This window comes from Paraburkholderia sp. CNPSo 3272, assembly GCF_024206495.1.
Lineage (GTDB): Bacteria > Pseudomonadota > Gammaproteobacteria > Burkholderiales > Burkholderiaceae > Paraburkholderia.
In genome coordinates this window covers 1-54375 of the sequence record NZ_JAMBPQ010000047.1, presented here as the reverse complement: position 1 = coordinate 54375, position 54375 = coordinate 1, and the positions used below count along the sequence as shown (strand labels likewise).

Sequence of the window (54375 nt, the reverse complement as noted above, 5' to 3'; positions counted from 1 at the left end):
GACGAGGGCGGCAGGGGCGGGACGGGAAAGGTGGCTCCGCCGGGAGATGGGTGGAACGTGGCGGAGTCGGTGCCTCGTCCGGTGGTCTGCCGGAACAGGGTGGTCGCTGACGTCTTTTGGGCCATGGCGCGCGCGGCAGGTTGTAATACGCGCATTGCGCCATGCCGCCGTGACGGCAACATGACAGTCACGAGAAGGTCTCGTTACGCAGTCCCAGGGGTCCCGTGCAGCCGCTTTTCCGGCCCGACGGGGATGTCGTGCGCGTGCTACGGCTTCGCGCCTTGTGGCGCGATTGCGACAATGCGCGTGCCCGCAAGGCGGTCGTGAAGGAACTGGCGGTCGTGGGAGAGGCGCGCGCTCGCGGCCCAGATCACGAACCAGCAGGCAACGAGCGCAAGCGTGTGCGGAATCGACAAATCGAGCAGCGGATGCAGCACGAGAGGCGGCAGGAACCAGAGCCAGGCGGCGAGGTATCGCAGCGTCGCGCGCGCGAGCGTGGGCGGCTTGCCGTCCGGGCCGACCACACGGAGGCGCCAGGTCTTCATCGGCAGCGTCTGCCCGCCCTTGTGCCAGAGGCAGACGAAATATGCGCCAGCCACGAAGATGATCCAGACCGCCATCGCGTTGTGATGCGTGTAGCCATTGCGCTGCTGGAGGGCGAGGCTGAACGCGAGGCCGGCGGCGAAGACGACGCCGAATAGCAGCACGCTTTCGTAGACGAACGCGGCGAGGCGGCGGCGAATCGAAACGGGCGCAGGTTCAACCGGGAAGACGGCGGCGGACGGCAGGGCGGCGGCTTGGGCGCTTTCGGACACGATGGCGTCAGTTCGGGGACGGGACGTCCCAAGCATAACCTCGAACACGCGCGCGGCGAAACGACTGCAACGCGGCGGCGGGGTTAACGAGGGCGCAGACTGTACATGCGAGGGTGCCGCGAGCGCCCGGTGGTGGCTTCAGGAACCCTTGAACGCTGCGGGTGCTTCGGCGGGCGAGACAGGAATGGGCGTGGCGGGCACGAAGCTGTCGGCGGCGGGAATGCCCGCCGCAAACGACGAAGCCACTGCCGGCTCGCTCGGCGCGCCAGGCGCTGTAGGCGCGAGACCCGAACCCGTGCTGCTCGCGCCAGCCGCGCCCGATGCCCCGGTGACGCCTGCGGGCGCGTGCGGCAGGCCGCGGTGATCGCGCTCGTTGACGAGGCGCTGGATATCGCGAATCTCGCTCTTGTTGCCGCTGGGCGGGGCGCTCACGACGGTGGGCCGGCGCTTGTGCTCGCTCGCCGCAAGGCGCTCTTTCTGCTCTTCGGGGAGTTGCAGGTAGGCCTTCCAGGCGCGCTGGCGCGCCTGCGGCGGCAATTCCTTGGAAACCTGGTAGTTTTCGCGGGCGACACGCCGCTGCTCCGGCGTCATGCTGACCCATTCCGCCATCCGCTCATGCAGACGCTTCTGGGCGTCAGGGGACATTTTCGGGTAACGGGCGGCGATCTTCAGCCATTTGCGCTTGCGTTCGTCGCTGAAACGGTCCCATTCGACGGCGAACGGCGCGAGCGCGGCGTGCTGCGCGTCGCTCAGACGCGCCCACGCGAGCGGATTGGACTGGCCCGGCAACGGCGCGAACGTGGTCGTGACCGAATTATCGACCGCGGGCGCTTTCACCTGCGCGGGCGCGCCAGCGGTGTTTTCACCAGTGGGCTCGGGATGAAAGCGCGGGTAGGTCGCCACATACGACACGACTGCCGCGACCACACATCCAATGACAACGGCCAGGCCGCGCTTGTAACTCACCCCGTTAGTCTCCTGCTCAGATTTCCCTAGTGCGCGCGCGTCAGATACGCGTTGAACCCGTGATCCAGGTAGGCCGTGAGCGGCAGGTCGTCGCTCAGCATGGCCGCGTCGATATCGGCGAGTTCAGCGGTGCGTTGCTGATCTTCGAAGTACGCGATGGCAAAGAGGCCCGCCACGAGTGCCGCGAGCGGCCAGGCGAGCGCGAAGCGCGCGAGCGCCGAACGGCGCCGCGCGGGCTGGTGCGCGGGCGCGCCGGACAGACTGCCGACGCCGGCCGCGGCGAGCGCCGGGGCGCGCACGAGCACGACTTCGGCCTTTTTCTGGGCGAGTGCGGTCTTGCGTGCGGCGGCGAGTCGGGCGGTGGTAGCGGCGGGCAGGTTGGCGGCGCTCTCGTCGAGCGCACGACGCATTTCCCGCACGAACGCCAGTTCTTTATTTTCGAAGGCGGAGCTCATAGGGTAATTCCTTTGGCCTTGAGCGCCTGAGCCAGCGTGTGGGTGGCCCGCGAGCAGTGCGTTTTCACGCTGCCTTCGGAGCAGCCCATTGCGGCGGCAGTCTCGGCGACATCCATATCCTCCCAGTAACGCATCAGAAACGCCTCCCGTTGACGTGCCGGTAATTTCTGGATCTCGTCGTCGATCATCTGGAGCACTTGCGCGCGCTCGATCTGCTGCTCGCTGCTTTCGGCGCCAGCCGTGCCCTGCTCGGCCTCGAAGGTCTCCAGGGGGTCGAAATCCTCGTCGTCTGCGTTGCCGAGCGACGAAAACAGACTCACCCACGTATTGCGTACTTTCTGCCGACGAAAATAGTCGTGCATCGTATTTTGCAAAATACGCTGAAAGAGCAGGGGGAGTTCTGCGGCCGGGCGGTCTCCGTATTTTTCCGCGAGCTTGATCATCGCGTCCTGCACGATGTCGAGCGAGGCGTCGTCGTCCCTTACGGCGTAGACCGTCTGCTTGAACGCGCGTCTTTCGACGCCAGCCAGAAAGTCGGCGAGTTCCTTGTCTGATGCCATCCGTTGCAGGGCGCCGCCGCCAGCGTACGCGTTATCGTTCGAAAAATGTCGTAAAACTCGCGGATCCTAGCAAATTTTCGCGCCAACAGGGTAGTGGAAAGGCCTGAGAATGCTTCGCATCATGGATGCGCCGGCCCTGATGGCTGTCTTCCCGGCCCGTGGCGGGCGCCGCGAGGCGTGCGCGCTGTCGCAACGCGCGTGCCCGCTTTCTCAATAATTGCTTGACCGATAAGCATCGAGCCGCTATCTTCGACGGTTCGCAACATAAGTGACTTGTCTCAATTCGGATGTGGCCCAAGAAGCTCATCTGTCAACTGGACGCGCCGCTTGAACCCGAGCCACAAGCCCGGCAGAGAGCACCCGATCAATTTTTTGCCGAAAATTCGAAAGGTCAATGATGAACATGCCCAGCGCGGAATTCTCCACGTCGGTCCCCCCTTCGCAAGAATCTGACCCTCAAGCCAATACCTCCATCGGCGGAACCGTGCTGATGAAGGCGCTCGCAGACGAGCAGGTCGAATTCATCTGGGGCTATCCCGGCGGCTCGGTGCTTTACATTTACGACGAGCTGTACAAGCAGGACAAGATTCAGCACGTTCTCGTACGCCACGAACAGGCAGCCGTGCACGCGGCCGACGCGTATGCGCGCTCGACCGGCAACGTCGGGGTGTGTCTCGTGACCTCGGGGCCTGGCGTCACCAATGCGGTGACGGGCATCGCGACGGCCTATATGGACTCGATCCCGATGGTGATCATCAGCGGCCAGGTGCCTACCGCCGCGATTGGTCAAGACGCCTTCCAGGAGTGCGACACGGTCGGCATCACGCGTCCCTGCGTGAAGCACAACTTCCTCGTGAAGGACGTGCGCGACCTCGCCGCCACCGTCAAAAAAGCTTTCTACATTGCGCGCACCGGCCGTCCCGGCCCCGTGCTGATCGACATTCCGAAGGACGTGTCGAAGACGCCGTGCACGTATGAACCGATCAAAAACGTTACGCTGCGTTCGTACAACCCGGTCACCAAGGGCCACTCGGGGCAGATCCGCAAGGCGGTGTCGCTGCTCCTCTCGGCAAAGCGTCCGTACATCTACACCGGCGGCGGCATCATCCTCGCGGATGCGTCGCGCGAACTGAACCAGTTCGCGGACCTGCTCGGCTACCCGGTCACGAACACGCTGATGGGTCTGGGCGGCTACCGCGCGAGCGACCGCAAGTTCCTCGGCATGCTCGGCATGCACGGCACCTACGAAGCCAACATGGCGATGCAGCACTGCGACGTGCTGATCGCGATCGGTGCGCGCTTCGATGACCGTGTGATCGGCGACCCGGCGCACTTCGCCTCGCGTCCGCGCAAGATCATCCACATCGACATCGATCCGTCGTCCATTTCGAAGCGCGTGAAGGTCGATATCCCCATCGTCGGCGACGTGAAGGAAGTGCTCAAGGAGCTCATCGAGCAGCTTCAGCACGCCGAACACGGCCCGGATACGGCCGCACTCGCCGACTGGTGGAAGGACATCGAAGGCTGGCGCGAGAAGAACTGCCTTAAGTTCGACCGTTCGAGCGAGATCATCAAGCCGCAGTACGTGGTGGAGAAGGCGTGGGAGCTCACGGGCGGCAACGCGTTCGTGTGCTCGGACGTGGGCCAGCACCAGATGTGGGCCGCGCAGTTCTACCGCTTCAACCAGCCGCGCCGCTGGATCAACTCGGGCGGCCTCGGCACGATGGGCTTCGGCCTGCCGGCTGCAATGGGCGTGAAGATGGCGCATCCGGACGACGACGTGCTTTGCATCACGGGCGAAGGCTCGATCCAGATGTGCATCCAGGAGCTGTCGACCTGCAAGCAGTACGACACGCCCGTGAAGATCATTTCGCTGAACAACCGCTACCTCGGCATGGTCCGCCAGTGGCAGCAGATCGAATACAGCAAGCGCTATTCGCATTCCTATATGGATGCGCTGCCTGACTTCGTGAAGCTCGCCGAAGCGTACGGCCACGTCGGCATGCGGATCGAAAAGACGGCGGACGTCGAGCCGGCGCTCAAGGAAGCGCTGCGTTTGAAGGACCGCACGGTGTTCCTCGATTTCCAGACCGACCCTTCCGAAAACGTCTGGCCGATGGTACAGGCCGGCAAGGGCATCACCGAGATGCTGCTTGGTTCGGAAGACCTGTAACGGTATTTGCACGGCGCCGTTCCGACCTCGCGCGGCGCGCGTCCACACAACGGGCGCGCGGGTTCGCGGGGAAGGGCGGCAACCACGCTAACTGGATAAATCGCGGATCACATCATGAGACACATTATTTCCGTTCTGCTGGAAAACGAGCCGGGCGCGCTCTCGCGCGTGGTCGGCCTCTTCTCGGCACGCGGCTACAACATTGAAACCTTGACGGTGGCGCCGACCGAAGACCGTTCGCTGTCGCGCATGACCATCGTTTCCATTGGCTCGGACGACGTGATCGAACAGATCACGAAGCATCTGAACCGCCTGATCGAGGTGGTGAAAGTGGTCGACCTTACCGAGGGCGCCCACATCGAGCGCGAGCTGATGCTGATCAAGGTAAGGGCGGTCGGCAAGGAACGTGAGGAGATGAAGCGGATGGCGGATATCTTCCGCGGCCGCATCATCGACGTCACCGAAAAGACCTACACGATCGAACTGACGGGCGCGAGCGACAAGCTCGACGCGTTCATCGAAGCGATCGATGCGACCGCGATTCTCGAAACCGTCCGTACTGGCGGCTCGGGCATTGGGCGCGGAGAGCGCATTCTGAAGGTGTGACCCGACCACAGTCGATCTTGCACCGGAACCTGACCGGATGCGTCCTTAACCGCATCCGGTGCAGCAAAAGCTAATAGCAGTACCGATATTCACCAGACTCTCGCCAAGGAACCAACATGAAAGTTTTCTACGACAAGGACGCCGATCTCTCCCTCATCAAGGGCAAGCAGGTCACGATCATCGGTTACGGCTCGCAAGGCCACGCACACGCGCTGAACCTGAAGGACAGCGGCGTGAACGTCACGGTCGGTCTGCGCAAGAACGGCGCATCGTGGAGCAAGGCTGAGAACGCCGGCCTGCAGGTCAAGGAAGTGGCCGAAGCGGTGAAGAACGCCGACGTCGTCATGATGCTCCTGCCCGACGAGCAGATCGCCGATGTCTACGCGAAGGAAGTCCACGCGAACATCAAGAACGGCGCAGCGCTCGCGTTCGCCCACGGCTTCAACGTGCACTACGGCCAGGTGATTCCGCGCGCGGATCTGGACGTCATCATGATCGCCCCGAAGGCGCCGGGCCACACGGTTCGCGGCACGTACTCGCAAGGCGGCGGCGTTCCCCACCTGATCGCTGTCCACCAGGACAAGTCGGGCGCGGCACGTGACATCGCCCTGTCGTACGCAGCAGCGAACGGCGGCGGCCGTGCCGGCATCATCGAAACGAACTTCCGCGAAGAAACCGAAACCGACCTGTTCGGCGAACAAGCCGTGCTGTGCGGCGGTACGGTCGACCTGATCAAGGCTGGCTTCGAAACGCTGGTCGAAGCGGGCTACGCGCCCGAAATGGCCTACTTCGAGTGCCTGCATGAACTGAAGCTGATCGTCGACCTGATCTATGAAGGCGGCATCGCCAACATGAACTACTCGATCTCGAACAACGCCGAGTACGGCGAGTACGTGACGGGCCCGCGCGTCATCACGGCCGAGACGAAGAAGGTCATGAAGGAAGTCCTGAAGGACATCCAGACCGGCGAATACGCCAAGAGCTTCATCCTGGAAAACAAGGCCGGCGCACCGACGCTGCAATCGCGCCGCCGTCTCGGCGCCGAGCACCAGATCGAAGTGGTCGGTGCGAAGCTGCGCGCGATGATGCCGTGGATCGCCGCGAACAAGCTCGTCGACCAGTCGAAGAACTAACCTGACGGACGGTATCAATCTGATTGCGTGAACGGTTTTTTGCCGTCACTCATCAGTTTGACCTGAGTCGGACCCGAAAAAGCCGCCCGGGTGGGATGAACCCTGGGCGGCTTTTGCTATCCTACGGTTTTCAAAATAACAGCGAAGCCACCATGAATTACCCTCATCCGATCATCGCGCGCGAAGGCTGGCCGTTCATCGCCATTGCGGCCGTCGTGGCGCTCTTGATCCATGCGGTCGCAGGCTTCGGACTCGCATGGCCCTTCTGGCTGATCCTGATCTTCGTCGTTCAGTTTTTCCGCGATCCGCCGCGCCCGATCCCGAGCCAGGCCAACGCCGTGCTGTGCCCGGCGGACGGCCGCATCGTCGCCGTGGAAACCGCGCACGACCCGTATGCAAACCGTGAAGCGCTCAAGATCAGCGTGTTCATGAACGTTTTCAACGTGCACTCGCAGCGTTCGCCCGTGGACGGCGCCGTCGCCAAGGTCGAGTACTTCCCGGGCGCGTACCTGAACGCCGCCATCGACAAGGCTTCGACCGAGAACGAGCGCAATGCGGTGGTTCTGACGATGGCCGACGGCACGACCGTCACCTCGGTGCAGATCGCGGGCCTCATCGCGCGCCGCATTCTCTGCTACGTGCGTGCCGGCGAGCCGCTGTCGCGTGGCCAGCGCTACGGCTTTATCCGTTTCGGCTCGCGCGTCGACGTGTACCTGCCGGTGGGCAGCCGCCCGCGTGTGTCGATTGGCGAGAAGGTCTCCGCCTCGTCGACGATCCTCGCCGAACTGCCGACCCAATCGGCATAAAGGAGGGCTGCGATGGCCGGATTCAAACAGCGTCGACCCCGTAACCCTGGCGGCGCTCCGCTGCCGCGGCCGTTCCGGCGCAACAAGGCCGTGCAGGAGCCCATGGGCGTCGCCGCGAACCGGCGCGCGGCGCGCCAGGAGTTCCTGAAGAAGCGCGGCATCTACCTGCTGCCCAACGCGTTCACCACGGCGGCGCTCTTCTGCGGCTTCTTCGCGGTCGTGCAGGCCATGAACGTGCGTTTCGAGGTGGCGGCCATCGCCATTTTCGTGGCGATGGTGCTCGACGGCATGGACGGGCGCGTGGCGCGCATGACGCACTCGCAAAGCGCGTTCGGCGAGCAGTTCGACAGCCTTTCGGACATGGTGTCGTTCGGCGTGGCGCCCGCGCTCGTGATGTACGAGTGGGTGCTCAAGGATCTCGGGCGCTGGGGCTGGCTCGCGGCATTCGTCTACTGTTCGGGCGCGGCGCTGCGTCTTGCGCGCTTCAACACGAACATCGGCGTGGTGGACAAGCGCTTCTTCCAGGGCCTGCCGAGCCCGGCTGCGGCAGCGCTCATTGCCGGCTTCGTCTGGCTCGCCACCGACAACCGCGTGCCCCTGAAGCTCTCGTGGCTGCCGTGGGTGGCCTTCGTGCTGACGATCTACGCGGGCGTGACGATGGTGTCCAACGCGCCGTTCTACAGCGGCAAGGCGCTCGACGTGCGCCATCGCGTGCCGTTCGCGGCCACGCTGCTCGTGGTGGTGGCGTTCGTGCTGGTTTCGTCCGATCCGCCGCTGATGCTGTTCGGCCTGTTCGTGCTCTACGGCCTCTCGGGCTACGTGTTCTGGGCCTACCAGGCCGTGCGCGGACGCTCGAACCCGGCGCGTTCGTCGCCGCGCGAGCGGTAGGGCGCGGGTACGGGAGTGCTGCAAAGGGGGCTGCGCGCGAGCGCGGCCCTTTTTCTCTTGGTGCGCGCCCACGCTGGTTGCCCGGGCTGGTCTCTTCCAATTGCGCTATCGGCGGATTCCGGCTATAGTCGGCGGCATGGACACCATCCAGTTCCCCCTCTTCTCCCTTCAAGCCGGCGCGCGACTAAGCACGCTAGCGCTAGCGCGCCTGCCGCGCTGATCTCGCTCGCCCTCCGTAAGCCTCGTTCATTGTCAGCGTCGCCATCGGTGGCGCGAACACCCAAAATCCGTTTTAGACACTGAACAAGTCCCCCTGGAGACCCGAAATGGCAGCAGACAAGCTCATCATCTTCGATACGACGTTGCGTGACGGCGAGCAGTCGCCCGGCGCGTCGATGACGAAGGAAGAGAAAATCCGCATCGCGAAGCAGCTCGAGCGCATGAAGGTCGACATCATCGAAGCCGGCTTCGCGGCCAGCTCCAACGGCGACTTCGACGCGATCCACACGATCGCCGGCATGGTGAAGGACAGCACGATCTGCTCGCTCGCCCGCGCGAACGACAAGGACATCCAGCGCGCCGCCGACGCGCTCAAGCCCGCCGACCACTTCCGCATCCATACGTTCATCGCAACCTCGGCGCTGCACATGGAGAAGAAGCTGCGCATGTCGCCGGAGCAGGTGCTCGAGCAGGCAAAGCTCGCGGTGCGCTTTGCGCGCAAGTTCACGAACGACGTGGAGTTCTCGCCCGAAGACGGCAGCCGCTCGGACATGGACTTCCTGTGCCGCGTGCTCGAAGCCGTCATCAACGAAGGCGCGACCACGATCAATATCGCCGATACGGTCGGCTACGGCGTTCCCGAGCTGTACGGCAACCTCGTGAAGACGCTGCGCGAGCGCATTCCGAACTCGGACAAGGCTGTGTTCTCGGTGCACTGTCACAACGACCTCGGCATGGCCGTGGCGAATTCGCTGGCCGGCGTGCAGATCGGCGGCGCGCGCCAGGTCGAGTGCACGATCAACGGTCTGGGCGAGCGCGCGGGCAACACCTCGCTCGAAGAAATCGTGATGGCCGTGAAGACCCGCAAGGACTACTTCGGTCTGGATCTCGGCATCGACACCACGCAGATCGTGCCGGCTTCGAAGCTCGTTTCACAGATCACCGGTTTCGTGGTGCAGCCGAACAAGGCCGTGGTCGGCGCCAACGCCTTCGCGCACGCTTCGGGCATCCACCAGGACGGCGTGCTCAAGGCGCGCGACACCTACGAGATCATGCGCGCGGAAGACGTGGGCTGGAGCGCGAACAAGATCGTGCTCGGCAAGCTCTCGGGCCGCAACGCGTTCAAGCAGCGTCTGCAGGAACTGGGCATCCAGCTCGACAGCGAAGGCGAACTGAACAATGCGTTCGCGCGCTTCAAGGAACTGGCCGACCGCAAGTCCGAAATCTTCGACGAAGACATCATCGCGATCGTCACGGAAGAGTCGGCGCAGGCTCAGGATCAGGAGCACTTCAAGTTCATCTCGCTCGCGCAGCATTCGGAGACGGGTGAGCGTCCGCACGCACGCGTCGTGTTCTCGGCCGACGGCAAGGAAGTGACCGGCGAAGCCGCGGGCAACGGCCCGGTGGACGCCACGCTCAACGCGATCGAAACCGAAGTGGGCAGCGGCTCGGAGCTTTTGCTGTACTCGGTGAACGCGATCACGACGGGCACCCAGGCGCAGGGCGAAGTGACGGTGCGTCTCTCGAAGGCCGGCCGCATCGTCAATGGCGTGGGCACCGATCCTGATATCGTCGCCGCTTCGGCGAAGGCGTATATCTCGGCGCTCAACAAGCTCTACTCGGGCGATAAGGTCAATCCGCAGCGCTCCGAAGCGGTGTGAGTGGTGGCGAGGCATCTTGCCTCGCATCGCACAGCCAATGAAAAACCCCCGGCTCGCAAGAGCGCGGGGGTTTTGTTTTTTGCGGCGCCGGGGCCTCTGCGGCCAAATCAATCAGAACAGGCTGCGGCGATCCGGATCGTGCAGCGGATCGGGTGTCTTCTGCGTGAGCCGCAGAATGCCCTGGTCGTCGAAGTAGAAGCTGTAGAGCATGTACCAGACGTTGTCTTCGAGGTAGCGGTAGGTCCACGCTTCCTTCTTCATCAGCGGGAAGTAGGAGGTTTCGACCGGGCGGCCGAAGTTCACGAGCACGTCGCTGCGCGTCCATTTGCCGATTTCCGCGCGATAGAACTCGTTGGGCTGCAGCACCTGGCGCAGGTTCACGACCTTGCCGCTCGCGTCGATGTCGGCGGCGGTGGTGGTTTCGCCCATCGGTTGGGTCGGCCACATCAGGCGCTTGCCGCCGTCGGGCAGGTCGTAGGTTTCGGCCGGCGGGCCGAAGCGCGCGATCACGGACTGCGCGTCGTCGCCAGCATGGAATTGCTGCCACGGCTGGGCGCAGCCGGCGAGCGCGAGTGCGCCCACGCTCGCGAGCAGCCCGAGCAGCCCGAGACGCAAGCGGCGCGAAGCGAGGCGCAAAGGCGTGGCGAGCGAAGTGGATAGGCGCGTGAACATGATGTCCCCCGATGGCAAGGTTTCAGTGACCGCCGTGAATCTGGAACCCTTATTTTGACACGGCGGGCGGCGCTCGCGGGGCGGGCCTGTGCGCGCACGCGGAGAATCGGCCTTGCCGTGGCCCCGCCTCGCAGCCTATGATCCGCGCTTCGAATGACAATCGGGCTGGCATCAAACAATGAGAGTAAAGCGCATGACGGCACGCATGACGCGTGCGGCGGCGATCATGGTCGCCATGACGGCGCTGGCGGCAGGCCTTAGGGCCGCAACCGGCGCACAGGCGGATGAGGCGCCGACCGGTAAGCCGATCCAGCTCGCGCTCATCGAAGGCATGTCCGGCCCCTTCGCCGACGCGGGCGCGGCCGTCGAGCGCAATTTGCGCTTGGGCGTGGAGCGCGTCAATGCGCGCGGCGGCGTCGTGCTGCGTGACGGGGCGCATCCGCTCGAACTGGTGACGCTCGACAGCAAGGGCAGCCCCGAGGCGGCGCTCGTGCAGCTGCGCATGGCGCAGGACCGCCACATCGGCTATGTCATGCAGGGCAACAGCTCGGCAGTGGCGGCGGCGCTCGAGTCGGCGGTCGATCGCCAGGCCACGCGCGATCCGCAGAACCGCGAGCTCTTCCTCAACTATTCCGCCGATGACCCCGCGCTCACAAACGCGAATTGCAGCTTCTGGCATTTCCGCTTCGACGCGCACGCGGGCATGCGCATGGACGCGCTCGCGGACGTGATCGCGGCGGACAAGTCGGTGAAGAAGGTCTATCTGCTCAACCAGGACTACAGCTTCGGTCACGACGTCAGCACGCTCGCGCGCGCGGCGCTGGCGAAGGATCGTCCGGACGTCGCCATCGTTGGCGACGAATTTCACCCCATTGGCCGCGTGAAAGACTTCGCGCCGTATATCGCCAAGATTCGCGCCGCGGGCGCCGACGCCGTCATTACGGGAAACTGGGGCAACGACCTCACGCTGCTGGTAAAGGCCGCGCGCGAGCAGGGCCTCGACGCGAAGTTCTACACCTTCTACGGCAACAGCCTCGGCGCGCCGGCGGCGCTGGGCGACGCGGGCGTGAAGCGCGTGATCGCGGTAGCCGAGTGGCATCCGAACGTGGGCGGCGCGGCCTCGGACGCGTGGTACAAGGCGTTCCGCGCGCGCTATCCGGCGGCGAAGGACGACTACCCGGTGCTGCGCATGTCGATGATGGTGGAGATGCTCGCCCAGGCCATGACGAAGGCGGGCACGGCCGACCCCGCGGCGGTCGCCAGGGCGCTGGAGGGCTTGCGCTTCGACAATGGCTTCCACCCCATGTGGATGCGCGCCGACGACCATCAGGTAATCCAGCCCCTTTACGTCATGGAGATGGACAAGCAGGCCACGCCCGGCGTGCGCAACGACAACGAGGGTTCCGGCTATGGCTTTCGCACGGTGCTGGCGCTGCCCGCGGAGAAGACCGTGCCCGCCACTGTCTGCCAGCTGAAACGGCCTTGACGGCCTACCTTACAAGCGGTGTCGCGGCAAATCGGGGCTGTGCTACAATACGCCCCTTGTCGCGAACCTGCGGCAAGACAATCACGCAGTCAGAACCAAGCCACGGCACGGCCTTTCTTCCGTGACCGCTCGTTTGTTTTAAAGGAAAAGCAAAATGTCCGTAGCAGATATCAAGAAGTCCGACGTCGTCGCGCAATTCGCGCGCGGCACCAATGACACGGGTTCGCCCGAAGTTCAGGTTGCGCTCCTGACGTCGCGTATCAACGAACTGACCTCGCACTTCAAGTCGCACGCGAAGGATCACCACAGCCGCCGCGGTCTGCTGCGCATGGTGAGCCGCCGCCGCAAGCTGCTCGACTACCTGAAGGGCAAGGACGCTGACCGTTACCGCGCGCTGATCGAGAAGCTGGGTCTGCGTAAGTAATCGGAAGGTCTTCCGCAAAGATGCCTGTGTCAGTTCCACTGATGCAGGCATTTTGTTTTTGAACGGTGCGCTTCATGCGGCTTTTCAAGCCGCTCTGATGCGATAAACACCGGTCGGTAACACAAGGCAGCACCACGTAGCACCAGCAGTACAAGCAGCAGGGCCGGGCCTCGGGGCAGAGCTTTGTGTCATTCCAGCAGATCGTACGCGGCGGTGCGTCACAGCCGCACTGCAACCGTTTTGCAACTTCGCGATCCGCTGGAATGGCATAACACTCCTCTTCCTGCGCGGTGTCGGAGCCTGTCTTGCCGCATCGTCCGCGTGTGCGGGCGGCGCATAACAAATGAGTAAGGAGTGAGTGACCATGACCATGTTCAATAAAGTCGTGAAGGAATTCAAATGGGGCCAGCACAACGTGCGCCTCGAAACGGGTGAGATCGCCCGTCAGGCCAGCGGCGCCGTCATCGTCGACGTCGAAGACACCGTCGTGCTCGCGACCGTCGTCGGCGCGAAGACCGCCAAGCCGGGTCAGGACTTCTTCCCGCTCACCGTCGACTACATCGAAAAGACCTATTCGGCCGGCAAGATTCCGGGCGGCTTCTTCCGTCGCGAAGGCCGTCCGTCGGAAGGCGAGACGCTCGTCTCGCGCCTGATCGACCGTCCGCTGCGCCCGCTTTTCCCGGAAGGCTATTACAACGAAGTCCAGGTCGTGATCCACGTCCTGTCGATCAACCCGGAAGTTCCGGCTGACATCCCGGCGCTGATCGGCGCGTCGGCTGCGCTGGCGATCTCGGGTCTGCCGTTCAACGGCCCGGTGGGCGCCGCACGCGTGGCCTACATCAACAACGAGTACGTGCTCAACCCGACGCGCGCACAGATCAAGGAATCGCGCCTCGACCTCGTCGTGGCCGGTACCGAGCGCGCCGTGCTGATGGTGGAATCGGAAGCCGACCAGCTGCCGGAAGACGTGATGCTCGGCGCGGTCGTGTTCGGCCACGAGCAGATGCAAACGGCCATCGACGCGATCCACGAACTGGTGCGTGACGGCGGCAAGCCCGAATGGGACTGGACGCCGGCGCCGAAGGACGAAGCGCTCATCGCACGCGTCACGGCCATTGCCAACGACAACCTGCTCGCCGCGTACCAACTGCGCGACAAGCAGCAGCGTTCGGCCAAGCTGAAGGAAGTCTACGCAGCGACGTCGGCCAAGCTCGAAGAAGAAGCGGCTGCGGCCGGCACGACGGCGGCCGACAAGGCCACGGTCGGCAACATCGTGTTCGACCTCGAAGCGAAGATCGTCCGTTCGCAGATCCTGAACGGCGAGCCGCGTATCGACGGCCGCGACACGCGCACGGTGCGCCCGATCGAGATCCGCACGGGCGTGCTGCCGCGCACCCACGGTTCGGCGCTCTTCACGCGCGGCGAAACGCAGGCGCTGGTCGTCGCGACGCTCGGCACCAAGGGCGACGAACAGATCATCGACGCGCTCGAAGGCGAGTACCGTGACCGCTTCATGCTCCACTACAACATGCCCCCGTTCGCGACCGGCGAAACGGGCCGTGTTGGCTCGCCCAAGCGCCGTGAAATCGGCCACGGCCGTCTCGCCAAGCGCGCGCTCGTCGCGTGCCTGCCGAGCGCCGAAGAGTTCGGCTACTCCATCCGCGTGGTCTCGGAAATCACCGAGTCGAACGGTTCGTCGTCGATGGCATCGGTGTGCGGCGGCTGCCTCGCGCTGATGGACGCCGGCGTGCCGATGAAGGCGCACGTCGCCGGCATCGCGATGGGCCTGATCCTCGAAGGCAACAAGTTCGCTGTGCTGACCGACATCCTCGGCGACGAAGATCACCTCGGCGACATGGACTTCAAGGTGGCGGGTACGGAAGCTGGCGTGACCGCGCTACAGATGGACATCAAGATCCAGGGTATCACCAAGGAAATCATGCAGGTCGCCCTCGCGCAAGCGAAGGAAGGCCGTATGCACATCCTCGGCAAGATGACCTCGGCCGTGTCGGGTGTGAACACCGAACTGTCGGCGTACGCTCCGCGCATGATCACCATCAAGATCAACCCGGAAAAGATCCGCGACGTGATCGGCAAGGGCGGTTCGGTGATCCGCGCGCTGACGGAAGAAACGGGCACGACGATCGACATCTCCGACGACGGCGTCGTGACCATCGCCTCGACGTCGAGCGAAGGCATGGCCGAAGCGAAGAAGCGCATCGAGAACATCACGGCCGAAATAGAAGTGGGCCAGGTGTACGAAGGCGCGGTCCTCAAGCTGCTGGACTTCGGCGCGATCGTGAACCTGCTGCCGGGCAAGGATGGTCTGCTGCACATCTCCGAGATCGCTAACGAGCGCATCAAGGACATCAACGACTATCTGAAGGAAGGCCAGGTCGTGAAGGTCAAGGTCATCCAGACGGACGAGAAGGGCCGCGTGCGCCTGTCCGCCAAGGCGCTGCTCAACGAGCAAGCCAATGGCGGCGCACCGCAAGGCGAGCCGCAGCAGTAAAGCGGTAAGCTCAAACGGCCGGCAGCGTGCAAAACGCGCCGGCCGTTTTTCATGACAATGAGGGTGAATGGCAGTGCGCATGCGTCAATCCTGTCGCGTGCGCAGCGCCATCCAGTTGGGGCGCGAAGCGCTGAGGAGAGGCGAGATGAAGGCAGTCGAGATTACGGAATTCGGTGCGCCGGACGTGCTCAAGCTGGCCGAACGGCCAACTCCCGAGCCGAAGGCCGGTGAAGTGCTGATCAAGGTGAGCGCCTCGGGTGTGAACCGTCCCGACGTGTTCCAGCGCAAGGGCTCGTATGCGCCGCCGCCGGGCATTTCCGATCTGCCGGGGCTCGAGGTGGCGGGCGAGATCGTCGGCGGCTCGATCGACGAGAAGAGCAATCCGTTCGGGCTGAAAATCGGCGATCGCGTGTGCGCGCTGATCGCGGGCGGCGGTTACGCCGAATACGCGGTCGCGCCGCTCGCGCAATGCCTGCCGGTGCCGCTGGGGCTCACGGATGTCGAGGCGGCCTCGCTGCCCGAAACGTTCTTCACGGTCTGGAGCAACGTCTTCCAGCGCGCCTACCTGGGCCAGGGCGAGGGCGGCGAGAACGAGACGCTGCTCGTGCAGGGCGGCTCGAGCGGCATCGGCGTGACGGCGATTCAGATCGCACACGCCCTCGGCTTTCGCGTGTTCGCCACCGCGGGCTCGGACGACAAGTGCCGCGCCTGCGAAGCGCTCGGAGCCGACCGCGCCATCAACTACCGCAGCAGCGATTTCGTGGAGGTCGTGAAGGCGCTCACGAACGACCGCGGCGTGGACGTGATCCTTGACATGGTGGCCGGCGGCTATGTGGCGCGCGAGCTTTCCGCGCTGGCAACCGGGGGCCGCATCGTGCTCATCGCGACGCTCGGCGGCTCCAAGGCCGAACTCAACATGGGCGAGATCCTGCGGCGCCGGCTCACCGTGACCGGTTCGACGCTGCGCGCGCGTTCAGTGGAGTTCAAGGCCCAGATCGCTCAGGAACTCAAGGCGAAGGTCTGGCCCCTCATCGAAGACGGTCGCATCAAGCCCGTCGTGTTCCGCGTATTTCCCGCCGCGCAGGCCGCCGAAGCCCATGCGCTGATGGAAAGCAGCGAGCATATCGGCAAGATCATGCTCGACTGGAGCGGCGCGGCCTGACGGCGCATCGGCATGAGCGATCCGCTCGTGCTTGATTTTCCGGGATTTTTTTCACGTGTTTTTTGTGCATCCCGGGCGGGGCGGTTTGACCCGTCTGGTTTTCACGCAGTAAAATTATGTGTTTTGCGTCCGCTTTTAACAGCAACCGGAACAATGACGAAACAACGATCGAAGCTCGTAGTCGGTAACTGGAAGATGCATGGCCGCCTTGCGGTCAATGCGGCACTGCTGGAAGGCGTTGCGCGCGGCGCGCAGGCGCTGCCCGCGGATGTGCACGTCGGTGTGTGCGTGCCGTTCCCGTATCTCGCGCAGGCGCAGGCGCTGCTCGGCGGCGGCCGTGTTCAGTGGGGCGCGCAGGACATTTCTGCGCACGAGCAGGGCGCCTATACGGGCGAAGTCGCGGCAGGCATGGTTGCCGACTTCGAAGCCACGTTCGCGATCGTTGGTCACTCGGAACGCCGCGCCTACCACGGCGAAAGTTCCGAATGCGTCGCTGTGAAGGCGCAGCGCGCGCTTGCCGCGGGCCTCACGCCTATCGTCTGCGTGGGCGAGACGCTCGAAGAGCGCGAGTCGGGCGCGACCGAGCGCGTGGTCGGCGCACAGATCGACGCCGTGCTGGCCGCGCTGACGGCCGAAGAGGCGGCGCGTATCGTCGTCGCCTACGAGCCAGTCTGGGCGATCGGCACGGGCAAGAGCGCGAGCTCGGCGCAGGCCCAGCAGGTGCACGCGTTCCTGCGTGCGCGCCTCGCGGCCAAGGGCGCGCAGGTGGCGGACGTGCCGCTGCTCTACGGCGGCAGCGTGAAGCCGGAAAATGCGGCGGAGCTCTTCCGTCAGGCCGACATCGACGGCGGCCTGATCGGCGGTGCGTCGCTGAAAGAGGGTGATTTCCTCGCGATCTGCGTGGCCGCTGCGGCGGGCGCCAGCGTCGCGAGCTAAAGGCTTGCGCACGAAGCATTCGAACTAAAACGCGTCGTGCGGGCTGCTTATGCGTCTGCTCCGGGAGGGGCGGGCGTTCAACCAGGACTCAGGTGAGTGTGATGCTGTATTTGAAAACGTTGATTATCGTCGTCCAGCTTCTGTCGGCACTCGGGGTGATCGGCCTCGTCTTGCTGCAGCACGGCAAAGGCGCGGACATGGGCGCCGCATTCGGCAGCGGTGCGTCGGGCAGCCTGTTCGGCGCGAGCGGTTCCGCGAACTTCCTTTCGCGTACTACCGCAGTTCTCGCAACGGTGTTTTTCTGCTCCACCCTTGCGTTAACCTACCTGGGGTCGTATCATGCGAAGCCTTCGGCGGGCGTGCTTGGCGCTTCGGTTCCAGCCCCGGTCGTAGCCTCGGCGCCGGCTGCTTCGGCGCCGGTTGCACCTGCTCCTGGCGCATCCGCTCCGGCGGCGGCTTCGCCGGCTGCAGCAGCCTCGCAACCTGGCAACGACGTTCCGAAATAAGTTTGAAAAACCTGTTTTGTGCGTTGAACAACGAACGGAAACAAGTTAGAATCTAAGTCTTGAAGCGATTCGCGGGTTGCAAGATTTTGTTGTCCCGGATTGCATGTAGTGCCGACGTGGTGAAATTGGTAGACACGCTATCTTGAGGGGGTAGTGGCGAAAGCTGTGCGAGTTCGAGTCTCGCCGTCGGCACCAATGTTATCTAAAAAATGCCAGCCGCTTGCTTCAGCTTCGGCTGGCATTTTTGCTTCTTACGTCGTGTTCGTCTTCTGTTCGCAGCGCGAAGTACGTGAAGTGATTCCCGCGGAGCGGTGCAAGTTCCAGCGGAACCTCAGAACCAACCGATATAGAGGATAGCCTTGAACCTCGCTGCCTATTTCCCCGTCCTTCTGTTCCTCCTCGTGGGTGTTGGTCTGGGCATAGCGCTAGTGACAATCGGCAAGGTCCTCGGTCCCAACCGGCCAGACAGCGAAAAAAATTCGCCGTACGAGTGCGGCTTCGAAGCCTTCGAAGACGCCCGCATGAAGTTCGACGTACGCTACTACCTGGTCGCCATCCTCTTCATCATCTTCGACCTCGAAACGGCGTTCCTGTTTCCGTGGGGCGTGGCCCTGCGCGACATCGGGTGGCCGGGCTTCCTGTCGATGATGCTGTTTCTGCTCGAATTCCTGCTGGGCTTTGCCTACATCTGGAAGAAGGGTGGTCTCGACTGGGAATAATGGGTTAATCGCCGGATTGCATGGGCGGCACTGCGGTGAAACTGTGGGCTGTCCGTCTGGAGTGGAAAGCACATGAGTATCGAAGGGGTCTTGAAGGAAGGGTTTGTCACCACCACGGCTGACAAGCTGATCAACTGGACGCGCACTGGCTCGCTGTGGCCGATGACGTTCGGTCTGGCGTGTTGCGCGGTCGAGATGATGCACGCGGGCGCGGCCCGTTATGACCTTGACCGTTTCGGCGTGGTGTTCCGTCCGAGCCCGCGTCAGTCGGACGTCATGATCGTCGCCGGCACGCTCTGCAACAAGATGGCGCCGGCGCTGCGCAAGGTCTACGACCAGATGGCCGAGCCGCGCTGGGTCATTTCGATGGGGTCGTGCGCCAACGGCGGCGGCTACTACCACTATTCGTATTCGGTCGTGCGCGGTTGTGATCGCATCGTGCCGGTCGACGTCTATGTGCCGGGATGCCCGCCGACAGCGGAAGCCCTGGTCTACGGGGTGATCCAGTTGCAGGCGAAGATTCGCCGCACCAGCACCATCGCCCGTCAATAAAGGCCGCGAGCCTCCCCACAATATGGCAAGCAAACTCGAGACCCTGAAAGCGAACCTCGAAGCGGCCCTCGGCGCGCGCATCGTCAGCCTCACCGAGGCGCTCGGCGAGCTGACGCTGGTCGTCAAGGCGGGCGAGTCCCTCGCGGTGGCCAAGGAGCTGCGCGACAATCCCTCGCTGCGCTTCGAGCAACTGGTCGACCTGTGCGGCGTCGACTACCAGACCTTCGGCGACGGCGCCTGGGAAGGCCCGCGCTTCGCCGCGGTGTCGCATCTGCTGTCGCTCGCGAACAACTGGCGCGTGCGTCTGCGCGTGTTCGCGCCGGACGACGAAGTGCCTATCGTGCCCTCGCTCGTCGAGATCTGGAATTCGGCCAACTGGTACGAGCGCGAGGCGTTCGACCTGTTCGGCATCGTCTTCGAAGGCCACCCCGACCTGCGCCGCATCCTGACCGACTACGGTTTCATCGGCCATCCGTTCCGCAAGGACTTCCCGGTTTCGGGCTATGTCGAAATGCGTTACGACCCGGAGCAGAAGCGCGTGGTCTACCAGCCCGTCACGATCGAGCCGCGCGAGATCACGCCGCGTGTGATCCGCGAAGATCGCTACGGCGGTCTGAAGAAACACTAAGAGGGTCGCATGTCAGAGATCAAGAACTACACGCTCAACTTCGGCCCGCAGCACCCGGCAGCGCACGGTGTGCTGCGCCTCGTGCTCGAGCTCGACGGCGAAGTGATCCAGCGCGCCGATCCGCACATCGGCCTGCTGCATCGCGCGACCGAAAAGCTCGCGGAGAGCAAGACGTTCATTCAGTCGGTGCCGTACATGGACCGTCTCGACTACGTGTCGATGATGGTCAACGAGCACGGCTATGTGCTCGCCATCGAAAAGCTGCTCGGCATTGAAGTGCCGATCCGCGCGAAGTACATCCGCGTGCTGTTCGACGAAGTCACGCGCGTGCTGAACCACCTCATGTGGATCGGCTCGCACGCACTCGACGTCGGCGCGATGGCGGTGTTCCTCTATGCGTTCCGCGAGCGCGAAGACCTGATGGACGTCTACGAGGCGGTCTCGGGTGCACGCATGCACGCGGCTTATTACCGTCCGGGCGGCGTGTATCGCGATCTGCCTGACGCAATGCCGCAATACAAGGCGTCGAAGATTCACAACGAGAAGGCGCTCGCCCGCATGAACGAGGCGCGCCAGGGCTCGGTGCTGGACTTCATCGACGACTTCTTCACGCGCTTCCCGGGTTGCGTCGACGAGTACGAAACGCTCCTCACCGACAACCGTATCTGGAAGCAACGTCTGGTCGGCATCGGTGTGGTGAGCCCCGAGCGTGCCATGCAGCTTGGCCTCACGGGCGCGATGCTGCGCGGTTCGGGCATCGAGTGGGACCTGCGCAAGAAGCAGCCGTACGAAGTCTACGACCAGATGGATTTCGACATTCCGGTGGGCGTGAACGGCGACTGCTACGACCGCTATCTCGTGCGCGTCGAAGAAATGCGCCAGTCCACCCGCATCGCGAAACAGTGCATTGAGTGGCTGCGCAAGAATCCCGGCCCCGTGATGGTCGACAATCACAAGGTTGCGCCGCCCTCGCGCGTGAACATGAAGTCGAACATGGAAGAGCTGATTCACCACTTCAAGCTCTTCACAGAAGGCTTCCACGTGCCCGAAGGCGAGGCTTACGCTGCCGTCGAACATCCGAAGGGTGAATTCGGCATCTACCTGGTGTCAGATGGCGCGAACAAGCCGTATCGTCTGAAGATCCGTGCGCCAGGTTATGCCCACCTGGCCGCGCTCGATGAAATGGCGCGCGGGCACATGATTGCCGACGCGGTCACGATCATCGGCACGCAGGACATCGTGTTCGGTGAAATCGACCGCTAAGGCGGCGTGCAGTAAGGTGCGCCCGGTCCCGGGCGCACGCAGCATGGAACGCCACGTCTGTCGCAGCGAATGTATGAGAACGCGCGGCAGGTTTTCGTTCGGTAGGAATTGAAAGAGTCGTGTCTGAAAATGATCTCAGCTGAAGGCCTGAAAGAAATCGATCGCGCGTTGACGAAGTACCCCGCCGATCAGCGACAGTCCGCCGTGATGGCGGCTTTGGCCGTTGCTCAGGAAGAGCATGGCTGGCTGTCTCCCGAAATCATGCAGTACGTGGCCGATTACATCGGCATGCCGCCTGTCGCGGTGCAGGAAGTCGCCACGTTCTACACGATGTTCGAGACGAGGCCGGTCGGCAAGCACAAGATCACGCTCTGCACGAATCTGCCGTGCCAGCTCGGCCCGGAAGGCGGCTCGGAGAGCGCAGCCGAATACCTGAAGCAGAAGCTCGGAATCGACTTCGGCGAAACCACGCCCGACGGCAAGTTCACCCTGAAAGAAGGTGAGTGCATGGGGGCGTGCGGCGATGCACCGGTGATGCTCGTGAACAATCACCGCATGTGCAGCTTCATGAGCCGCGAGAAGATCGACCAGCTGCTCGAGGAGCTTTCGAAATGACTTCGTTGCACGACCGTCACATCAAACCGCTGATTCTCGCGGGCCTCAATGGCGAGAACTGGCATCTCGAAGACTACGTTGCGCGCGGCGGCTACAAGCAGCTGCGCCGTATTCTCGAAGAAAAAATTCCGCCCGAGCAGGTGATCGCCGACGTGAAGGCGAGCGGTCTGCGCGGCCGCGGCGGCGCGGGCTTCCCGACCGGCCTGAAGTGGAGCTTCATGCCGCGTCAGTTCCCGGGGCAGAAGTATCTCGTCTGCAACTCGGACGAGGGCGAGCCTGGCACGTTCAAGGACCGCGACATCCTGCGCTGGAATCCGCATAGCGTGATCGAAGGCATGGCCATCGGCGCGTACGCGATGGGCATCACCGTGGGCTACAACTACATCCACGGCGAGATTTTTGAGGTGTATCGCCGCTTCGAGGCTGCGCTGGAAGAAGCGCGCCAGGCGGGCTATCTCGGCGACAACATTCTCGGCACGGACTTCTCGTTCCAGCTGCACGCGCACCATGGCTATGGCGCGTACATCTGCGGCGAGGAAACCGCGCTGCTCGAGTCGCTCGAAGGCAAGAAGGGCCAGCCGCGCTTCAAGCCGCCTTTCCCGGCGAGCTTCGGCGTGTACGGCAAGCCCACCACGATCAACAACACCGAGACCTTCGCAGCCGTCCCGTTCCTGCTGAGCGTGGGTCCGCAGACGTACATGGAACTCGGCAAGCCGAACAACGGCGGCACGAAGATCTTCTCGATCTCGGGCGACGTGGAGCGTCCGGGCAACTACGAGATCCCGCTCGGCACCCCGTTCGCGACGCTCATGGAGCTGGCCGGCGGCATGCGCGGCGGCAAGAAACTCAAGGCCGTGATTCCGGGCGGCTCGTCGGCGCCGGTCATTCCGGGCGACCTGATGATGCAGACGGACATGGACTATGACTCCATCGCCAAGCAGGGCTCGATGCTCGGCTCGGGCGCCGTCATCGTCATGGACGAAACGCGCTGCATGGTGCGCTCGCTGCTGCGCCTCTCGTACTTCTATTACGAAGAGTCGTGCGGCCAGTGCACGCCGTGCCGCGAAGGCACGGGCTGGCTGTATCGCGTGGTGAACCGCATCGAGCACGGCGAAGGCCGCCAGGAAGACCTGGACCTGCTGAACTCGGTGGCGGGCAACATCATGGGCCGCACGATCTGCGCGCTCGGCGACGCGGCGGCCATGCCTGTGCGCGGCATGCTCAAGCATTATTGGGACGAATTCGAATATCACGTGCACAACAAGCGTTGTCTCGTCGGCGGTCATGCCGGCTCGCACGCGGCCTCGGAAACGGTGGCCGCCTGACAGGCGAAGAGACAGCATGTTGTGCGCGAACCGCGTAGCACGACGCAACGGCGCAGTGACGGGGAATGCCGCTGTGAAATTGAGCGGTAACAGGTTAGGGACGATTAACCATCATGGTTGAACTTGAAATAGACGGCAAGAAGGTGCAGGTGCCCGAGGGCAGCATGGTGATCCAGGCTGCTCAGCGCGTGGACACGTACATCCCGCACTTCTGCTATCACAAGAAGCTCTCCATCGCGGCCAACTGCCGGATGTGTCTCGTCGATGTCGAGAAGATGCCGAAGGCCGTGCCCGCGTGCGCGACGCCGGTGTCGCAAGGCATGGTCGTGCGCACCATGTCGGACAAGGCCGTGCAGGGTCAGCAAGCCGTGATGGAATTCCTGCTGATCAACCACCCGCTCGACTGCCCGATCTGCGATCAGGGCGGCGAATGCCAGCTTCAGGACCTGGCCGTCGGTTACGGCAAGTCCGCCTCGCGCTACAGCGAAGAAAAGCGCGTGGTGTTCCACAAGAACGTCGGTCCGCTCATCTCGATGGAAGAGATGTCGCGCTGCATCCACTGCACGCGCTGCGTGCGCTTCGGCGACGAAATCGCCGGCGTGATGGAGCTCGGCATGCTCGGCCGCGGCGAGCACTCGGAAATCACCTCGTTCGTCGGCAAGACGGTCGACTCGGAACTCTCGGGCAACATGATCGACCTGTGCCCGGTCGGCGCGCTCACGAGCAAGCCGTTCCGCTTCTCGGCGCGGACGTGGGAACTGTCGCGCCGCAAGTCGGTGAGCCCGCACGACGCAACGGGTGCGAACCTCGTCGTGCAGGTGAAGAACAACCGCGTGATGCGCGTGCTGCCGTTCGAGAACGAATCCATCAACGAATGCTGGATCTCGGACAAGGACCGCTTCTCGTACGAAGGCCTGAACAGCGAAGACCGTCTCACGCGCCCGATGATCAAGCAGGGCGGCGAGTGGGTCGAGACCGACTGGCAGACCGCGCTCGAATACGTCGTGAAGGGCATCAAGGGCATTTGCGACGAGCACGGCGAAAACCAGCTCGCGCTGCTCGCGAGCCCGCACAGCACCCTCGAAGAACTCTATCTCGCCAAGCAGTTCGCAGACGCGATCGGCACGCCGAACGTCGACTTCCGTCTGCGCCAGAGCGACTTCTCGGCGCCGCTCGAAGGCGCGCCGTGGCTCGGCACGACGATAGCCGAACTCTCGTATGCCGATTCGGCATTCGTGATCGGCTCGTTCCTGCGCCGCGACCACGCGCTGTTCGCCGCGCGTCTGCGCCAGGCTGCGAAGGGAGGGGCGCAGGTCAGCTTCCTGCAGGCCACCGCTGACGGCTCGCTGATCCCCAACGCGCAGCGCATCGTCGCCGCGCCCTCGGCATGGCTCGACGAACTCGCTTCGATCGCAGCGGCTGTCGCCGAAGCGAAGGGCGTCGCGGTGCCGGAAGGTTTCGCGGGCGCACAGGCCACGCAAGCCGCGAAGCAGGTTGCCGCGTCGCTTGCGAACGGCGAGCGCCGCTACGTGCTGCTCGGCAACGCCGCGGTCCAGCACCCGGAATTCTCGCGCCTGCACGCCGCCGCGCAGTTCATCGCCGAAACGACGGGCGCGACGCTTGGCTTTCTCACGGAAGCGGCCAACACGGTCGGCGCGCATATCGCCGGCGCACTGCCGGGCCGCGACGGCCTGAACGCACGCGAAGCGTTCGAGCAGCCGCGCAAGGGCTATCTGTTCCTGAACGTCGAGCCGGAATTCGATACGGCCAACCCAGCCGCCGCGCGCGCCGCGCTCGCGCAGGCCGAAATGGTCGCCGTGTTCTCGCCGTACAAGACGGGCCTCGACTACGCAGACGTGCTGCTGCCCATCGCGCCGTACACGGAAACGTCCGGCACCTTCATCAACGCCGAAGGTACGGCTCAGACCTTCAACGGCGTCGTGCGCCCGCTCGGCGACACGCGTCCGGCATGGAAGGTCCTGCGCGTGCTGGGCACGCTGCTGGGCGCCAAGGGTTTCGAATACGACACCGCCGAAGAAGTGCGCCGCAAGGCGATGGGCGACGGCAGCTTCGAAGGCCGTCTGTCGAACAAGGCCGGCGCCACGGTTGCGCGCGGCAGCCTCGAGAAAGCCGCGGAAGGCCGCTTCGAGCGCATCGCCGACGTGCCGATCTACCACGCCGATCACATCGTGCGCCGCGGCGAAGCGCTGCAGCTCACCACGGCTGCCCGCGTGGCGAACGCGATCGGCCTGCCGGCTGCATACTTCGACCAGCTCGGCCTGAAGGAAGGCGACGCCGTGCGCGTGCGCCAGGGCGATCTGTCGGTGACGGCGCCTGCAACGCGCGATGCGAATCTTGCGCCGACGGTGGTGCGCGTGTCGGCGGCGACGCCGGCCGGTGCGCAACTCGGCAGCCTGTTCGGTGAACTGCTGGTGGAGAAGGCGTAAATGAGCTTGTTCGATACGATCAATGCAGGCGGCAGCCAGCTGCTCGGCGTGGCATGGCCCACCGTCTGGGCGCTGGTGCGCATTCTCGTCGTCGCGGTGGTGATCCTGCTGTGCGTGGCGTACCTGATCCTCTGGGAGCGCAAGCTGATCGGCTGGATGCACGTGCGTCTCGGCCCGAACCGCGTGGGCCCGGCAGGTCTCTTGCAGCCGATCGCCGACGTGTTGAAGCTGCTGCTCAAGGAAGTGATTCAGCCTGCGCAGGCAAGCCGCTGGATCTACATGGTCGCGCCGATCATGGTGGTGGTGCCGGCCTTCGCGGTCTGGGCGGTGATTCCGTTCCAGGCGGGCGCGGTGCTCGGCGACATCAACGCGGGCCTGCTGTACGCGATGGCGATCTCGTCGATCGGCGTCTACGGCGTGATCCTGGCGGGCTGGGCGTCGAACTCGAAGTACGCATTTCTCGGCGCCATGCGCGCCGCGGCGCAGATGGTTTCGTACGAAATCTCGATGGGCTTCGCGCTCGTCGTCGTGCTGATGGTGTCGGGCAGCCTGAATCTTTCGGTGATCGTCGAAGGCCAGATGCGCGGCATGTTCGCGAACTGGGGCATCACGTTCCTCTCGTGGAACTGGCTGCCGCTCTTGCCGATGTTCGTCGTCTACTTCATCTCGGGCATTGCCGAAACGAACCGTCACCCGTTCGACGTGGTGGAAGGGGAGTCGGAAATCGTCGCGGGTCACATGATCGATTACTCGGGTATGGCGTTCGCGCTGTTCTTCCTCGCCGAGTACATCAACATGATCGTGATCTCGGCGCTCGCCTCGGTGCTGTTCCTTGGCGGCTGGAGCGCGCCGTTCGCGTTCCTCGACTTCATCCCGGGCGTGTTCTGGCTGGTGCTGAAGGTCTTCTGCCTGCTGTCGGTCTTCATCTGGGCCCGCGCGACGTTCCCGCGCTATCGCTATGACCAGATCATGCGTCTCGGCTGGAAGGTGTTCATTCCGGTGTGCATCGTCTGGCTGATCGTGGTCGGCTTCTGGTACATGTCGCCGTTGAGCATCTGGAAATAAGGGGCGAACACAACCATGAACGCTATCCAAAACTTCTTTAAGACGTTTTTCCTGACCGAGTTGCTCAAGGGGCTCGCGCTGACGGGTCGTTACGCCTTCAAGCGCAAGTTCACCGTGCAGTTCCCGGAAGAAAAGACGCCTATCTCGCCGCGTTTTCGGGGTTTGCACGCGCTGCGCCGCTATGAAAATGGCGAAGAGCGCTGCATCGCGTGCAAGCTGTGCGAGGCCGTGTGCCCCGCGCTCGCGATCACGATCGAATCGGAAGTGCGCGAGGACAACACGCGCCGCACGACGCGTTACGACATCGATCTGACCAAGTGCATTTTCTGCGGTTTCTGCGAAGAAAGCTGCCCGGTCGACTCGATCGTCGAAACGCACATTCTCGAGTATCACGGCGAGAAGCGCGGCGATCTGTATTTCACGAAGGATATGCTGCTGGCCGTCGGCGATCGATATGAAGCGCAGATCGCGGCGAACAAGGCAGCGGATGCACCGTACCGTTGATCTTTCAGTTTGACGCTGCATCGGCCCGCGGTTCGGGCCGGCTGTGGGGAACGCGTGTGCCGAACGCCCACGCGATACCGCAGCCTGACCGCCGCGGCGCGACGCTCCCTGGTCTGGCCGCCAGTCTGCGCCGCGCAATCCGCTTCACGAAGGCCTCAACGATGAACCAGTAATCATGGAATTCACGACCGTCCTGTTTTATATCTTCGCGCTGCTGCTCACGCTGTCAGGGCTGAAGGTGATCACTTCGCGCAATCCTGTCGCGTCTGCGCTCTTCCTCGTGCTCGCGTTCTTCAACGCGGCCGCGATCTGGATGCTGCTCGAGGCCGAATTCCTCGCGATCCTGCTGGTGCTCGTCTATGTGGGCGCGGTGATGGTGCTGTTCCTGTTCGTGGTGATGATGCTGGACATCAACATCGACGTGCTGAGCCGCGACTTCAAGCGCTTCATCCCGGTGGCGACCATCGTGGGCGCGATCATCGTGGTCGAAACCGCGCTGATCCTGTGGCACGGCTTCGGCGCGACGAGCACACCGGTGCCCGACACCACGCCGGCCGCTGCCGCCGCGATCTCGAACGCACACCTGATCGGCAAGATCATCTACACCGACTACATCTTCGCCTTCGAAGTCGCCGGCCTCGTGCTGCTGGTCGCGATCGTCGCGGCCATCGCGCTCACGGTGCGCGAGCCGAAGGACTCGAAGCGCCAGGACGTGTCGAAGCAGGTCAACGTGCGTCGTCAGGACCGCGTGCGCCTCGTGAAGATGCAAGCCGTCGTGGAAGTGCCGGAGCCGGCGGAACCGGCGCAAGCCGAAGCCGTGGCTGCGCCCGCGGCGGGTGCCGCGCCGGCCGCACCGGCAACGAAGAGCTAAGCGCGAAGGAGCGAACCATGCTGACACTGGCCCATTACCTCGTCCTCGGCGCGATCCTTTTTGCGATCTCGATCGTCGGAATCTTTTTGAATCGGCGCAACGTCATCATCATCCTGATGGCGATTGAGCTGATGCTGTTAGCGGTGAACACGAACTTTGTCGCGTTCTCGCATTACCTCGGTGACGTTCACGGACAGATTTTCGTGTTCTTCGTGCTTACAGTTGCGGCGGCGGAAGCTGCAATTGGTCTGGCTATTCTTGTGACCCTGTTCCGCAGCCTCGACACGATCAATGTCGAGGATCTCGATCAGCTCAAAGGCTAAGGCAGGCTGACTTTATGGCAACGACTCTCAACGAAACTCTTCTGCTGGCGATCCCGCTGGCTCCTCTCGCCGGTTCTCTGATTGCCGGTCTCTTTTGCAAAACGATCGGGCGCGCGGGCGCGCATACGGTCACCATTCTCGGCGTCGCGATTGCGTTCGTGCTTTCGCTCATCACGTTCTTCGACGTGATGGGCGGCGCGAGCTTCAACGCGACGGTCTACGAATGGATGTCGGTTGGCAGCCTGAAGTTCGAAGTCGGCTTCCTTATCGACTCGCTGACTGCGCTCATGATGGTCGTCGTGACCTTCGTGTCCCTGATGGTGCACATCTACACGATCGGCTACATGGCGGAAGAAGAGGGCTACGAGCGCTTCTTCTCGTACATCGCGCTCTTTACGTTCTCGATGCTGATGCTCGTCATGAGCAACAACTTCCTGCAGCTGTTCTTCGGCTGGGAAGCAGTGGGTCTCGTCTCGTACCTGCTGATCGGCTTCTACTTCAAGCGTGAAAGCGCGATCTACGCGAACATGAAGGCGTTCCTCGTGAACCGCGTGGGCGACTTCGGCTTCCTGCTCGGTATTGGCCTGTTGCTCGCGTTCGGCGGCTCGCTGAACTACAACGACATCTTCGCGAAGGGTCATGAAATCGCCGCGCTGACGTTCCCGGGCACCTCGTGGAACCTGCTCACCGTTGCGTGTATCTGCCTGTTCATCGGCGCGATGGGCAAGTCGGCGCAGTTCCCGCTGCACGTCTGGCTCCCGGACTCGATGGAAGGCCCGACGCCGATCTCCGCGCTGATTCACGCGGCAACCATGGTGACGGCCGGTATCTTCATGGTCGCGCGCATGTCGCCGCTGTTCGAACTTTCGGAAGCCGCGCTGTCGTTCATCGTCGTGATCGGCGCGATTACCGCGCTCTTCATGGGCTTCCTCGGGGTGGTCCAGAACGACATCAAGCGTGTGGTGGCTTACTCAACGCTCTCGCAGCTCGGCTACATGACCGTGGCGCTCGGCGTCTCGGCTTACCCGGTCGCGATCTTCCACCTGATGACGCACGCGTTCTTCAAGGCGCTGCTGTTCCTCGGCGCGGGCTCGGTCATCATCGGCATGCACCACGATCAGGACATGCGCAACATGGGCGGCCTGCGCAAGTACATGCCCATCACGTGGATCACCTCGCTCATCGGTTCGCTCGCGCTGATCGGCACGCCGTTCTTCTCGGGCTTCTACTCGAAGGATTCGATCATCGACGCCGTGAAGCTCTCGCACCTGCCGGGTTCGGGCTTCGCGTACTTCGCGGTGGTCGCGAGCGTGTTCGTCACGGCGCTGTACTCGTTCCGTATGTACTTCCTCGTGTTCCACGGTGAAGAGCGCTTCCGCGGTCCGAAGCACCCCGAGTCGCCGATGGCGATCGAAGCCGCGAATGCCGCCCACAGCGGTCACGGCGATCATGGCCACGGTCACGACGAACACCACGTGCACGTGCCGCACGAGTCGCCGTGGGTCATCTGGGTGCCGCTCGTTCTGCTCGCGATTCCCTCGGTGATCGCCGGTGCGTTCGCGATCCAGCCGCTGCTCTTCGGTGACTTCTTCTCGCATGGCGTGGCGTTCCAGAACGTCATCTTCGTTGGCGAGAACCACGAAGCGCTCGCGGAGATGGGCAAGGAATTCCAGGGCTGGGCCGCGATGGGCGCACATGCGTTCTCGGGTCTGCCGGTTTGGCTCGCACTCGCGGGTGTGGTGGTGGCGTGGTTCTTCTACATGAAGCGCCCGGAACTGCCGGCCGTCGTGTCGCGCACTTTCTCGCCGGTCTACAAGCTGCTGGCAAACGCGTATTACCTCGACAAGATCAACGAAATCGTCTTCGCTCGCGGAGCAGTCGCGATCGGTCGCGGTCTGTGGAAGGAGGGCGATGTCGTCGTGATCGACGGCGTCGTAAACGGGAGCGCCAAGTTTATCGGCTGGTTTGCAACTGTCATTCGTTTCCTGCAATCCGGCTATATCTACCACTACGCATTTGCCATGATCATTGGCATGCTTGGCCTCCTTACCCTGTTTGTAACGCTCGGCGGCAAATAAGGCAAAATAAGGCGAGGAAACGCATGCACGCAACTCCGATTCTCAGTATTGCGATATGGATGCCGATCGTATTCGGCGTCATCGTTCTTGTAGTGGGTTCCCGTCGGAACCCGAGTGCGGACCGCTGGCTCGCACTCATCGGTTCGGTGCTTAGTTTCCTCGTCACCCTTCCGCTCGTTGCGGGCTTCGATACGAGCACGGCTTCCCTGCAGTTCGAGGAGAAGGCGGTCTGGATCGAGCGGTTCAATATTGCGTATCACCTGGGCGTCGACGGCATCGCGATGTGGTTCGTCGTGCTGACGGCGCTCATCACCGTGATCGTCGTGATCGCGGGCTGGCAGGTCATCACGAAGAACGTCGCGCAGTATTACGCGTCGTTTCTCATCCTGTCGGGCATCATGATCGGCGTTTTCTGCGCCGCCGACGGTCTGCTGTTCTACGTGTTCTTCGAAGCCACACTCATTCCGATGTACATCATCATCGGTGTGTGGGGCGGGCCGAACCGCGTGTACGCGGCGTTCAAGTTCTTTCTCTACACGCTGGCCGGCTCGCTGCTCATGCTGGTCGCGTTGCTGTACCTGTACCGCATAACCGGGACCTTCGATCTGGCCTCCTGGCAGGCTGCGAAGATCGCCATGACGCCGCAGATCCTGCTGTTCATCGCGTTCTTCTTCGCGTTCGCGGTCAAGGTGCCGATGTGGCCGGTCCACACGTGGTTGCCGGACGCGCACGTCGAAGCACCCACGGGCGGCTCGGTCGTGCTGGCCGCGATCATGCTCAAGCTCGGCGCGTACGGTTTCCTGCGTTTCTCGTTGCCGGTCACGCCGGACGCGAGTCACTACCTGGCGCCGGTCATCATCACGTTGTCCCTGATCGCCGTGATCTACATCGGCCTCGTGGCGATGGTGCAGGCGGACATGAAGAAGCTGGTCGCGTACTCGTCGATTGCCCACATGGGCTTCGTCACGCTCGGCTTCTTTATGTTCGGCGAATCGAGCCAGCTCGCGATGGAAGGCGGGATCATCCAGATGATCTCGCACGGTTTCGTCTCGGGCGCCATGTTCCTGTGCATCGGCGTGCTGTATGACCGCATGCACACACGCGATATCGCGGATTACGGCGGTGTGGTCAACACCATGCCGAAGTTCGCGGCGCTGGTCATGCTGTTCGCGATGGCCAACTGCGGTCTGCCGGGCACCTCCGGATTCGTCGGCGAATTCATGGTGATTCTGGCGGCCGTGAAGTACAACTTCTGGATCGCATTCGGGGCGGCGTTCACGCTGATCCTGGGCGCGGCCTATACGTTGTGGATGTACAAGCGGGTGTACTTCGGCGCTATCGCGAACGACCACGTTCGCGAGCTGAAGGACATCAACAGTCGCGAATACTTCATCCTTGGGGTGCTGGCACTGTTTACGCTTTTCATGGGCGTCTACCCGAAGCCCTTTACCGATGTGATGCACGTTTCCGTGGAAAACCTCCTCTCCCACGTCGCAGTGTCGAAACTGCCGCTGTCACAGTAATACCCGAGCGGAGGAACAAAAGATCATGCCAAACGCCCCTATGTACGCTCTGCTGCCCGACGGCCTGGTGATGACCGGCCTCGTCGTCGCGTGGCTCAACGACACGTTCACCGGTCCTGAAGGCCGGCGCACGACCTACTTCATCGCGCTCTTGACCACGGTCATAGCCGGTATCTGGTTCGCGGTGGACGCGTTCGATCCGCACGTGTACTACTACTTCACGCGCATGTACGTGGTCGATCCGTTCGCGAGCGCCATGAAGGCAGTGGTCACGCTCGGCTACGCCGTGTCGATCGTGTACTCGCGCAAGTACCTCGAAGACCGCGACATGTTCCGGGGCGAGTTCTTCCTGCTTGGCCTGTTCTCGCTGCTCGGCCAGCTCACGATGATCTCGGGCAACAACTTCCTCACGCTGTACCTCGGCCTCGAGTTGATGTCGCTCTCGCTCTACGCGGTGATCGCACTGCGCCGGAACGCGGCGCAGTCGAACGAAGCGGCCATGAAGTACTACGTGCTGGGTGCGCTCGCTTCGGGCTTCCTGCTCTACGGCATCTCGATGCTGTACGGCGCGACCGGCTCACTCGAGCTGAACGAAGTGTTCAAGGCCGTGGCTTCGGGTCACATCAACGATATCGTCCTGCTGTTCGGCGTGGTGTTCATCGTCGCCGGCGTGGCGTTCAAGATGGGTGCGGTGCCGTTCCACATGTGGGTGCCGGACGTCTATCAAGGCGCGCCTACGGCCATGACGCTGCTGACCGGCGGCGGCCCGAAGGTCGCGGCATTCGCCTGGGCCGTGCGCTTCCTCGTGATGGGCCTGCTGCCGCTGGCAGTGGACTGGCAGGAGATGCTGATCATCCTCGCAGCACTCTCGATGATCGTCGGCAACATTACGGGTATCGTCCAGCGCAACATCAAGCGCATGCTCGCGTACTCGGCCATTTCGAACATGGGCTTCGTGCTGCTCGGCCTGCTCGCCGGCATCGTCGACAACAAGGCGACGGGCGCGGCCAGCGCCTACAGTTCGGCCATGTTCTACAGCATCGTCTATCTGATCACGACGCTCGGCGCGTTCGGCATCGTCATGCTGCTGTCCCGCCGCGATTTCGAAGCGGAAACGATCGATGACTTCAAGGGCCTGAACCAGCGCAATCCGGTATTCGCGTTCGTCATGATGCTCATGATGTTCTCGCTTGCGGGCATTCCGCCGACTGTCGGCTTCTACGCGAAGCTCGCCGTGCTCGAAGCGACCATGAACGCGGGCCTCACGTGGCTCGCCGTGCTCGCCGTGGTGACGTCGCTGTTCGGCGCGTTCTACTACCTGCGTATCGTCAAGCTGATGTACTTCGACGCACCGCAGGACGAAGCACCGATCGAGAGCCACGCATTGAACCGCGGGCTGCTCACGCTCAACGGCGTGGCGGTGCTCGTGCTGGGCATCATTCCCGGCCCGCTGATGTCGATCTGCCTGCAGGCTGTCACGCATACGCTGCCGCTCTGATGTCGGCAGCGGGCTGGTTCATCGTGCTGTTGGCGCTCGCGGGCGCCAACCTGCCGTTCCTCAACCAGCGATTGTTCGGCGTGGTGCCGCTTCGCGCACCGAAGAAGAGTGCGTGGATTCGCATCGCTGAAATGATCGTGTTGTACTTTGTGGTCGGTACGTTCGGCTTCCTGCTGGAGGCGCGCGCCGGCAATCGTTTTGACCAGGGCTGGCAGTTCTACGCGATCACCTTCAGTCTTTTTGTCGTGTTCGCGTTTCCCGGCTTCACCTGGCAATATCTCGTCAAACGCCGCCCGGCGTGACGCGCGTGGCCGGCCCGTGGCCGGCAGGCGCGGTGCGACCCGCAGTCCGGCCGCAGTCTGGCCGGTTTCACTTCAAGCGGCGCGCGCGGCTTCCCGATTTTCCTGAGCACCCACGAGGCTGACTATGGCTGAACATCATCAACACGACCCGGCGCTCGCCGAGACGTGCGTGGAAAGCACGACGCTCTACGCCGGCAATTTCCTTACCCTCAAGCGCGACACCGTTGCGCTGCCGGACGGCAAGCATGCGACGCGCGAGTTCGTTCAGCATCCTGGCGCGGTGATGGTCATCCCGCTATTCGACGACGGCCGCGTGCTGATGGAGCGCCAGTACCGCTATCCGCTCTCGCGCGTGATGACGGAATTCCCGGCAGGCAAGCTCGATCCGCAGGAGGGCGCGCTCGCCTGCGCGATCCGCGAACTGAAGGAGGAGACGGGCTATACGGCGCGCGAGTATGTCTATCTCGCGCAGATCCATCCCGTGATCTCGTACTCGACCGAGTTCATCGACATTTACCTCGCACGCGGGCTGACCGCGGGCGCGGCGCAACTCGACGACGGCGAGTTCCTCGAAACCTTCACGGCGAGGGTTTCGGAACTGCTCGAATGGGTGCGCACGGGCAAGATCACCGACGTGAAGACGATCATCGGCACGTTCTGGCTCGAAAAGGCGCTGTCGGGCGCGTGGCCGCTCGCGAAGGCGGAACAGGGCTGACACGCGCTGCGCGGCGCAGCGAATTTCTCGATCGACGGCGGCCCTTGTGGCCGCCGTTGTCGCTTCTACGCGCACCCGAAGCAGATACACCTGAAGCACCTTCAGCGCGGCCGTCCGAGCGGCGATACAATCGAACCCCCGGGAAAGTCCCGGTGGCTGGCCGCAGGAATTTTTTCGAACGGTCGTTCACAAATTTACGATTTGCGCTAAACTCATCGCAAGCCTCGATTCCCCATGAAGGTCCTCGATTTACAGTGTCCAGACGGCCATCGGTTTGAAGGCTGGTTCGCCTCGGTTGACGACTTCGAGTCGCAACTGTCCCGCAAGCTGGTCGAATGTCCGATGTGCGGCGCCACCCATGTGACCCGCTTGCCGTCCGCGCCCCGGCTGAACCTGTCCGGCGCGAGCGAAACGCCGAAAGCGTCGCCGCACGAGCAGGCAGCGCAATGGCAGGCGCATGCGATGCGTGTGATCCGCGAGGTCCTCGAGAAGACGGAGAACGTAGGCGACCGTTTCGTCGAGGAGGCGCGGCGCATTCACTACAACGAAGCGCCGTCGCGCAGCATCCGTGGAGTCGCTTCTGCGGACGATGCGCAAGCTCTCGTCGAAGAAGGCATCGATGTGATGCCGCTGCCGGTTCCGGCCGCGTTGAAGGGTCCGCTGCAATAACGCCATGCGGGTCTTCGCCGCGGCGCGGGGGAAACGCTCCGCACCGGCCGCGGCCAGGAGACATTGCGCATGGATCTGGACTACACCCCCGCTGACGACGCATTTCGCGCCGAAATCCGCGCCTGGCTCGAGGCCAATCTGCCTCAAGCGATGCGCGACAAGGTTCTCAACCACAAACGCCTGTCGCGCGACGACATTGCCAACTGGCACAAGCTGCTAGGCAAGAAGGGCTGGTCCGCGCCTGCGTGGCCCGCGCAATGGGGCGGCCCAGGCTGGACAGAAGCGCAACGCCACATCTGGGACGCCGAGTGCGGCCGCATCGGCGCGCCGCCGGTACTGCCATTCGGCGTGTCGATGGTCGCGCCCGTGCTCATGAAGTACGGCAACGAGGCCCAGAAGCGCCGCTATCTCCCGCGCATCCTTTCCGGTGAAGACTGGTGGTGCCAGGGCTACTCCGAACCGGGCTCGGGATCGGACCTCGCATCGTTGCGTACACGCGCAGTTCGTGAAGGCGATCGCTACGTCGTGAACGGCCAAAAGACCTGGACCACGCTCGGCCAGCACGCCGACATGATGTTCTGCCTCGTGCGCACCGATCCTGCGGCCAAGAAGCAGGAGGGCATCTCGTTTCTCCTCATCGACATGAAAACGCCCGGCATCACCGTGCGTCCGATCATCACGCTCGATGAAGACCATGAGGTGAACGAAGTCTTTTTCGAAGACGTGAAGGTGCCGGTCGAAAATCTCGTCGGCGACGAGAACCGCGGCTGGACCTACGCGAAGTATCTGCTCGGCCACGAGCGCACGGGCATCGCGCGCGTGGGCGCGTCGAACCGCGAGCTCGCCTTCCTCAAGGGCGTCGCGCTCAGGCAGAAGAAGCATGGCAAGCCGCTGCTCGAAGATCCCGTGTTCGCGGCGCGCGTGGCCGCCGTCGAAATCGAGCTGATGGCGCTCGAGGTGACCGCCGAGCGCGTGATCGCCAGCGCGGCGGGCGGACGCGGCCCCGGTCCCGAAGCGTCGATGCTCAAGATCAAGGGCACGGAGATCCAGCAGGCGCTGACCGAGCTGATGGTCGACGCGGTCGGCCCGCTTGCGGCGCCGTTCGATCCGGCCTTCCTCGAAGGCGAGCACGAACACGCGGCCGGCGGTGACGACGACGCGGCCCCGCTCGCGGCGTACTACTTCAACTATCGCAAGACGTCGATCTACGGCGGGTCGAACGAAATTCAGAAGAACATCATCTCGCAGATGATTCTGGGGATTTGAGGAGCGGCGCCATGAACTTCAATTTCACCGAAGAACAACAGCAACTCGCCGACGCGCTGCGTCGCTATCTCGACAAGAACTACGGCTTCGAAGCACGCCAGGCGATCGTGAAGACACCGGCCGGCGTTTCGGACCAGCACTGGAACGCGTTCGTCGAACTGGGGCTGACCGCGCTGCCGGTGCCGGCGGCGCAGGGCGGCTTCGACGGCGCGCCATTCGACATGCTCGTCGTCATGCAGGAGCTGGGCCGCGCGCTCGTGGTCGAGCCGTACTGGGCAACCGCGGTGGGCGTCGAGGCGCTCAAGCTCGCGGGCGGTGCGGCCGAACCGGAAAACGCAGCGCTGCTCGAACGCGTCGCCTCGGGCGAGATCAAGCTCGCTGCCGCGTTCCACGAGCCGCAGTCGCGCTACGACCTGTTCTCGCTGGAAACGCAGGCGAAGGAGACGGGCGACGGCTTCGCGCTCAGCGGCACGAAATCGGTCGTGCAGCACGGCGCCCAGGCCGACCACTGGATCGTGCCGGCGCGCTTCGCGGGCGAGGTTGCGCTCTTCGTCGTGGCGCGCGATGCGCAGGGTGTCGAGGTGGGCGATTACCGCACGATCGACGGCCAACGCGCTGCGACGCTGACCTTCAAGGAAGCGCACGCGCGCCGTCTTGGCGACGCGCATGCCGGCGCGGCGACATGGGAGAAGATTGCCGACTACGCCACGTTCCTGCTGTGCGCGGAAGCCGTGGGTGCAATGGACGCGCTCAACCACGCAACGGTCGAATACACGAAGACGCGTCAGCAGTTCGGCGTGCCGATCGCGCGCTTCCAGGCGCTGCAGCACCGCATGGCAGAGATGCTGATCCACGCCGAGCAGGCCCGCTCGCTGACTTACCTCGCCGCCGCGCGTTACAGTAGCGAGTCGGCCGAAGAGCGGCGGCGCGCGATCTCGGCAGCGAAGGTGCGCGTGGGGCAGGCGGCGCGTTTCATCGGCCAGCAGGCCGTGCAGCTGCACGGCGGCATGGGCGTCACCAACGAAGTGGCGGCCGCGCACCTGTTCAAGCGTCTCGCGATCATCGAAACGACGCTCGGTGATGTCGACCATCACCTTGAACGCTTCGCTTCGCTGCCCGGTTTCGCGCAGGCAGCGTAACGCGTGGCGGCAGCAGGCAACAACCGGGCAACATCGGCGGAGAAAACGGATGGGCGTGAGTTACGAAGATCTCGAAGTGGGCAAGCGCTATGTGGTCGGTTCCCACACCTTCGGGCGCGACGAGGTGGTGCAATTCGCGGAACAGTTCGATCCGCAGCCGTTTCACATGAGCGAGGCGGGCGGCGAGGCGTCGATGTTCGGCGGACTCGTCGCGAGCGGCTGGCATACCTGCTCGGTCATGATGGGCATGCTCGTGCGCAACTTTCTCAAGGACTCGACCTCGATGGGCTCGCCCGGCGTCGACGAGATCCGCTGGCTCAAGCCTACGCGTGTGGGCGATACGCTGACCATGACTAACGCGATCCTGAGCAAGCGGGTTTCGGCGAGCAAGCCCGATCGCGGCATCGTCGAAACGCAGTGGGAAGGACACAACCAGCACGGCGAACTGATCGTGACCGTGCGTTCGAAGGCGCTGTTCGGCCTTCGCCATCCAGGGAGCGTAGCGTGAGCGAAGGCGATGTCATGCAGATTGCCGACGCAGCGGCGTTGCGCACGCTGATCGGCGCGGGACCGCTCCTGAGCGGCTGGCGCGAGGTGAGCGAGGCGGACGTGCACGGTTTTGCCAATGCCACGGGCGACCACCAATGGATCCACATCGACGCAGAACGGGCGCGCCGCGAGTCGCCGTTTGGCGGCCCGATCGCGCACGGCTTTCTTACGCTTTCGCTGATTCCTGTGCTGCTCGGAGCAACGCTGCACATGCGTCAGCGCATGGGCGTGAACTACGGGCTCAACCGCGTGCGCTTCACGCAGCCGGTGCCTGTGGGCGCGAAAGTGCGTGCACGTATCGCGGTGAAAGAAGTGAGCGACGTGGAAGGCGGCGGCGTGCAGGTCGGGTGGGATGTGAGCATCGAGCGCGAGGGCAGCGAGCGGCCCGCATGCGTGGCCGAGTTCATCACGCGGCACTACTTCTAGTTTGATTGCGTGCTCAACGAAAAGGGGCGCTCCGCTGCAAGGCGGGCGCCCCTTTGGTTTTGCGCGGATTTCCGCGTAATGCATTAGTGTCTGGCGTACTGCGTCGCGCCGAACAGCATCTCCTTCGCCTTCTCATCCATGAGCGGCTTGCGCGCATTGGCGAGCACTTCCACGCCGCGCTTGACCGCCGGCCGCGCGGCGATCGTTTCGTGCCAGCGCTTCACGTTGGGCAGCGAATCGAGATCGATGCCCTGGTTTTGCCAGGAGCGCGTCCACGGGAAAGCGGCGATATCCGCGATGGTGTACTCGTCGCCGGCCAGATACTCGGTCTTTTCCAGCTGCGTTTCCATCACGTTATAGAGCCGCTTCGCTTCGTTCGTGTAGCGATTGACCGCATACTCGATCTTCTCGGGCGCGTAGATGCGGAAGTGGTGCGCCTGGCCGAGCATGGGGCCGAGCCCGCCCATCTGGAACATCACCCATTGCAGCACGTCATAGCGTGCCGCGAGGTCCTCTGGCATGAAGCGGCCGGTCTTCGCGGCGAGATAGATCAGGATCGCACCCGACTCGAACAGCGAGAACGGCTGGCCGTCCGCGCGGCGCGGGCCTTCGGAGTCGGTTATGGCGGGGATTTTGTTGTTCGGGCTGATGGCGAGGAATTCGGGCTTGAACTGGTCGCCCGCACCGATATCGACCGGATGCGCCCGGTATTCGAGGCCGGTTTCCTCGAGCATGATATGGACTTTGTGACCGTTCGGCGTGGCCCAGCTGTAGACGTCGATCATCGTGGCTCCTTAGCACCATGAAAGAAGGCGCCGCGAAAGTCTGGATAGTCTTGCGCGACGCCCGAACTGGCGCAAATTAGCATAGATCGGCGTCGCTCGCAGAGGGCGCAGGAGCGCCCCTGCTGTGCTTGTGGACTTGCGCGGATTTACGAGCGCGTGACCGGCATCTCCACGCGCGACGCCGAGCCCGCGTCCATATGGCGCGCGAGTTCGAGCTTGGCGATGGCGTTGCGGTGCACCTCGTCGGGGCCGTCCGCGAAGCGCAGCGTGCGCGCCGAAGCGTACGAGTACGCCAGCGGGAAGTCGCCGCTCACGCCGGCCGCGCCGTGCACCTGCATGGCCCAGTCGATCACCTGGCAGGCCATATTCGGCGCCACCACCTTGATCATGGCGATCTCGCCGCGCGCGCCCTTGTTGCCGACGGTGTCCATCATGTACGCGGTCTTGAGCGTGAGCAGGCGGGCCTGTTCGATCATGCAGCGCGCTTCGGCAATGCGCTCTTGCGTGACGGTCTGCTCGGCGACCGCCTTGCCGAACGCCACGCGCGAGAGGGCGCGCTTCGCCATGAATTCGAGCGCACGTTCCGCGAGGCCGATCAGGCGCATGCAGTGGTGGATGCGGCCCGGCCCGAGTCGCCCTTGCGCGATCTCGAACCCGCGCCCAACACCCAGCAGGATGTTCGAAGCGGGCACGCGCACGTTTTCGAGCGTGATCTCCATATGACCGTGCGGCGCGTCGTCGTAGCCAAACACGGTGAGCGGGCGGCGCACCGTGATGCCGGCCGAATCCGAGGGCACGAGGATCATCGACTGCTGAGCATGGCGCGGCGCATCGGGATCGGTCTTGCCCATCAGGATGTAGATCGCGCAGCGCGGGTCGCCCGCACCCGACGACCACCACTTCGTTCCGTTGATCACGTAGTCAGCGCCGTCGCGCTCGATGCGCGTCTGGATGTTTGTCGCGTCCGACGAGGCCACGTCGGGCTCGGTCATCAGGAAGGCGGAGCGGATCTGGCCTGCCAGCAGCGGCGCGAGCCATTGCTGCTTGTGCGCCTCGCTGCCATAGCGCTCGATCGTTTCCATATTGCCGGTGTCGGGCGCGCTGCAGTTGAACACTTCAGGTGCCCAGTGCACGCGGCCCATGATTTCGCACAACGGCGCGTATTCGAGGTTCGTGAGGCCCGCGCCGCGTTCGGACGCGGGCAGGAACAGGTTCCATAGCCCGGCCGCGCGCGCCTTTTCCTTCAACTGCTCGACGATCTCCGTGGGTATCCACGCGTTGCCGTTCGCGCGATTGCGCTCGACTTCCTCGTGGAAAACGGCTTCGTTCGGATAGATGTGTTCGTCGAAAAACGCGAGCAGTTTCTCGCGCAGCGCCTGCACTTTCGGGGAGTAATCAAAATTCATCGGTGACCTCGCAATGCGATGCAGTGACAGTGAAAAGTGAGTCGTTTTCGATCGCGCTTCAGCGCACCTTCTGGGCGTAGCGCCAGGCGAGCTCCGCCATGGGCCTCGCGCGGCGGCCCGCGTCGATGGCCTGAGCGCTCGCGGCTGTGCCGTCCACCACGCGTTTCATGATGCCCTGCAGGATCGCCGCGATCCGGAACATGTTGTACGCAAGATAGAAGTTCCAGTCGCCGCGAATCTCGAGGCCGGTGCGCTCGCAATAGCGCGCGACGTACTGCGCCTCGTCGGGTATGCCGAGCGCCTGCCAATCGAGGCCGGCAATGCCGCGGAATTGCGCGGGATCGACGTGCCAGGCCATGCAGTGATATGAGAAGTCGGCGAGCGGGTCGCCGAGCGTGGAGAGCTCCCAGTCGAGCACGGCCAGCACGCGCGGCTCGCTCGGGTGGAAGATCAGGTTGTCGAGCCGGTAGTCGCCATGCACGACCGATACGCGTGAGCCCGCATCGTCGGGCATGTGCTGCGGCAGCCATTCGATCAGGTGATGCATGGCATCGATGCGCTCAGTTTCCGAGGCCTGATACTGGCGGCTCCAGCGATCGATCTGGCGTGCGAAGTAATTGCCTGGCTTGCCGTAGTCGGCGAGTCCCACGGCGTCGGGCTTCACGTTGTGGAGCGCGGCGACCACACGGTTCATCTCGTCGTAGATCGCGCCGCGTTGCTCGCGCGTCATGCCGGGCAGCGACTGATCCCAGAGCACGCGCCCCTCGACGAACTCCATCACATAGAACGCGCGGCCGATCACCGCTTCGTCGTCGCAGAGCGCGAGCATCTTTGCGACCGGTACGTCGGTTGCGGCGAGCGCGTCCATCACGCGGTATTCACGCTCGATCGCATGCGCGGACGGCAGCAGCTTGGCCTTGGGTCCCGGCTTCGCGCGCATCACATAGGTGCGGCCGGGCGTGACGAGCTTGAACGTCGGGTTCGACTGGCCGCCGGCGAACTGCTCGATCGTGAGGGGCCCCTTGAAGCCTTCCACGTGAGCGGCAAGCCAGGCGCCCAGCGCCTCGGCGTCGAAGCGCTGGCGTTCGGCAACCGGGCGCGTGCCTTCGAACGCCGAGTAGTCGGGGCGCGTTTGCGCGTTGTTGTGCGTGTCTCCATCCGGGGTGGCTTGCGCCATATTCGTCTCCCTTCTCCTGTTTCTCCTGTGGGTCGCCGCGCGTCAGCCGCGCGGTCTATAGCGCAGGTACTGCGCGTACAGCATCTCCATCGTTGTGTTGCGGGTGTCGCGGTGCAGCGGCGAGGGCGGCGCGTAGTTGAGCATGCGCACGACCCAGTCTCGCGGCTCGGCGCCGACATCGAGTGCGTTGATGCAGCCCGTGGCCTGCGCGAGATGGCCGAAGAATGCGCGTCCGCCCGCCGTGATTGCATGCGAGAGAATCGCGCGGTTCACGCCGCCGTGCAGCACGAGCAGCGCCGAGTCCCACGTGAGGTCGGCGCGCAGCGCATCGAGCGGCGGCAGCACGCGGTCGAGCAGCTCGCCGATGGTCTCGCCGCCGAGAAAGCGCGTGTCTTCCGGCACGATGCCGTCGAACACGCGCAGAAAGGCGTTCTCGACTTCAGCGGGAGGAATGGCGGCGAGACGGCCGCCGCGAATTTCCTCCCACGCGCTCTGCACTTCGAGTTCGATCGACTGACCGGTCGCCGCGAGCACGCGCTGCGCGGTCTCGACCGTGCGGCGCAGTCCGCTGACGATCACGCGGTCGAAACGCACCCCCTGCGCGGCGAACGCTTCGCCGGCGGCGGTGGCCTGGGCGCGGCCGTTCTCGTTGAGCGGCACGGTGTCCGGGTCGATTGCGCGACCGGTCTCGTCGAAGTAGGTGACGTCGCCGTGACGCATCACGTAGAGGCGTCGGCGCGCGGGCAACTGGTACTCGGTCATGGGTGTGTCGCTCGTGCGGATTGAAGCCGGTTCACTTGTAGACAGGGGCGCGTTTTTCGAGGAACGCGGTAATGCCTTCGAGGCCGTCGCGGTGATGCAGCGACGCGACGAAACTTTCGCGCTCCGCAGCGAGCTGTGCTTCGAGCGGCTGCGCGTCCGCGACGTTCGTCAAACCCTTGATGCGCGCCACCGAATTCGGCGAGATCTTCGCGAGTTCGTCGGCCCAGGCGAGCGCCGAATCGAGCGCCGTTTGCGGCTTCGCGAGCCGGTTCACGACGCCCAGTTCCGCGAGACGCGCCGCGCCGATCGGCTTGCCTTCCACCATCAGCTCGAACGCGAGCGAGCGCGGCAGCGAGCGCGCGAGGAACCACGAGCCGCCGCCGTCGGGCGTCAGACCCACGCGCGAATAGGCCATGACGAACTTCGCATCGTCGGCGGCGACCAGCAGGTCGGCGGCGAGCGCGAGCGAGAAGCCCGCGCCGGCGGCCGCGCCTTCGACGGCCGCGATGATCGGCTTGCTCGACTGGCGCATCGCGGTGACCCATGCGGCGAGCATGTCGATGCTGGCGGCCTGCACCGAAGGGTCCTTCGCGCGGTTTTCGAGCAGGCGGTTGAGGTTGCCGCCCGCGCAGAAGAAGTTGTCGGCGCCGGTGAGGACGATCGCGCGCAGCGAGGAGTCGCGCTCGGCGGCGTCGAAGGCTTCGACGGCGGCGGCGTACATGTCGGGGTGCAGCGCGTTGCGGGCGCCCGGGTTCGACAGCGTAAGGACGAGTGTCGATTCGTGGCCTTGGGGGCGGGTGCTGCGGAGTTCGGCGCTCATTGCGGTGTCTCGTTCGATGCGTTGAAGTCTGCTGCGTCTGCTTGTGTGAGCGAAAGGCCGAGCTGCGCACGGCGCGCGAGCCATGGCGACGGGCGATAGCGCGGATCGCCGAGCACGGTGTGGATGTTGCGCAAGATCGTGAGGATCGTATGCGCGCCCAACGCGTCGCCGAGCGCGAGCGGGCCGCGCGGGTAGCCGAGGCCCAGCGTGACCGCGAGGTCGATGTCGCGGGGCGCGGCGATTTGCTTTTGCGCGATGTCGCAGCCGATGTTGACGATCGTCGCGACGATACGCTGCGCGACGAAGCCCGTCGAATCGCGGATCACGGTCACCGGCACACCGTCGGCGGCGAAGAGCGCGTGGCCCGCGTCGCGCGCTTCGCGCGTGGTGGCGGGCGTCGTCATCAGCGTGCGGCGCTTCGCGGTGTCGAGCGGGAACAGCGTGTCGATAGCGACGACGCGGCTGGCGTCGAGCTGTTCATCGAGCGCGGCGGTCGTGGCGTCGAGGCCGAGCGGCGCAACGATGATCAGCGCATCGGCTGCCGGCGTATCGCCTTCGTCGACGGACACACCCGCTTTCTCTGCGAGCGCGAGCACGGCGTCACGCGCGGCGGCGTTGCGGCGGCTCACCCAGACGCGCGCGGGCAGTGCGGTGGGCGCAGCCGGTTCGTCGGGCACCTGCTGCTTGCCATCGACGTAGCGATAGAAGCCTTCACCGGCTTTGCGGCCAACGAGCCCGCCCGCGAGCCGCACACCCGTTATAGGCGAGGGCGTGAAGCGCGGCTCCTCATAGAACTGGTGATAGATCGACTCCATCACCGGATGCGAAACGTCGAGCGCGGTGAGGTCGAGCAGCTCGAACGGTCCGAGGCGAAAGCCCGCCTGCTCGCGCATGATGCGATCGATCTCGACGAAGCTCGCTACGCCTTCGCCCGCCACGCGCAGGCCTTCGGTATTCATGCCGCGGCCCGCGTGATTGACGATGAAGCCGGGCATGTCCTTCGCGCGCACGGGCGTGTGGCCCATGCGGCGCGCGAGCGTCATCAGCGCGTCGCCGGCGGCCGGATCGCTGCGCAGGCCGTCGATCACCTCGACCACCTTCATGAGCGGCACGGGGTTGAAGAAATGATAGCCCGCCACACGCGAGGGATCGCTGCACGCGGCGGCAATGGCGGTAATGGAGAGCGAAGAGGTGTTCGAAACGAGCAGGCAACGCTCGCTCACCACGGTTTCGAGTTCGCGAAAGAGGGTCCGCTTTGCATCCAGATTCTCGACGATCGCCTCGATCACGAGATCGCAGACCGCGAGTTCATCGAGCGTCTGCGCGCCGCTCACGCATTCGAGCGCGGCCTTCGCGGCGGGGTCGTCGAGCTTGCCTTTTGCCGCGAGTTTGGCGAAGGTGTCGGCGAGATAGTCGCGCGCGGCGGCGACCGCCTGCGGGTTCGTGTCGTAAAGGCGCACCGCGAGGCCTGCCTGCGCGGCGATCTGGGCGATACCGCGGCCCATCGCGCCGGTGCCCACGATGCCGATTGTCTCAATGTTGAAATGATGTGAAGTCATTGGAAGCCTGGCTCCATGATTGGCCTAGAATAGCACGGTCGTACAATTTTATGAAAACGGTTTGGCAGTTCCGATAAGGGAACCGCCACTCAAGGAGGCAACGAGGATGATCAAGCTGCACGGTTTCGCGCTTTCGAATTACTACAACAAGGTCAAGCTTCTGCTGCTCGAGCATGGCATCGCGTTCGAGGAGGTGCCGAACAAGCTGCCGCTCGACGAGGCGCTGCTCGCGCAGTCGCCGGGCGGCAAGGTGCCTTACATCGAAACGGAGCAGGGCTTTTTGTGCGAGTCGGAAGTGATCGTGGAGTTTCTGGCGGCGCGCTTTCCAGAGAAGCACATTTTCGCGGCGGATCCGTGGCAGGCGGCGAAGGAGCGTGAACTCATCGTCTTCATCGAGACGCATCTGGAGCTGAACGCGCGCGAACTTTACGGCGAGGCTTTTTTCGGCGCCAAGGCGACCGATGAGGTCAAGGCGACCATGGAAAAGCGGCTGCGACGCTACGTGGCGGCCTTGGCGCGGCTCGCGAAGTTCGCGCCTTACGTGTCGGGCGAGCAGTTCGGCGTGGCCGATGCGGCGGCGTTCGTGAGCCTGCCGCTCGTGGGCCGCGCGACGCTGGCGGTGTACGGCAGCGATTTCCTCGCCGACGCGGGCATCGACTGGAAGTCGTATATCAAGCTGATCGGCGAACGCCCGACGGCCCGGCGCGTCAACGCCGACCGCAAGGCGTACATCGAGGCGAACTCGTAAGCCTCGCGGAGTTTTGGCCGCTGCTGCGCGCGATGATCGTGAACGCACTGCCGTTCGCGAATTCATCGCGCGCAAACGGCGTCAAAGCCGCGCGAGCCGCTCGAGCGCGGTCGCGAGCGTGCTTTCCTGCTTGGCGAAGCAAAAGCGCACGACACCCGATTCGTGCGTCTCGTGATAGAACGCCGACACCGGAATGGCGGCCACGCCGATCTCCGCTGTGAGCCACTTCGAGAATTCCGCTTCGGGCAGATCGCTGATCGCCGAATAGTCAACGCACTGGAAGTAGGTGCCTTCGCAAGGCAGCAGCTTGAAGCGCGTGTTGGCGAGTCCGGCGCGGAAGAAGTCGCGCTTCTTCTGATAGAACGCGGGCAGTTCCAGATACGGCTTCGGATCGCGCAGATAATGCGCGAGGCCGAATTGCATCGGCGTGTTCACGGTGAACACGTTGAACTGGTGCACCTTGCGGAACTCGGCCGTGAGCGGGGCGGGCGCGGCGACATAGCCCACCTTCCAGCCCGTCACGTGATAGGTCTTGCCGAAGCTCGACACGATGAAGCTGCGCGCGGCCAGTTCCGGATAGCGCGCCACGCTCTCGTGCGGGTGGCCGTCGTAGACCATGTGCTCGTAGACCTCGTCGGAGACGATCAGCACGTTGGTGCCGCGCACGATCTCCTCGAGCTTTTGCATGTCCTCGGCGCGCCACACCGTGCCCGTGGGGTTGTGCGGCGTGTTGATGAGGATGAGGCGCGTTTTCGGCGTGATGGCGGCGGCGAGGCGGTCGAACGGAATCGCGTAGTCGGGCGCTTCGAGCGTCACGAACACCGGCTTGCCGCCTGCCAGTTCGATCGACGGCAAATAGCTGTCGTAGGTCGGCTCGACCACGATCACTTCGTCGCCCGCGTGCACGGTCGCGAGAATCGCCGTGAGGAGGGCTTGCGTGGCGCCGGCTGTCACCGTGATCTCGCTATTGGCGTCGTAGCGGCGGCCGTACACGTGCTCGATCTTGTCCGCGATTGCTTCGCGCAGCGCGGCGATGCCTGCCATCGGCGGGTACTGGTTGTGGCCCTCGCGCATGGCGTGCGCGACGGCGTCGACGATGCGCGCGTCGCAATCGAAGTCGGGAAAGCCCTGGCCCAGGTTGACCGCGCCCTTTTCGGCGGCGAGCGCGCTCATCACGGTGAAGATCGTCGTGCCGACGCTCGGCAGACGCGACGGAAAAGAGGGCGTGAGCAGGGTGTCCTGCGAATGCTGCGTAGGATGCGGTGCGTTCATGTCGCGGGCGGAAGTCAGACGTTGGGACGAAAAGACTGGCTCAAAAATCCGATTGTAGGCAAATCGGCGCCGCTGTGGTGGTCAGGCTGGCGCGCGCGCGGTGATGCAGCGGCATCAGGCCTGAGCCGACTGAGCGGCGTTTTGCACGTATTCGGCGACGAAGGCGTCGGGCGTCGCAATGCGAAAGCCAAAGTCGCGCGCCACGCGCCTGGCAAGCTTGAGCACCGCGCGGTCCTTTGAGACGAGCCACTGTGCACCGCTTGCGCGCGCAAGTTCCAGAAACTTCTGGTCGTCGCGGTCGCGGCATTGCGGCAGGGGACGGGCGTCGGCGGCAAGCTGCGGCAGGTCGATCAGTTCGACGAGGCCGACCAGCGCCGCGAGCGCGTCCGCCTTCGCGACGCCGCGGCCAGCGAACTGCGGATAGTCGAGCACGTGAGCCAACTCGGCCTGGCAGCGCGCGTCGATCAGCGCCTGGATCGCGCCGCGCTCCAGCGCCGCGCGAATGGGGCGCGTGTGCGGGTCGTCGAATACGAGGATATCGAGCCAGACGTTCGAGTCGAGAACCACGGGGAGCGCGCGAGCAGCGGCGGGCGAGAGGGATGCTGCGGTTGGGGGCGTGAGGCCGGTCATTCGTGAATTCGCTACAATCGGGCTTTCGCCTTTGAACATCGGCACATCGTGCCTGCAAGCCTCTATGATAATCGTTCTGTCGCCGGCCAAATCGCTCGACTATGACACGCCGGCGCACATCGAAAGCCACACCATCCCCGATTTCGTCGACGACGCAGCCGAGCTGATCGCGGGCCTGCGCCGCCTCTCGCCGCAGCAGATTGGTTCGCTCATGAGCATTTCCGACCCGCTCGCGCGCCTGAATTTCCAGCGCTATGCCGACTGGTCGAAGCAGTTCAGCCAGGCCAACGCGAAGCAGGCCGTGCTCGCGTTCAACGGCGACGTCTATGAAGGCTTCGACGCGAAGTCGCTCTCGTCGGCGGATCTCGACTATGCGCAACAGCATGTGCGTGTGCTCTCCGGGCTTTATGGCCTGCTGCGTCCGCTCGACCTGCTGCAGCCTTATCGCCTGGAAATGGGCACGCGTTTCGAAAATGAGCGCGGCAAGGATCTTTACGCGTTTTGGGGCGAGCGCATCACGCACGCGATCAATGCGCAGATCGAGCACAACCACGCGAAAGCGGCGAAGGGTGCGCGCGTGGTGGTGAACTGCGCGTCGAACGAATACTTCAAGGCCGTGAAGCCGAAGAAGCTCGCCGCGCCAGTGATCACGCCGGTATTCGAAGACTGGAAGGGCGGCCGCTACAAGATCATCAGCTTCCACGCGAAGCGCGCGCGCGGATTGATGGCGCGTTTTGCCGTCGAGAACCGCGTGGCGGAGCCCGAGGCGCTCAAGGCGTTCGATGTGGAAGGCTACGCGTTCGATGCGGATGCATCGAACGATTCGACCTATGTATTTCGTCGGCGCATCGCCGAGTAAACGAACAAGCAAGCGGGAAGGAAAACACCATGACGATTGCCATCTCCAGCCATTTCGATGCGGGCGCGATCGATGTCCTGTCGTGCGAGCGCGCCGACGACATCCGTCTGCGCGTGCGAGCGGATAACCAGTCCGAGTTCGCGCAATGGTTCTACTTCCGCCTCTCGGGCGCGCGCGGCGAACGTTGCGTGATGACGTTCGAGAACGCGTCGGCCTGCGCATTTCCCGAGGGCTGGCGCGACTACCAGGCCGCGGCGAGCTACGACCGCGTGAACTGGTTCCGCGTGCCGACCTCGTATGATGGCAAGGAACTCGTCATCGACCACACGCCCGAATTCGACAGCATCTATTACGCGTACTTCGAGCCGTATAGCGAAGAGCGTCACTCGGAGTTCCTGGGCGCGCTTCAACAACTGCCGCACGCCACGCACACGGAACTCGGCCAAAGCGTGGAAGGCCGGCCCATGTCGCTGCTCTCGCTTGGCATGCCGGGCGACACCGCGCCCGACGGCAAGCCCAAGAAGACGGTCTGGATCATCGCGCGCCAGCATCCGGGTGAGAGCATGGCCGAGTGGTTCGTCGAAGGGTTGGTCAAGCGGCTCGCCGGTTGGGGCGACTGGGCTGGCGATCCGGTCGCGCGCAAGCTATACGACCGCGCCGTGTTCCATATCGTGCCGAACATGAATCCGGACGGCAGCGTGCACGGGAATCTGCGTACCAACGCCGTGGGCGCGAACCTGAACCGCGAATGGATGGCGCCGGACGCGCAGCGTAGCCCCGAAGTGATGGTCGTGCGCGATGCGATCGAAGCCACGGGCGTCGATCTCTTCTTCGACATCCACGGCGACGAGACGCTGCCCTATGTGTTCGTGGCGGGCTCGGAAATGCTGCCTGGCTTTACCGATCAGCAACGCACGGAGCAGAAGGCGTTCATCGAGGCGTTCAAGGTGGCGAGCCCCGACTTCCAGGATCAGCACGGCTACGAGGCGAGCCGCTACCGCGAAGATGCGCTCAAACTCGCGTCGAAGTACATCGGCCATCGTTATGGCTGCTTGTCGCTCACGCTCGAGATGCCGTTCAAGGACAACGCCAATCTGCCCGACGAACGCGTAGGCTGGAACGGCGCGCGCAGCGCCGCGCTCGGCGCTGCGATGCTGCAGGCCATCCTGCATCATGTGGAGACGTTCGCGTAACACGCGCCTGCGCATGCACACACGAAGAAAAGGGGGAAGCGGCCAGGCCGCTTCCCCCTTTTTCGCATCGAGAACACCGACGCGTTCAGTGAGCCGTCGTCTTCTTCTTTGCAGTCGTTTTCTTCGCAGTGGATTTCGTCGTCGTCGATTTGCTGGACGACTTCGTGCTGCTCGTCGACGACTTGTGGCCCGACTTGTTCGCGGGCGTTTTCTTCGAGCCTTTGCCTGTGTCCTTCCTGATCGAATGCTTGCCCTTTCCATGGGCGCCGCTCGACGCGGTGCCGCGCTCGCTGCGTGCGTGCGCCGGCGGGACCGGATCGTTCCAGCTGAAGGCGAGCATCTGCTGCCCGACATAGCCGCAGCGAAACTTCAGGTCGTAGGGCGAATTGCCGCTATCTTTGGGAATGCCGATGCCGTCGACTGTCACGATCGTATCGACCTTCACGCGCTGCTTGCCTTCGTCGAACGAGTCGTTCCAGGGCGTCACGCTCGCGTGCGCCTTGTCGAACGAACTTGGCGGAAACTCGACGTGATCGAGCGCGGTTGACGTGTTGGCGACGAAATCGCCATGCGCTGCGCAGTCCGCGACTAGCGGGTCCGCGTGCATCTGGGTGACGAACTGATTGACGAGGTCGTTGTGTTGATCGAGTTGATCGGCCTGCGCGGCTGGCGCGGCGATGAGCATGAGGCTCGCGGCGCAGGCCGCCAGTTGACCGGCTACGAACAACAGCCGGCGGGATGCATGGTTGCAGTCCATCTGCTTGCTTGGGAAGAGGGGTGAAACGTCAGGCACCGTAAGATGCTGCACAGCCGTGTCGAGTTCAATCCGGAAACAATTATTTTCCTCTGCCTGAGCGAGGGAATCGGCGCAAGTGCTGCTGCCGGTGCGCCAAGGGCCGATCGCGACGTGTCGTCGCGCCCGTCGTCACGTTGCTGGCGGTGGGGCGTGGCTGAGGCAGTGCTCAGGTTCGCGGGCCGCCCAGACGATAGCGACGCACGTCGTAGGTAGTGACCCAGGCCGGCCTATAGACGGCGATCAGCGCCGTTGCCATGCCAGTGAACCAGGCTTCGCCCGAAGCGAGCAGAAATACGCTGAATGCATAACCTGCGGGCACAGTGATCGCGGAGCCGCCGTTGAGCGCGACATGGGTGCCGAGCGCGAGATAGGCCGCCGCCGAAACGGCGATGGCCGGCGACACGAAACCCTGGCCGACGATGAACATGAAGAGGTTGCGCGGCAGCCACGCGGTGCAGGCGCGCTGCAGCAGCGCCGAAATCGCGACAGGGAAGGCGCCGAAGATCAGGAAGGTGAGGGCGACGCCTTCCCAGGGGGCGTCGAAGACAAGTGCGGCGAGCCCGACGACGACGCCCATGGCGACGAGCGCGAGCCCCCAGTCGAATAGCGTGACCACGAGTGTGGCGCCGAGCAGGTGCAGCACGGTGCCGTCTTCGAGCCACGCATTACTTGCCCACAGCACGGAGATCGCGACGACGATCGCAAGCCACACGTGCTGGAGCGTGGCGTCCTGCAGACGCTTGAAGGGGTTCTTCCATAGCGCGAGCGCGAGCAGCCCTACGGTGACGACCAAGGCACCGATAGCAACCCAGAGCGGAAGCGGTGTAAATAGGAACCCCATGTGCTTCATATTACTCGTTGGAAGGCAAGCCGTGTGCGCGGGCGAGCACCAGGGCTTCCTCGTCCGCGCTCTCGCTCTCGCTGGCCTCGCCGACATCGGCGGGCCGCATCTGCTGCGCCGCGGCGAGGTCGCCATACGGCGTCACAGGCTCCGCGGCGATGGGCAGCGGCTCCGCACTGTCGCCTGACAGCAACGGATAGCGATGCGCCAGACCCTCGCGGGCGCGTAGCGGCACCGGGCCGTGCTCGCCGTGCCTGGGCGTCGCCGCCCGCTCGCATCGCGCGCGCAGCACCTGCAACTGGTTCGCGAGCAACCCGTTGTAGATCGCGACGGCCGCCGCGCGATTGGGCGCGCCGAGCTGCTGAAAGATGCTTGTCAGATGGACTTTCACGGTGCCCTCGCTGATGCCGAGCGCTCTCGCGATCATCTTGTTCGTATTGCCCATATGGACGCAGCGCAGGATCTGCTCCTGTCGCGGCGAAAGGTCGACCGTCGGACGCACCTTGCGGGCCTGTGCGGCGGCCTTGGCGTTGCGCCGGGGTGGCAGGGGCCATGGCGTACATGGACCGAGGACGTCGGCCGGCAGATGATCGCCGCCGAGCATGATGAGCTCCATAAACTTCACGATCAGGATGGAGTCCGTTGTGCGCCGGATGACGCCGCGGGCGCCTTCGTTGATGAGCGCGCGCACGGTCGCGGGCGTCTCGGTGCTGTCGACCAGTACGGCGACGGGCAGGCTGCGGTGCCGCATGACAAAGTGGCGCAGTTCGCCGGTGCGGATGCCGTCGTGCCAGTCGATCACGATGAGGTTGGGGGTGAACCGTTGCAAGGCGCGCTCGGCGCTGCGCCAGTCCGGCGCATCATTGAAGCGTGCGCGACGGTCGATTTGTCTTAAAAGCGCCTTGAGCCCTTCGCGCCTTTCGGCGTCCGGATTGAGTACAACGAACCGCATGGATATGCCCTCCTCTCGAAATGTTGTGAAACGCGCACCGCTTCTGAGCGGCGTTGAACCAGACCAACGGCACAATAATGACAAAAAGGTTGCGTGCTGGCGGCCTGTCCAAAAGGCATAAGACATAGGGCAAAAAAAAGTCCCGCACACAGGCGGGACCGGGTAGGAATTTGGGCGTTGTCCTAGTGGAAGTGTGGTTGTACGGGCTCAGCATCTTCTGGCATCTCGGCGTGGACGATCTCGCCGAGTGGATCCGCATAGAGCGGCACGCCGCAGTCATCGCAATATTCCGGCTCGAAGCGGCCAGCGTGACGACGGATATCGGTGATGCCCGATTCCTTCAGCAGCGCAACGATCTCTTCGAGCGGACCGTTGCTCACACTCTCCTCGGTCGGTTCTTCGTCGATGTCGGCGTCGCCGTTCTCGCGGCCATAGAGTGGCCAGACCACACCATACAGCACATCATTGCTGCCGCGCTTCGTGAAGGCGACACGGTATTCGTCGATACGGCGCTCGCCGAAGCCGGCGACGACGGCGCGCAAGTCCTGCGCGCCCGCGCCGATCGTATCGAGCAGATAGCGCACGGCGGTGCGGATCGTATGAGGGCGCACGCGCTCGTCAGCGTCGCGGCAGGCGGAGTAGTAGGCGTCGGGCAGCAGGCACTCGAACTCGCAGCCCGGCATGACAACGGCAAGGTTGGCGCCGCCCTGGGTGGCCCATTGTTCCAGGCACTGACCGCGCTCGATGCGCGAGCCGTGCTCCTCTTCCTGCCAGCGGAAGAGCGGGGCACCGACAGGTGCGGCGACGACGGCGAGCAGGAAACGCGGATCGGCGAGGATCGGAGACGTTTCCGGCAGTTCGCCCGAGCTGATTTTCGCCGGCGCGCCGCTCAGCGCCGCCTGGGTGAGCTGTTGTGCGAGGCGCCAGGTTTCGACGTGGTGGCGCGGCAACTGGTCGATGCTATAGAGATAGGGGGCCATCGCCACGCGCGTGCCGTTCGCCAGCACGTGGGCCTGAAGATGCGTGCGCAAGGCGTCTGCGCCGTCGGCCTTCAGCGGGCCCGAAGGGATGACATAGCGCGTCCAGGCCAGCACCGGCGCGGCGACTAGCAGCGCCTCGTATTGCGCGCCGTCGTGTTCGACGATGAACGACTCGCTGTGCGTCTCCGCCATGTCGGCGAGCGCGCCGTAGGCGTCCGGATGATTCTGCTGCAGATGATCGAGCGCGGCGTCGAGCGTAGTCTGATTGCCGTTGCGCACGACCTTCGCTAGCAGCGTGTCGAGCTTTGCCTCCCAGAAGCGGTCTTCGGTGCGGCTGCCCGAGGCGAACAGGGCGAGCGAGAGGCCGACGAGTTTGTCGGCGTCAGGAGGAAGGCGTTTGGCGATTCGCGAGCGCATAAATCTATGAGTTGGGGTGCAGAGAACCCCATATTCTAGTCGGTTCCGTGCGCGCCATCGGATTGGTCAACAGGAGCGCGCCGGATGGGCCCGGGCGCGATGCAGGATCGTCGTTGCTGCGCAGCCGGAAAGCGTCGGCGGGAAGCGCTATGACGACTGCTATATGGAGCAGACGAGTGGTGTTCAGGCCGACTTTGCTAGCCCGTCAAAAAACCACTTGCAAGATGTCGTCTGCGTGACTAGAATTCCGGTCTTTCGCGCTTTCGATGAAGGCGCGGGGAGACGGGAAGCCCAGGCGAAAGCCTTGTGGCGACTGGGTCTGCGGGTGATTCGAAGTTGAGCGGCAGGTTGAACGAAGTAAAAAAACCTGTTGACAGATCGCCGGGCAGTATTCATAATCTCGTTTCTCTGCTGCAGACGCAGCAACGCAGAAAGAAGCCGGTGGTTGAGTCGTTGTCTGAACGAAACTGCGCGGCGCTTTCGCGAACGATCTTTAAAAATTTACAGCCGATAAGTGTGGGCGCTTGATGCGGTGGCGACCCGATATGGTTCTTCGGAGCGATATCGGGAGCAGCAAAAGTATCAAGAGTCTCACACTAAAGTAAGTCAGGTTTTTGAATTTATTCAGAACCTGTCAGCTTTGAGTGAGCGACCGGTCTCGAGAGAGACCGAAAACAGTAACAGGTATTGAACTGAAGAGTTTGATCCTGGCTCAGATTGA

General features: G+C 63.8%; 53 protein-coding genes and 1 tRNA gene. 37 read left to right on the top strand and 17 right to left on the bottom strand.

Translation table 11 applies throughout. From position 1 onward, the window contains the following. Positions 1-266: 266 nt before the first annotated feature. From M3I53_RS33240 to M3I53_RS33225, 4 genes are all read right to left on the bottom strand, one after another. Positions 267-851 (bottom strand): RDD family protein, encoded by a 585-nt coding sequence (locus tag M3I53_RS33240; protein WP_254320031.1) that lies wholly within the window; start codon positions 849-851, stop codon positions 267-269. Positions 852-953: 102 nt separating this feature from the next. Further along, on the bottom strand, positions 954-1781 hold the full coding sequence (locus M3I53_RS33235) for a DUF3106 domain-containing protein (protein WP_254320030.1): 828 nt from the start codon (positions 1779-1781) through the stop codon (positions 954-956). Between the two features lie 26 nt (positions 1782-1807). After that, positions 1808-2236 carry a DUF3619 family protein gene (locus M3I53_RS33230; protein ID WP_254320029.1) on the bottom strand — a complete coding sequence of 143 codons (429 nt, stop codon included), beginning with the start codon at positions 2234-2236 and terminating at the stop codon, positions 1808-1810. Continuing rightward, positions 2233-2796 (bottom strand): RNA polymerase sigma factor, encoded by a 564-nt coding sequence (locus tag M3I53_RS33225; protein WP_254320028.1) that lies wholly within the window; start codon positions 2794-2796, stop codon positions 2233-2235. The genes M3I53_RS33230 and M3I53_RS33225 overlap by 4 nt, the downstream gene beginning before the upstream one ends. 397 nt (positions 2797-3193) lie before the next feature. Here M3I53_RS33225 and M3I53_RS33220 point away from each other — a divergent pair, with 397 nt between their 5' ends. From M3I53_RS33220 to M3I53_RS33195, 6 genes are all read left to right on the top strand, one after another. After that, a complete protein-coding gene (locus tag M3I53_RS33220; protein WP_254320033.1) occupies positions 3194-4969 on the top strand; it encodes an acetolactate synthase 3 catalytic subunit in 1776 nt (591 codons plus the stop codon). 114 nt (positions 4970-5083) lie between these two features. Then, positions 5084-5575 (top strand): acetolactate synthase small subunit, encoded by a 492-nt coding sequence (gene ilvN, locus M3I53_RS33215; protein ID WP_027795483.1) that lies wholly within the window; start codon positions 5084-5086, stop codon positions 5573-5575. 116 nt (positions 5576-5691) lie between these two features. Then, positions 5692-6708: a ketol-acid reductoisomerase gene (gene ilvC / locus M3I53_RS33210; RefSeq protein WP_028205689.1), complete on the top strand. Its 1017-nt coding sequence runs from the start codon at positions 5692-5694 to the stop codon at positions 6706-6708. 152 nt (positions 6709-6860) lie between these two features. Further along, positions 6861-7514 carry a phosphatidylserine decarboxylase gene (locus M3I53_RS33205; RefSeq protein WP_028205688.1) on the top strand — a complete coding sequence of 218 codons (654 nt, stop codon included), beginning with the start codon at positions 6861-6863 and terminating at the stop codon, positions 7512-7514. Between the two features lie 12 nt (positions 7515-7526). Further along, a complete protein-coding gene (pssA, locus tag M3I53_RS33200; RefSeq protein WP_254320027.1) occupies positions 7527-8402 on the top strand; it encodes a CDP-diacylglycerol--serine O-phosphatidyltransferase in 876 nt (291 codons plus the stop codon). A 326-nt stretch (positions 8403-8728) separates the two neighbouring features. Beyond that, positions 8729-10282: a 2-isopropylmalate synthase gene (locus M3I53_RS33195; protein WP_254320026.1), complete on the top strand. Its 1554-nt coding sequence runs from the start codon at positions 8729-8731 to the stop codon at positions 10280-10282. Between the two features lie 111 nt (positions 10283-10393). On the opposite strand, the gene M3I53_RS33190 is transcribed toward M3I53_RS33195, so the two are convergent. Then, positions 10394-10954: a hypothetical protein gene (locus M3I53_RS33190; protein WP_254320025.1), complete on the bottom strand. Its 561-nt coding sequence runs from the start codon at positions 10952-10954 to the stop codon at positions 10394-10396. Between the two features lie 235 nt (positions 10955-11189). On the opposite strand from M3I53_RS33190, the gene M3I53_RS33185 reads away from it, so the two are divergent. From M3I53_RS33185 to M3I53_RS33050, 28 genes are all read left to right on the top strand, one after another. Continuing rightward, positions 11190-12440 (top strand): branched-chain amino acid ABC transporter substrate-binding protein, encoded by a 1251-nt coding sequence (locus M3I53_RS33185; protein ID WP_375542619.1) that lies wholly within the window; start codon positions 11190-11192, stop codon positions 12438-12440. A gap of 154 nt (positions 12441-12594) precedes the next feature. Then, entirely contained in the window at positions 12595-12864 is a 270-nt protein-coding gene (gene rpsO / locus M3I53_RS33180) for a 30S ribosomal protein S15 (RefSeq protein WP_042271770.1), read from the top strand. 364 nt (positions 12865-13228) lie between these two features. Then, complete coding sequence (gene pnp, locus M3I53_RS33175; protein WP_254320023.1) at positions 13229-15376, top strand: polyribonucleotide nucleotidyltransferase; 2148 nt, start codon at positions 13229-13231, stop codon at positions 15374-15376. A gap of 145 nt (positions 15377-15521) precedes the next feature. Further along, the gene (locus tag M3I53_RS33170; RefSeq protein ID WP_254320022.1) at positions 15522-16538 is read left to right on the top strand and encodes an NAD(P)H-quinone oxidoreductase; all 1017 of its coding nucleotides are present in this window, start codon (positions 15522-15524) and stop codon (positions 16536-16538) included. A gap of 153 nt (positions 16539-16691) precedes the next feature. Beyond that, a complete protein-coding gene (gene tpiA / locus M3I53_RS33165; RefSeq protein ID WP_254320021.1) occupies positions 16692-17474 on the top strand; it encodes a triose-phosphate isomerase in 783 nt (260 codons plus the stop codon). A 101-nt stretch (positions 17475-17575) separates the two neighbouring features. Continuing rightward, complete coding sequence (secG, locus tag M3I53_RS33160) at positions 17576-17980, top strand: preprotein translocase subunit SecG (RefSeq protein WP_069265282.1); 405 nt, start codon at positions 17576-17578, stop codon at positions 17978-17980. Between the two features lie 110 nt (positions 17981-18090). Continuing rightward, positions 18091-18175: transfer RNA gene (locus M3I53_RS33155), tRNA-Leu, on the top strand. 164 nt (positions 18176-18339) lie between these two features. After that, positions 18340-18699, top strand: coding sequence for an NADH-quinone oxidoreductase subunit A (locus M3I53_RS33150; RefSeq protein WP_028205678.1), 360 nt, complete (start codon positions 18340-18342; stop codon positions 18697-18699). Positions 18700-18771: 72 nt separating this feature from the next. Next, on the top strand, positions 18772-19251 hold the full coding sequence (locus M3I53_RS33145) for an NADH-quinone oxidoreductase subunit B family protein (RefSeq protein ID WP_027819582.1): 480 nt from the start codon (positions 18772-18774) through the stop codon (positions 19249-19251). Positions 19252-19273: 22 nt separating this feature from the next. Next, the gene (locus tag M3I53_RS33140) at positions 19274-19879 is read left to right on the top strand and encodes an NADH-quinone oxidoreductase subunit C (protein ID WP_069265281.1); all 606 of its coding nucleotides are present in this window, start codon (positions 19274-19276) and stop codon (positions 19877-19879) included. Between the two features lie 9 nt (positions 19880-19888). Beyond that, positions 19889-21142, top strand: coding sequence for an NADH-quinone oxidoreductase subunit D (locus M3I53_RS33135; RefSeq protein WP_254320020.1), 1254 nt, complete (start codon positions 19889-19891; stop codon positions 21140-21142). A gap of 129 nt (positions 21143-21271) precedes the next feature. Continuing rightward, a complete protein-coding gene (gene nuoE / locus M3I53_RS33130) occupies positions 21272-21757 on the top strand; it encodes an NADH-quinone oxidoreductase subunit NuoE (RefSeq protein ID WP_254320019.1) in 486 nt (161 codons plus the stop codon). Further along, entirely contained in the window at positions 21754-23082 is a 1329-nt protein-coding gene (nuoF, locus tag M3I53_RS33125) for an NADH-quinone oxidoreductase subunit NuoF (protein WP_254320018.1), read from the top strand. Before nuoE ends, nuoF begins: the two co-directional genes overlap by 4 nt. 113 nt (positions 23083-23195) lie before the next feature. Further along, positions 23196-25529: an NADH-quinone oxidoreductase subunit NuoG gene (gene nuoG / locus M3I53_RS33120; RefSeq protein ID WP_254320017.1), complete on the top strand. Its 2334-nt coding sequence runs from the start codon at positions 23196-23198 to the stop codon at positions 25527-25529. Continuing rightward, the gene (gene nuoH, locus M3I53_RS33115; protein ID WP_042271744.1) at positions 25530-26594 is read left to right on the top strand and encodes an NADH-quinone oxidoreductase subunit NuoH; all 1065 of its coding nucleotides are present in this window, start codon (positions 25530-25532) and stop codon (positions 26592-26594) included. Between the two features lie 15 nt (positions 26595-26609). Continuing rightward, complete coding sequence (gene nuoI, locus M3I53_RS33110) at positions 26610-27098, top strand: NADH-quinone oxidoreductase subunit NuoI (RefSeq protein WP_028205671.1); 489 nt, start codon at positions 26610-26612, stop codon at positions 27096-27098. A 175-nt stretch (positions 27099-27273) separates the two neighbouring features. Beyond that, a complete protein-coding gene (locus M3I53_RS33105) occupies positions 27274-27969 on the top strand; it encodes an NADH-quinone oxidoreductase subunit J (protein WP_254320016.1) in 696 nt (231 codons plus the stop codon). A gap of 17 nt (positions 27970-27986) precedes the next feature. Beyond that, the gene (gene nuoK, locus M3I53_RS33100) at positions 27987-28292 is read left to right on the top strand and encodes an NADH-quinone oxidoreductase subunit NuoK (protein ID WP_006052894.1); all 306 of its coding nucleotides are present in this window, start codon (positions 27987-27989) and stop codon (positions 28290-28292) included. Positions 28293-28306: 14 nt separating this feature from the next. After that, positions 28307-30370 carry an NADH-quinone oxidoreductase subunit L gene (gene nuoL / locus M3I53_RS33095; RefSeq protein WP_254320015.1) on the top strand — a complete coding sequence of 688 codons (2064 nt, stop codon included), beginning with the start codon at positions 28307-28309 and terminating at the stop codon, positions 30368-30370. Positions 30371-30393: 23 nt separating this feature from the next. Continuing rightward, complete coding sequence (locus M3I53_RS33090; RefSeq protein ID WP_254320014.1) at positions 30394-31893, top strand: NADH-quinone oxidoreductase subunit M; 1500 nt, start codon at positions 30394-30396, stop codon at positions 31891-31893. Positions 31894-31918: 25 nt separating this feature from the next. Continuing rightward, positions 31919-33391, top strand: coding sequence for an NADH-quinone oxidoreductase subunit NuoN (gene nuoN, locus M3I53_RS33085; RefSeq protein ID WP_254320013.1), 1473 nt, complete (start codon positions 31919-31921; stop codon positions 33389-33391). Further along, a complete protein-coding gene (locus M3I53_RS33080) occupies positions 33391-33693 on the top strand; it encodes a DUF2818 family protein (protein WP_028205666.1) in 303 nt (100 codons plus the stop codon). Before nuoN ends, M3I53_RS33080 begins: the two co-directional genes overlap by 1 nt. Positions 33694-33817: 124 nt before the next feature. Continuing rightward, the gene (locus M3I53_RS33075; protein ID WP_254320012.1) at positions 33818-34408 is read left to right on the top strand and encodes an NUDIX domain-containing protein; all 591 of its coding nucleotides are present in this window, start codon (positions 33818-33820) and stop codon (positions 34406-34408) included. A gap of 234 nt (positions 34409-34642) precedes the next feature. Next, positions 34643-35077 carry a DUF1178 family protein gene (locus M3I53_RS33070; protein WP_254320011.1) on the top strand — a complete coding sequence of 145 codons (435 nt, stop codon included), beginning with the start codon at positions 34643-34645 and terminating at the stop codon, positions 35075-35077. A gap of 69 nt (positions 35078-35146) precedes the next feature. Continuing rightward, on the top strand, positions 35147-36343 hold the full coding sequence (locus tag M3I53_RS33065) for an acyl-CoA dehydrogenase family protein (RefSeq protein ID WP_254320010.1): 1197 nt from the start codon (positions 35147-35149) through the stop codon (positions 36341-36343). 11 nt (positions 36344-36354) lie between these two features. After that, on the top strand, positions 36355-37482 hold the full coding sequence (locus M3I53_RS33060; protein WP_254320009.1) for an acyl-CoA dehydrogenase family protein: 1128 nt from the start codon (positions 36355-36357) through the stop codon (positions 37480-37482). Positions 37483-37531: 49 nt separating this feature from the next. Continuing rightward, the gene (locus M3I53_RS33055) at positions 37532-37990 is read left to right on the top strand and encodes a MaoC family dehydratase (RefSeq protein ID WP_069265266.1); all 459 of its coding nucleotides are present in this window, start codon (positions 37532-37534) and stop codon (positions 37988-37990) included. Positions 37991-38004: 14 nt separating this feature from the next. Then, on the top strand, positions 38005-38457 hold the full coding sequence (locus M3I53_RS33050) for a MaoC family dehydratase (RefSeq protein ID WP_254320032.1): 453 nt from the start codon (positions 38005-38007) through the stop codon (positions 38455-38457). A gap of 83 nt (positions 38458-38540) precedes the next feature. On the opposite strand, the gene M3I53_RS33045 is transcribed toward M3I53_RS33050, so the two are convergent. From M3I53_RS33045 to M3I53_RS33020, 6 genes are all read right to left on the bottom strand, one after another. Continuing rightward, positions 38541-39242, bottom strand: a complete 702-nt coding sequence (locus M3I53_RS33045; protein ID WP_254320008.1) for a glutathione binding-like protein — start codon at positions 39240-39242, stop codon at positions 38541-38543. 146 nt (positions 39243-39388) lie between these two features. Next, a complete protein-coding gene (locus tag M3I53_RS33040) occupies positions 39389-40648 on the bottom strand; it encodes an acyl-CoA dehydrogenase family protein (protein WP_254320007.1) in 1260 nt (419 codons plus the stop codon). A gap of 58 nt (positions 40649-40706) precedes the next feature. Continuing rightward, the gene (locus M3I53_RS33035) at positions 40707-41825 is read right to left on the bottom strand and encodes a phosphotransferase (protein ID WP_254320006.1); all 1119 of its coding nucleotides are present in this window, start codon (positions 41823-41825) and stop codon (positions 40707-40709) included. Positions 41826-41867: 42 nt separating this feature from the next. Beyond that, complete coding sequence (locus M3I53_RS33030; protein ID WP_254320005.1) at positions 41868-42587, bottom strand: histidine phosphatase family protein; 720 nt, start codon at positions 42585-42587, stop codon at positions 41868-41870. A 31-nt stretch (positions 42588-42618) separates the two neighbouring features. After that, positions 42619-43407, bottom strand: coding sequence for an oxepin-CoA hydrolase, alternative type (locus M3I53_RS33025; protein WP_254320004.1), 789 nt, complete (start codon positions 43405-43407; stop codon positions 42619-42621). Then, entirely contained in the window at positions 43404-44966 is a 1563-nt protein-coding gene (locus M3I53_RS33020; protein WP_254320003.1) for a 3-hydroxyacyl-CoA dehydrogenase, read from the bottom strand. Before M3I53_RS33020 ends, M3I53_RS33025 begins: the two co-directional genes overlap by 4 nt. Positions 44967-45072: 106 nt before the next feature. Between M3I53_RS33020 and M3I53_RS33015 the strand changes: the two genes are divergently transcribed. Further along, positions 45073-45714, top strand: coding sequence for a glutathione S-transferase (locus M3I53_RS33015; RefSeq protein ID WP_254320002.1), 642 nt, complete (start codon positions 45073-45075; stop codon positions 45712-45714). 81 nt (positions 45715-45795) lie between these two features. On the opposite strand, the gene M3I53_RS33010 is transcribed toward M3I53_RS33015, so the two are convergent. Both M3I53_RS33010 and M3I53_RS33005 read right to left on the bottom strand, forming a co-directional pair. Further along, positions 45796-46986 (bottom strand): pyridoxal phosphate-dependent aminotransferase, encoded by a 1191-nt coding sequence (locus tag M3I53_RS33010; RefSeq protein ID WP_254320001.1) that lies wholly within the window; start codon positions 46984-46986, stop codon positions 45796-45798. A gap of 114 nt (positions 46987-47100) precedes the next feature. After that, positions 47101-47616 (bottom strand): putative toxin-antitoxin system toxin component, PIN family, encoded by a 516-nt coding sequence (locus M3I53_RS33005; protein WP_254320000.1) that lies wholly within the window; start codon positions 47614-47616, stop codon positions 47101-47103. A gap of 64 nt (positions 47617-47680) precedes the next feature. Between M3I53_RS33005 and yaaA the strand changes: the two genes are divergently transcribed. Together yaaA and M3I53_RS32995 are read left to right on the top strand one after the other, a co-directional pair. Continuing rightward, positions 47681-48475 carry a peroxide stress protein YaaA gene (gene yaaA / locus M3I53_RS33000; protein ID WP_254319999.1) on the top strand — a complete coding sequence of 265 codons (795 nt, stop codon included), beginning with the start codon at positions 47681-47683 and terminating at the stop codon, positions 48473-48475. A gap of 29 nt (positions 48476-48504) precedes the next feature. Further along, positions 48505-49668, top strand: coding sequence for a M14-type cytosolic carboxypeptidase (locus M3I53_RS32995; RefSeq protein ID WP_254319998.1), 1164 nt, complete (start codon positions 48505-48507; stop codon positions 49666-49668). A gap of 85 nt (positions 49669-49753) precedes the next feature. On the opposite strand, the gene M3I53_RS32990 is transcribed toward M3I53_RS32995, so the two are convergent. The 4 genes from M3I53_RS32990 to M3I53_RS32975 all read right to left on the bottom strand — a co-directional run bounded on the left by M3I53_RS32990 (position 49754) and on the right by M3I53_RS32975 (position 53654). Then, positions 49754-50425: a BspC domain-containing protein gene (locus tag M3I53_RS32990; RefSeq protein WP_254319997.1), complete on the bottom strand. Its 672-nt coding sequence runs from the start codon at positions 50423-50425 to the stop codon at positions 49754-49756. A gap of 205 nt (positions 50426-50630) precedes the next feature. Continuing rightward, a complete protein-coding gene (locus tag M3I53_RS32985) occupies positions 50631-51305 on the bottom strand; it encodes an energy-coupling factor ABC transporter permease (RefSeq protein ID WP_254319996.1) in 675 nt (224 codons plus the stop codon). Positions 51306-51315: 10 nt separating this feature from the next. After that, the gene (locus M3I53_RS32980) at positions 51316-52257 is read right to left on the bottom strand and encodes a response regulator transcription factor (protein ID WP_254319995.1); all 942 of its coding nucleotides are present in this window, start codon (positions 52255-52257) and stop codon (positions 51316-51318) included. A 182-nt stretch (positions 52258-52439) separates the two neighbouring features. Next, positions 52440-53654, bottom strand: a complete 1215-nt coding sequence (locus M3I53_RS32975) for a DUF2863 family protein (RefSeq protein ID WP_254319994.1) — start codon at positions 53652-53654, stop codon at positions 52440-52442. Between the last annotated feature and the right edge of the window lie 721 nt (positions 53655-54375).

Coding starts and splice junctions, on each gene's coding strand:
- M3I53_RS33240 (WP_254320031.1), bottom strand. CDS start 851: ATGCTTGGGACGTCCCGTCCCCGAACTGACGCCATCGTGTCCGAAAGC.
- M3I53_RS33230 (WP_254320029.1), bottom strand. CDS start 2,236: ATGAGCTCCGCCTTCGAAAATAAAGAACTGGCGTTCGTGCGGGAAATG.
- M3I53_RS33225 (WP_254320028.1), bottom strand. CDS start 2,796: ATGGCATCAGACAAGGAACTCGCCGACTTTCTGGCTGGCGTCGAAAGA.
- M3I53_RS33220 (WP_254320033.1), top strand. CDS start 3,194: ATGAACATGCCCAGCGCGGAATTCTCCACGTCGGTCCCCCCTTCGCAA.
- ilvN (WP_027795483.1), top strand. CDS start 5,084: ATGAGACACATTATTTCCGTTCTGCTGGAAAACGAGCCGGGCGCGCTC.
- ilvC (WP_028205689.1), top strand. CDS start 5,692: ATGAAAGTTTTCTACGACAAGGACGCCGATCTCTCCCTCATCAAGGGC.
- M3I53_RS33205 (WP_028205688.1), top strand. CDS start 6,861: ATGAATTACCCTCATCCGATCATCGCGCGCGAAGGCTGGCCGTTCATC.
- pssA (WP_254320027.1), top strand. CDS start 7,527: ATGGCCGGATTCAAACAGCGTCGACCCCGTAACCCTGGCGGCGCTCCG.
- M3I53_RS33195 (WP_254320026.1), top strand. CDS start 8,729: ATGGCAGCAGACAAGCTCATCATCTTCGATACGACGTTGCGTGACGGC.
- M3I53_RS33190 (WP_254320025.1), bottom strand. CDS start 10,954: ATGTTCACGCGCCTATCCACTTCGCTCGCCACGCCTTTGCGCCTCGCT.
- M3I53_RS33185 (WP_375542619.1), top strand. CDS start 11,190: ATGACGGCGCTGGCGGCAGGCCTTAGGGCCGCAACCGGCGCACAGGCG.
- rpsO (WP_042271770.1), top strand. CDS start 12,595: ATGTCCGTAGCAGATATCAAGAAGTCCGACGTCGTCGCGCAATTCGCG.
- pnp (WP_254320023.1), top strand. CDS start 13,229: ATGACCATGTTCAATAAAGTCGTGAAGGAATTCAAATGGGGCCAGCAC.
- M3I53_RS33170 (WP_254320022.1), top strand. CDS start 15,522: ATGAAGGCAGTCGAGATTACGGAATTCGGTGCGCCGGACGTGCTCAAG.
- tpiA (WP_254320021.1), top strand. CDS start 16,692: ATGACGAAACAACGATCGAAGCTCGTAGTCGGTAACTGGAAGATGCAT.
- secG (WP_069265282.1), top strand. CDS start 17,576: ATGCTGTATTTGAAAACGTTGATTATCGTCGTCCAGCTTCTGTCGGCA.
- M3I53_RS33145 (WP_027819582.1), top strand. CDS start 18,772: ATGAGTATCGAAGGGGTCTTGAAGGAAGGGTTTGTCACCACCACGGCT.
- M3I53_RS33140 (WP_069265281.1), top strand. CDS start 19,274: ATGGCAAGCAAACTCGAGACCCTGAAAGCGAACCTCGAAGCGGCCCTC.
- M3I53_RS33135 (WP_254320020.1), top strand. CDS start 19,889: ATGTCAGAGATCAAGAACTACACGCTCAACTTCGGCCCGCAGCACCCG.
- nuoE (WP_254320019.1), top strand. CDS start 21,272: ATGATCTCAGCTGAAGGCCTGAAAGAAATCGATCGCGCGTTGACGAAG.
- nuoF (WP_254320018.1), top strand. CDS start 21,754: ATGACTTCGTTGCACGACCGTCACATCAAACCGCTGATTCTCGCGGGC.
- nuoG (WP_254320017.1), top strand. CDS start 23,196: ATGGTTGAACTTGAAATAGACGGCAAGAAGGTGCAGGTGCCCGAGGGC.
- nuoH (WP_042271744.1), top strand. CDS start 25,530: ATGAGCTTGTTCGATACGATCAATGCAGGCGGCAGCCAGCTGCTCGGC.
- nuoI (WP_028205671.1), top strand. CDS start 26,610: ATGAACGCTATCCAAAACTTCTTTAAGACGTTTTTCCTGACCGAGTTG.
- M3I53_RS33105 (WP_254320016.1), top strand. CDS start 27,274: ATGGAATTCACGACCGTCCTGTTTTATATCTTCGCGCTGCTGCTCACG.
- nuoK (WP_006052894.1), top strand. CDS start 27,987: ATGCTGACACTGGCCCATTACCTCGTCCTCGGCGCGATCCTTTTTGCG.
- nuoL (WP_254320015.1), top strand. CDS start 28,307: ATGGCAACGACTCTCAACGAAACTCTTCTGCTGGCGATCCCGCTGGCT.
- M3I53_RS33090 (WP_254320014.1), top strand. CDS start 30,394: ATGCACGCAACTCCGATTCTCAGTATTGCGATATGGATGCCGATCGTA.
- nuoN (WP_254320013.1), top strand. CDS start 31,919: ATGCCAAACGCCCCTATGTACGCTCTGCTGCCCGACGGCCTGGTGATG.
- M3I53_RS33080 (WP_028205666.1), top strand. CDS start 33,391: ATGTCGGCAGCGGGCTGGTTCATCGTGCTGTTGGCGCTCGCGGGCGCC.
- M3I53_RS33075 (WP_254320012.1), top strand. CDS start 33,818: ATGGCTGAACATCATCAACACGACCCGGCGCTCGCCGAGACGTGCGTG.
- M3I53_RS33070 (WP_254320011.1), top strand. CDS start 34,643: ATGAAGGTCCTCGATTTACAGTGTCCAGACGGCCATCGGTTTGAAGGC.
- M3I53_RS33065 (WP_254320010.1), top strand. CDS start 35,147: ATGGATCTGGACTACACCCCCGCTGACGACGCATTTCGCGCCGAAATC.
- M3I53_RS33060 (WP_254320009.1), top strand. CDS start 36,355: ATGAACTTCAATTTCACCGAAGAACAACAGCAACTCGCCGACGCGCTG.
- M3I53_RS33055 (WP_069265266.1), top strand. CDS start 37,532: ATGGGCGTGAGTTACGAAGATCTCGAAGTGGGCAAGCGCTATGTGGTC.
- M3I53_RS33050 (WP_254320032.1), top strand. CDS start 38,005: ATGCAGATTGCCGACGCAGCGGCGTTGCGCACGCTGATCGGCGCGGGA.
- M3I53_RS33045 (WP_254320008.1), bottom strand. CDS start 39,242: ATGATCGACGTCTACAGCTGGGCCACGCCGAACGGTCACAAAGTCCAT.
- M3I53_RS33040 (WP_254320007.1), bottom strand. CDS start 40,648: ATGAATTTTGATTACTCCCCGAAAGTGCAGGCGCTGCGCGAGAAACTG.
- M3I53_RS33035 (WP_254320006.1), bottom strand. CDS start 41,825: ATGGCGCAAGCCACCCCGGATGGAGACACGCACAACAACGCGCAAACG.
- M3I53_RS33030 (WP_254320005.1), bottom strand. CDS start 42,587: ATGACCGAGTACCAGTTGCCCGCGCGCCGACGCCTCTACGTGATGCGT.
- M3I53_RS33025 (WP_254320004.1), bottom strand. CDS start 43,407: ATGAGCGCCGAACTCCGCAGCACCCGCCCCCAAGGCCACGAATCGACA.
- M3I53_RS33020 (WP_254320003.1), bottom strand. CDS start 44,966: ATGACTTCACATCATTTCAACATTGAGACAATCGGCATCGTGGGCACC.
- M3I53_RS33015 (WP_254320002.1), top strand. CDS start 45,073: ATGATCAAGCTGCACGGTTTCGCGCTTTCGAATTACTACAACAAGGTC.
- M3I53_RS33010 (WP_254320001.1), bottom strand. CDS start 46,986: ATGAACGCACCGCATCCTACGCAGCATTCGCAGGACACCCTGCTCACG.
- M3I53_RS33005 (WP_254320000.1), bottom strand. CDS start 47,616: ATGACCGGCCTCACGCCCCCAACCGCAGCATCCCTCTCGCCCGCCGCT.
- yaaA (WP_254319999.1), top strand. CDS start 47,681: ATGATAATCGTTCTGTCGCCGGCCAAATCGCTCGACTATGACACGCCG.
- M3I53_RS32995 (WP_254319998.1), top strand. CDS start 48,505: ATGACGATTGCCATCTCCAGCCATTTCGATGCGGGCGCGATCGATGTC.
- M3I53_RS32990 (WP_254319997.1), bottom strand. CDS start 50,425: ATGGACTGCAACCATGCATCCCGCCGGCTGTTGTTCGTAGCCGGTCAA.
- M3I53_RS32985 (WP_254319996.1), bottom strand. CDS start 51,305: ATGGGGTTCCTATTTACACCGCTTCCGCTCTGGGTTGCTATCGGTGCC.
- M3I53_RS32980 (WP_254319995.1), bottom strand. CDS start 52,257: ATGCGGTTCGTTGTACTCAATCCGGACGCCGAAAGGCGCGAAGGGCTC.
- M3I53_RS32975 (WP_254319994.1), bottom strand. CDS start 53,654: ATGCGCTCGCGAATCGCCAAACGCCTTCCTCCTGACGCCGACAAACTC.